This is a genomic window from Sphingomonas zeae (genome assembly GCF_014197135.1).
In the GTDB taxonomy this organism is placed as follows: Bacteria; Pseudomonadota; Alphaproteobacteria; order Sphingomonadales; family Sphingomonadaceae; genus Sphingomonas; species Sphingomonas zeae.
Genome location: NZ_JACIFA010000011.1, coordinates 1 through 57671 on the forward strand (window position 1 = coordinate 1; position 57671 = coordinate 57671).

Below are 57671 nucleotides of genomic sequence, written 5' to 3' on the forward strand. Positions count from 1 at the left end.
TGCTCGTCCGTCAGCCAAAACAGGTCGCTCATTACCAGTCTCCTCACGGAGCCTGAATCAGATCGCGACGCTCACATCAATGGGTCCTGACCCTATCTGAAGGCAACGGGCGCGGTATTCGATCAAGCCATGCAGACGCCGATGCCGGTCGACGGAGTCATCCCCGGATTCTCGGAAGGATTGCAGTTGCCCGGTCGGGGCGGCATCGTCCGGCTCTGCGTCCCCGCCGCCCTCGGCTATGGCGCGCAGGCCTCCGGCCCGATCCCGGCCAACGCGGACCTCGTTTTCCAGGTCGAGCTGCTGGACTTCAAGACTGCCGCTGAGATCGACGCGCTGCGCAAGGCGGGGGATGCGGCCCCCACGCCACCAACCTCGTCAAAGCCCTAAGCCCGACGCCAGACACGCACGATTCGGTTCGTCGGCATCGTGACGCGCAAGAACGGCACCACGCGCCCCCACTGATGGTCATCTGGGGGCGCGGGTGCGGCTCCGTCCTCCGTGACGGAAGAATTGGACAAGATCAACTACAGTTGTAATCATGAGCACCCAATCCGTGAGGGGGTGATTATGACGAATTTTCATCGGACGATGCTGATGATGCTGATGATGCTGTCGGGTTTCGGCCTGGCTCTGTCATCCGCCGCTCAGGCTCAGAATGCCGGCTCGCCAGACAATGCCGCCATGGCCGCGCTATTCAAGGCAGATCAAGCTGTTCGCGCCGGCATCCGACCGGAACAGACGGTCGATCGCGCTTTCGTCACCAAAATGATCGCTGACGATCTGCAACGCCGGGTCGCTGCACGAAAGCTGCTGGAGGCGGAAGCGCTTCACTCGGCTGAAGATTATTATGCGGCGGCTTATATCTTCCAGCATGGCAGCACCGCTGACGATTATCTCCTGGCGCACAGCCTGGCCCTGGCAGCGATCGCGCGGGGTAAGGCCGACGCCACATGGATCGCGGCGGCGACACTCGACCGCTATCTGCAAAAGATCGGGCAGAAGCAGATTTACGGAACGCAGTACATCACGGCCAAGGCGACCGGCCCGACGATGGAACCCTATGACCCGACCATCGTACCGGACAGCTTGAGAGCGGCGCTGGGCGTCCCCGGCCGCAAGGAGCAGGAGGCGCGGCTTCAGAAAATGAGGGCCATGGTGCCAACGCCGAAATGACCTCGCCGAGCGAGCCCCGGGGCAACTTGCGTCCGCCATGGCGGCTTTGTCGTTGCATGGCGGACGCAAACCGATGCAAGGCTTTGGGATCAAGCGGTTAAGGGGGCATCGATGGTGAAGATTAAGGGATGGGCGCTGAGCGCTGCGGCCATCTTGATGGGCGCCCCCGCCCTTGCCGAAGACGAACCGCGCTTCTGCCCCACCCGGCCCAACCTCGGCGGGTCAAGCTGCACGACCGAGCCGGGGCGGGTCCATGTCGAGATCTCCGCGCTGGACTGGCAGCGTGACGATCAGCCGGACCAGCGAGAGGATCGTATCGTCACGGCGGACATCCTGACCCGTGTGGGGGTCGGCAAGAACACCGAGTTGCAGCTCGATTGGGTCGGCTATGGCCGGGATCGGACGCGCGACAAGACCGCAGCCGCGACCGACACCGTGACGGGCACCGGCGACGTGACCGTCGCGATCCGCCAGCATCTGGCCGGGGGAAAAGAACAGCCCTTCTCGGCGGGCGTTCAGGTCTTCGCGACTGCGGCGACGGGCCGCTATCCCGTTGGTGCCGGCACCTGGTCGACGGGGGTCATCATCCCTGTCCAGTATGAGCTGACGAAAAAGCTCGCCATCGCCGTGACGGGGGAAGCCGATGCGGCAGCGAACCGATCCGGCCTGGGCCGGCACCTGGCCTATAGCCAGATCACCGGCCTGCGTTACAAATTTACCGAGCAGGTCACGGCCAATGCCGAACTGTCGCTGGAGCGTGACGACGACCCCGACCAGCATGAAACGCTGGCCTTGGCCGCGCTGTCAGCCGCCTGGCGGCCAGCCAAGGTCGTCCAGCTCGACATTCTGGCGGCGGCGGGCCTCAACTCTGCGGCTCCCGATCTGCGTCTCGTCACGGGTGGCGCCATCCTGTTCTGACCATCCCGTTTGTGACCGGGCGGCGATGCGTCAAGGTCAGCACGACGCCTTGATCTATATCACTCACTTAGTTGGAGGGCGAACCGCCGATCCGCGCGTTGGGAGGAAGATACCCCTCAACGACGGAATAGCATCATGGCGAACCAGAGTACCAAGCGCGATGGCGGCAAGACGGGCGAGCCGACCCGCTATGCCGAGCCTCAGGGCCATGGGGGAGAGACGCATCAGAGCACGGACGATGCGAGCCGCACCCTGACCACCCAGCAGGGTGTTCCCGTTGCAGACGATCAGAACAGCCTGCGCGCGGGCGAGCGCGGGCCAACGCTGCTCGAGGACTTCATCCTGCGCGAAAAGATCTTCCATTTCGACCACGAGCGCATCCCGGAGCGGGTGGTCCATGCGCGCGGTTACGGCGCGCACGGCGTCTTCGAGCTGACCGACAGTCTGGCCGATTATACCCGCGCCGATGTGCTGAGCCAGGTCGGACAGCAGACCGAGGTGTTCGTCCGCTTCTCGACGGTCGCGGGCAACAAGGGGTCGATGGACCTGGCGCGCGACGTGCGCGGCTTTGCCGTCAAATTCTATACGAAGCAGGGCAACTGGGACATTGTCGGCAACAACATTCCGGTGTTTTTCATCCAGGACCCGATCAAGTTTCCCGACCTGGTCCATGCCGTAAAGCAGGAACCCGACCGTGCCTTTCCGCAGGCGCAGTCGGCCCACGACAATTACTGGGATTTCGCGTCCTTAAGCCCCGAGGCCTGGCACATGGTCATGTGGCAGATGTCCGACCGGACGATCCCGCGCTCGTTCCGGACCATGGAAGGCTTTGGCGTTCACAGCTTCCGGCTGGTCAATGCCGAGGGCAAGTCGACCTTCGTCAAGTTCCACTGGAAGCCGCGCCAGGGCCTGCAGTCGGTATTGTGGAACGAGGCCGTCAAGATCAACGGTGCCGATCCCGATTTTCACCGTCGCGACCTGTGGACCGCGATCGAAGGCGGCGACTTTCCGCAATGGGATTTGGGTGTCCAGCTGTTCGACCAGGAAACGGCCGACCGCCTGCCCTTCGACCATCTCGATTCGACCAAGCTGATCCCCGAGGAGGAGGTGCCCGTCCGCATCGTCGGCACGCTGACCCTCAATCGCAATGTGGACAATTTCTTCGCCGCCACCGAACAGGTCGCCTTCTGTACCCAGAACGTCGTCCCCGGCATCGACTTTTCGGATGACCCGTTGCTCCACGGGCGCAACTTCTCCTATCTCGATACGCAGCTGAAGCGGCTGGGCGGACCCAATTTCACCCACATCCCGGTCAATGCGCCGCGCTGTCCGGTGATGAATTTCCAGCAGGACGGCCATATGGCGATGCACAACCCCAAGGGGCGCGCCAATTACGAGCCGAACAGCTGGGGCGCCGATGGCGGCCCGCGCGAAAATCCGACGATCGGCTATCGCAGCTTCCCCGCCGAGGTGCAGGGGACCAAGCAGCGTATCCGCGCCGAAACCTTCGCCGACCATTACAGCCAGGCGCGGCAATTTTTCGTCAGTCAGTTGCCCATCGAACAGAAGCATATCGGCGATGCCTTGGTATTCGAACTGTCGAAGGTCGAACGGGTCGACATCCGCGCGCGCGCCGTGTCGCACCTACGGCTGATCGACGAAGGGCTGGCGGCGACGGTCGCCGATGGCCTCGGCCTCGATCTGCCCGAGCCCGCGCAGGCGGCCAAGCCGACGCTCGACCTGCCGCCCTCGTCCAAGCTCAGCATCCTTTCCAACGGCCCTGCGGACTTCAAGGGGCGCAAGATGGGTATCCTGCTGACGGACGGCAGCCGTGCCGAGCTGTTCGCCGCCCTCACAAAGGCACTCGAAGCGGAGGGTGCGCTCTGGGAAGTCGTGGCGCCCAAGATCGGCGGGGTGACGCTGGATGACGGGACGAAAGTCGCGGCCCAGCAAAAGGTCGATGGCGGTCCCTCGGTGCTCTATGATGCCGTGGCGGTCCTGCCGTCCGAGGCGGGCGCGGCCATGCTCGCCAAGGATGCGACGGCCAAGGATTTCGTTGCCGATGCCTTTGCCCATTGCAAATTCATCGGCCACAGCGCGGCGGCCATGGGCCTGTTCGACGCGGCCGGCGTGACGGAACGGGACGAAGGCTTTGTCAGCCTCGCCAAGACCCAGGATGCCGGGGCATTCGTCAGCCAATGCCGCGCGCTACGCCTCTGGTCGCGGGAACTTGGCGTCGACCTCGATGCGGCGTCGCTTCCCCCTCAGCGCTGACGATCATGGGAACGGGAAGGCTTGGTCACGCCTTCCCGTTCGACCTCGCTACAGGCCGTGACGGCCGCCGGATCGCTTGGACCGGCTTTCGCCCCGACACCTTGTGGTTCCGGCAGGTCGGAATGGGTCAGGCGAGGTGGAGGCATGGTCATGGCGGGCCTTCAATGCGCTCCGTCGCGGATCGGTGATGGGGTCGCCGCGTGCGGCACCAACGTGTCGGAGCTGATCTGGCTCGCATTCTGGTGTCGGCGATCGTGATGATGGGATTTGCGGCGACCGGGCTCGACGCAGGGAGTCGCATCGGCCATCGGCGCGGCCACGTCGAAGCAATCGTTGGACATGTCCCTCCCGCCCTGCGCGCCGAATGCCGGGATCGCGATCAGGCCGGTCGAGATGACAGCCATCCATAAGCAGGTGCGGCGCATTCGGAGCCTTTCGGGTGAGTTCGCTGAGATCGGCTCCATCTCGTCCAAAAGCCGGGCTCTGCCGACTTAAATGAATTTCACCTGCCGTACCGAAGCTTGGCCATGAGGCGGATGTAGGGCTATGCCGATGGCATGGCTGCCATCCTGGTCATTGAAGACGACGACGCCACCGCCGCAGCGATCATGGCCGAGCTGAAGCGGCATGGCCATGATGCCAGCCGCGCCGCCGATGGCGATACCGGTCTGGACCTTGCCACCCGTGAAGCCTTTGATGCGATCACCCTGGACCGGATGCTGCCCGGACTGGACGGCCTAACCCTGGTCGCGCGCCTGCGGGAGCGGCATATCACCATCCCCGTCCTGATGCTGAGCGCACTCAGCGATGTCGATGAGCGGATCGCGGGGCTTCGCGCGGGCGGCGACGACTATCTGACCAAGCCGTTCGACTTCGCCGAAATGGCGATGCGGGTGGAGGTGCTGCTCCGGCGGCGCGAACAAGCCGAGGCGGTGGTGCTGCGTGGCGGCGGGATCGAATGCGACCTGGTCCGCCGCATGGTCAAGGTGGACGGCGAGCCGACGCGGCTGCTGCATATGGAGTTCCGGCTGCTCGAATTCCTGATGCGCAACCAGGGAGAGGTGATGACCCGGCGGATCATCTTCGAGCGGGTCTGGGGCTATTATTTCGATCCGGGCGCCAATCTCATCAGCGTCCATATCGCCCGGCTGCGCAAGAAGATCGACCGGCCGGGTCGACCGTCGCCGATCCAGACGGTGAAGGGAGAGGGCTATCTCTTCGAGGGCTGACGATCCGCTGCGCTGGCGCGACGTCGTGCGGATCAGCACGTTCCGCCTCTCGGCGATGCTCGGGGCCGTGTTCGTCATCGGGCTGATCGCGATGCTGGGCGTGGTCTATGTCGCGACCGCACGCGATCTGACCGCGCGCAGCGACCGAATCCTCCATGCCACCGCACAACGCCTGTTGCAGGTTCCCGCCGACCAATTGCCCGATCGCATCCGGTACGAGCTGCGGCGCGACCGGGCCGGTTTCAACTATCTGTCGCTGGTCGCGGCCGACGGTACCCTGGTCGTCGGCAATGTCCGCCTGCTGCACCCGCTGCCCCCTGGCCATCCGGTCGATGCCGAAAGCCGATCACGGGGGCCTTTCCGCCTGGTCGCGCTGCGCACACGCGAGGGCGAGACGCTGCTGGTCGGGCGCGACATCAGCCTGCTGCGCGACCTGCGCCATACCATCCTGGAAACATTGACGGTCAGCGGCCTGCTGACCCTGCTCTGCGTCGCAGCGGCGGCGATCGGGTTCAGTCGGGCACCGCTCCGCCGGGTCCGTGCGCTGCAACGGGCCAGCCGGGAGATCGCGGCGGGCGATTTCTCGGTGCGGATGCCCATCGCGGGACGACATGACGAACTCGACCAGTTCGCGACGACGGTGAACGCCACGGTCGCGGAGGTCGGCCGCGTCGTCGCCCAGGTCAAGGGTGCGACCGATGCCATCGCCCATGATCTGCGCACCCCCCTGACCCGCGTCCGCGCGACCCTCAACGCCCTCCACCACCGGCCCCATGACGCGACCGAAGTGGCGGCCGGAATCCGGCAGGCGACCACCGATCTTGACCTGGTGCTGGAGCGGTTCGCCGCCTTGTTGCGCATCTCGGAACTGGAAGCAGGCCGGCGGCGGGCCGGGTTCCGCTCGGTCGATCTGGGCAAGCTCGTCGCGCAGGTCGCCGAACTCTACGAGCCGCTGGCGGAGGATCGCGCGATCACCCTGTCGGTCGCGACCCGGTCCTGGTCGGTCGAAGGCGACGACAAGCTGCTGTTCGAGGCGCTCAGCAACCTGCTCGACAATGCCATCAAGTTCGGACGTCCCGGCGGCCGGGTCGAGATTGCCCTGATCGAGGATGAGCGCGGCGACGCCATAGAGGTCCGTGACGACGGACCCGGCATTCCGCCCGAAGAGCGCGATGCGGTGCTTCGTCGTTTCCACCGGGGACAGGGCGTGCAGGAGATCGCCGGCAGCGGCCTGGGCCTGAGCGTTGTCGTAGCGATCCTGCACCTGCACGGTCTTCGCCTGGATCTGTCCGATGCCCGCCCGGGCCTTTGCGTGCGGATCTCGCTTCCCCGGCGCGAGTGAAATTCATTTAAGTCGCTTGTGCCCCCGAATGGCGCGATGAGCACCCGTCGGCGACGCGCTGCGGGTTCCCCACCCCCTGATCCCCGCGCCGTCGCCGATACCGCCCATCCCTGACGGTCACGGGACGCCCATGCTTCAACTCGTCAAGCTCGCCCTCAGCAAGCCCTATACCTTCGTCGTCCTTGCGATCCTGATCGTGCTGGGAGGCGGTATCGCGGCCGTCGAGACGCCGACCGACATCTTCCCCGACATCCGCATCCCGGTGATCGCGGCGGTATGGACCTATCGCGGCCTGCCGCCGCGCGACATGTCGGGACGCGTCATCTATTATTACGAGCGGTCGTTGTCGGCGACGGTGGGCGATATAGACCATATTGAAAGCCAGTCGCTGTCCGGCGTCGGCATCGTGAAGATTTTCTTCCGCCCCGGCGTCGACATCCGCACCGCCACCGCGCAGGTGACGTCCGCCTCGCAGACCGTGTTGAAGCAGATGCCGCCGGGCATCACCCCGCCCCTGATCCTGAACTACAACGCGTCGACCGTGCCGATCCTTCAGCTCGCGCTGTCCGGCCAGGGACTGTCCGAGCAAAAGATCTACGATCTTGGCCAGAACATGATCCGCCCGGCGCTGGCGTCGGTGCAGGGCGCCGCGATCCCCTCGCCTTATGGCGGCAAGGAACGCCAGATCCAGATCGACCTCGATCCCGCCGCGCTTCAGGCGCACCGCTTGTCGGCGACCGATGTCGCCAACGCGCTGGCGCAGCAGAACCAGATCGTGCCCGCCGGAACCGCCAGGATCGGCCAGTACGAGTATAATCTCCGTCTGAACAACAGCCCCGACGCGATCGACGATCTCAACGACCTGCCGATCAAGACGATCGACGGGACCACCGTGCTGATGCGCGACGTGGCGCATGTCCGCGACGGATCGCCGCCGCAGCGCAACGAAGTGCGCGTCGACGGCGCGCGCTCGGTCCTGATGACGGTGCTGAAGAGCGGTTCGGCCTCGACCATCGCTATCGTCGATCAGGTCAAGGCGCTGATGCCCAAGCTGGAGGCGACGCTGCCGCCGGACCTGAACGTCAAGCTCCTGTCCGACCAGTCGGTGTTCGTGAAGGCGGCGGTGTCGGGCGTGATGCGCGAGGGCGTGATCGCCGCCGCGCTGACCAGCCTGATGATCCTGCTGTTCCTCGGCTCCTGGCGCTCGACGGTCATCATCGCCGCGTCGATCCCGCTCGCCATCCTGGCCGCCATCGCCGGGCTGGCGCTGGCCGGGCAGACGCTGAACATCATGACGCTGGGCGGACTGGCGCTGGCGGTCGGCATCCTGGTCGACGACGCGACCGTCACGATCGAGAACATCAACTGGCACCTGGAACAGGGCAAGCCGGTGCGCGAGGCGATCCTGGACGGTGCCAAGCAGATCGTCGGCCCCGCCTTCGTCTCGCTGCTGTGCATCTGCATCGCCTTCGTCCCGATGTTCTTCCTGCCGGGCGTCGCGGGCTTCCTGTTCGCGCCGATGGCGATGGCGGTGGTGTTCGCGATGATCGCCTCGTTCATCCTGTCCCGCACGCTGGTGCCGACCATGGGCAACTACCTGCTGCGCGATCATGCCAGCGCCCACACCGCCGAGGTGATGGTGGCGCATGACGCGCAGGCCGGACGCCCGGAGAGCCGCAATCCGCTGCGCCGATTCCAGCATGGCTTCGAGCGTCGGTTCGAGGCGGTGCGCAGCTATTATTCCGGCCTCCTCGCCTTCGCGCTCGCCCGGCGGCGGCCCTTCGTCATCGGCTTCATGATCGTGGTGCTGATGTCGTTCGCGCTGGTGCCGATGCTGGGTCGCAACTTCTTCCCCGCGGTCGATGCAGGCCAGATCAGCCTCCACGTCCGCGCCCCCGTCGGCACCCGGATCGAGGAGACGGCGGCGCTGTTCGACCATATCGAGGACCGCATCCGCCAGGTCATTCCCGCCGACCAGCTCGACACCATCGTCGACAATATCGGCCTGCCGGTCAGCGGCATCAACCGCGCCTATTCCAACACCGGGGGCGTGGGTCCACAGGACGGCGACATTCTGGTCACGCTGAAGGAAGACCACCGCCCGACCGCCGAGTTGGTCAAGGCGCTGCGCGAGCAGCTGCCCCGTGATTTCCCGGGTTCGTCCTTCGCCTTCCTGCCCGCCGATATCGTCAGCCAGATCCTGAACTTCGGCTCTCCCGCACCGATCGACGTGCAGGTCGCAGGCCCCGACACCAAAGGGAACGAGGCCTATGCCCGGATGCTCGTCGCCCGACTGGCGAAAATCCCGGGGCTGGCCGATGTCCGCCTGCAACAGGCATCCAACTATCCCGAATATGCGGTCGACGTGGACCGTGCGCAGGCCAGCCGCCTGGGCATCACGGAAAACGACGTGACGCGCAGCCTGTCGGTCAATCTGGCGGGCAGCTCGCAGGTCGCGCCGACCTTCTGGCTCAACCCGAAGAACGGCGTATCCTATCCGATCGTGGTGCAGGCCCCGCAATACCGCGCCAGCACCATCGAGCAGATCGACAACCTGCCGATCACGGGCAGCACGCCGGGCAGCTTCCAGACGCTTCAAGCGCTGGGCACGCTGCACCGCGAACCCAGCCCCGCGCTCGTCTCGCACTATGCGGTGCAGCCGGTGTTCGACGTCTATGCGACGCCGCAGGGGCGCGATCTGGGCGCGGTCGCCGCCGACATCAACAAGGTGCTGGCCGAAACCAAAAGCCAGTTGCCCAAGGGCGCGACCGTCGCGATGCGAGGACAGGTGGAGACGATGAACACCGCCTTCACCGGCCTAATCCTCGGCCTCGCGGGTGCGGTCATCCTGATCTACCTGTTGATCGTCGTGAACTTCCAGAGCTGGATCGATCCGCTGGTGATCGTCTCCGCCCTGCCCGCCGCACTCGCCGGGATCGTGTGGATGCTGTTCGCGACGCACACGCCGCTCAGCGTCCCCGCCCTGACCGGCGCCATCATGTGCATGGGCGTGGCGACCGCGAACAGCGTGCTGGTGGTCAGCTTCGCCCGCGAACGGCTGGCGGATTGCGGCGATGCGATCCAGGCGGCGATGGAGGCGGGCGCCGCCCGCTTCCGACCGGTGCTGATGACCGCCCTGTCGATGATGATCGGCATGGCTCCCATGGCGCTGGGGCTGGGCGAAGGCGGTGAACAGAACGCGCCGCTCGGCCGTGCCGTCATCGGCGGCCTGTTGTGCGCCACGCTTGCCACCCTCGTCTTCGTTCCCGTCGTCTTCGCCATCGCGCACCGCCGCCAGAAGGCGGCCGCGCCCTCCCCCCTTACGCCCATCGGAGAAGCCATCCATGCATGACGCCGCCCCGGCCCCCGCTGTGTCGGCCGACACGCCCGCGCCCAAGGGCCTGAAGATCGCAGGCCTCACCGCCGCCGTCCTGGGGATCGGCATCGTGGGTGTGGGAACCCTGACCCGCAGCCATGATGTCGCCGCGGCGGCAAGCTGGTCTACGGCCAACGCGATTCCGACCGTCCACCTGGTCGCCGTCAAAAATGGTGCGGCGACCGATGCTCTGGACCTGCCCGCCACGCTGGAGGCTTGGGAAGCCGCACGGCTCTTTCCCCGTATCAGCGGCTATGTGCGCAGCTGGTCGCAGGACATCGGGGCGCGCGTGGCGGCGGGTCAGCCCCTGGGCGTGGTCGACACGCCCGAGCTGGACGAGCAGATCGGTCAGGCCCGCGCGGCGCTCGCCAGTGCCCTCGCGCACGAAAAGCTCGCGCGCAGCACGGCGGCGCGCTGGGCCGATCTGTTGACCAGTTCCTCGGTTTCCAAACAGGAAGTCGATGAGAAAAACGGTGATCTTGCCGTCAAGACGGCCGGTGTCGCCGAGGCGCGCGCCGCGCTGTCGCGGCTGGAGGCGATGAAGCGCTATGCCGTGGTCCGCGCGCCCTTTGCCGGCGTCGTGACCGCGCGCAATGCCGAGGTCGGCGATCTGGTCGGCCCCGGTGCCGCTGCCCAGGCGCCGATGTTCGGCGTCGCCGACACCCACCGCATCCGGGTCTATGTCAACGTCCCCCAGTCGCTGTCCGCGACGATCAAGCCGGGCATGACCGCGACGCTGAATGTCCCCGCCTATCCGGGGCGCCGGTTCACCGCTACGGTCGCGGGGCTGTCGAGCGCGGTCGACCCGCAATCCGGCGCGTTTCGTGTCCAGCTGCTCGCCGACAATCCCGACGGCATATTGAAGCCCGGCGGATATGCCCAGGTACGCTTCGACCTGCCCGGACACCCGGGAGTGGCGCAGGTGCCGTCGAGTGCGATCCTGTTCGGCCCGGACGGCGCGCAAGTCGCGACGGTGGGGCCACAGGGTCGCATCATGATGCACAGGGTCCAGATCGGGCAGGACGATGGCCCGACCGTCCAGATCCTCTCCGGCGTGAAGCCCGGCGAGCGGATCGTCGACAATCCGCCGGATTCGCTGGCAAAGGGTGAACTCGTTCGCGTGGGGGCCGACAACCATGGCTAAGCCCCTTTCCCCCTGGCTGGCAGCGGCGATGTTGACGCTGCTGGGCGGATGTTCGATGGCCCCCGCCTACCATCCGCCGGTCATGCCGGCTCCGGTCGCCTTCAAGGAGTTGCCGACAGCCGGGGACCCCGTGTGGAAACCCGTCGACGCGGCGGCCGCCGTCCCACCCGCTGCCTGGTGGGAAGGCTTTGGCGATCCGCTGCTCGACCAGCTGGAATTGCTGATCGACCGCGACAATCCGACGCTGGCGGCGGCGCTGGCGCGTTACGACATGGCCCGCGCGACCCTGGCCGGCGCACGTTCGGGGCTGTTCCCCCGCGTCGAGCTGACGCCCAGCCTGACCCGTAACCGGCAGTCGGACGAGCGCCCGCTACGCGGCGGATCACAGCCCGATTTCTATACGGCCGCAACGTTGGGCGGCGACCTATCCTATGAGGCCGATCTGTGGGGACGGGTGCGCAACTCGGTTGCCTCCGGCCGCGCGCTCGCGGAAGCCAGCCGGGACGATGCGGCGATGGTGAAGCTCGCCCTGCAAGGGCAACTGGCAACCGACTTCGTGCATTTGCGGGGGCAGGACCAGCAGCTTGCGCTGCTGGCGCAGACGATCGACGCCTTTGCCAAGGCCGACGCGCTGACTCGCAACCGGTTCCGCGGCGGCATCGCGACCGGCATGGATGTCGGGCGTGCGGGTGCTCTGCTGGGCGAAGCACGCGCGCAATATGCGGAATTGCAGGCGGCGCGCGCCGTAACCGAACATGCGATCGCCAGCCTGGTCGGGCAACCCGCCTCGACCTTTTCCATTCCGCGTCGCGACAGCCCGCTCGATCTGCCGGTGATTCCGGTCGGCCTGCCCTCGACGCTGCTCGCAAGGCGTCCCGACGTCGCGGCGGCGGAGCGGCGCATGGCGGCGGCCAATGCGCGGATCGGCGTCGCCAAGGCGGCGTTTTTCCCCCAAGTCACTTTGGGGGGCGCGGGAGGATTTCAAAGCACGGCGCTGGCGGGACTGGTCGCCGCCCCCAATCTCTTTTGGGCGATCGGACCAGGTGCGATCCTGAACCTGTTCGATGGCGGAAAACGCCGCGCCGATGTCTCCGCCGCGCGGGCCGACTGGGATGCGGCCGCAGCCGACTATCGCAGCCGCGCCTTGGGAGCGTTCCAGGATGTCGAAGATGCTCTCGCCACGCTTCATCACCTCGATGATGCCCAGGCCGCCCAAGCCCAGGCGGTGGCATCCGCCACCAGCACCAGTCAGATCGCGCTGGACCGCTATATCAAGGGCGCCGCCACCTATCTCGACGTTGCCACGGCCCAGGAAAATCTGCTTCGAGACCAGCAGATAGCTTTGTCACTTCAGACCGGACGCCTGATTGCCAGTGCCGCCCTGGCCCGGGCACTGGGCGGCGGGTCGCCCCTCGCCTTCCGCGCCGCATCCACCCAGGCACACTAGGCTTGTCCTATCCACCAGCTTTGCCGAGCATTGGACGGCCATCATGGTCCGTCAGGCGAAGGCGTATGCGCATCCGGGTTCCGCGGCGACGAAGCGCTCCGAAGGAATATCGGCATCGCGGAGAGCTGATGCCAGTTCCACCGCGGGCGCCTCTCGCGCTTCGTCCGTCAGCTGGAACGTCCCCCAGTGGATACCAAGAGCCCTTCGCGCACCTACGTCCGTGAAAATCCGTACCGCCTCGGCTGGATCGACATGTTGGGCGGCCATGAACCAGCGCGGGGCATAGGCGCCGATCGGAATGAGCGCGACCTCCGGGGAGCCCAGGCGCGTGCGAACCTCATCGAAGATACGGCCATCGCCATAGCCGGTGTCGCCGGCGAACCAGACCGATCCGGCCGGCGTCCGCAGATAATGACCGCCCCACAGCATCATCCGCGTGTCGCCCGGCCAGCGGTTCGACCAATGATAGGCCGGCGTCAGCGTCGTGGTGACGCCCCGTCCCAGGTCCAGGTGATCCCACCAGTCGGCCGTCATGCACCGAGCGCCGGGTATCGCCCGCCGCACGATCGCATCATTGCCGAGCGGCATGGCCATCACCGGCTCGTACTTCGCGTGCAGCCGGCCAAGGGTATCGATGTCGAGATGGTCGTAATGCCCGTGACTGAGCACGACGATATCGATCGGCGGCAGGTCATCGAAGGCGATCCCCGGCGCGCTCACCCGCTTGGGGCCGATGCGGCGAAAGGGGCTGGCCCGGTCCGACCAGACGGGATCGGTCAGGATATTGGTCCCGGCGGCCTGGATCAGCAATGTCGCGTGGCCGACCATCGTCACGCACAGGCCGTCCACCCGCGGCTCGGGCTTGGCGGGCACCACCGGCACCGACCTCGGCCATGTCGCGGCGCCCCCCGCCAGCTTCCAGCGCAGCACGGCGCGAAGCCCGCGATCGGTAGCGGCCTGTCCCGGATTGAAGAAACGTACGCCGTCGAAATGGTCAGTCGGCGGTCCGTCATAATAGCGATTGCGGGCCATTGGCGGGCGACACTCATCTACGGGAAGGGCTCGGCGTCCGCCAGGCTCATGGCGGCGTCACCAGGCACGATCCTGGCCGAACTTCCAGGAACCGGCAAGGCATGGAACTGCCGTCGATCGTGCATCGGACGCCCGGAAAGCGGGCCGCGGGGGGCACGACCGAAAACATTCCTCCGGCCGTGCCCAACTCCCGCCGTTACGCCTCGGCCAGAGGCTTGGTCAGCCTTGGTGTCTGCTGATGCTGCACGACGCGCCAGACCTCATGTTCGAGCCGCCGGATGACCGACGTACAATAAGCTTCATAGGTCTCGTCGCCGCGGCTGGCCGCGACGTGATAGCCGATGACGATCAGGCCCTCCTGCGGGCGCGAGACGTTCCGTTCGCTCAGCTCTGCGCTGTCCCAGACGGGCGTGTCGGCCACTGCCGATACCGCCACATCGCCCCTCAGCACGAAGGGCGGCCGAGGCAGGACCATCACCACCTCGGCATCGACCTTTTCGCGGTAATTGTCCGGGCCTTGGGTCCAGAGGCTTTCCTCAAAGCTCCAGAGGCGTTCATCATCCATATTTGGCACTCCCGATTGTGAACTGGTCGGCCTGCGCGCCTATGGCGGCGTTCAGGCAAAGTCGCCGAGCGCCGCGGCTTCGTCTTCGGCGCGTTCCGGCACGGATTTTTCATCCGCCGGGCGATGGTCGGGACGGGAGGACGGCGTGTCGGTGCCAGCCTCTCCGCCGGGCGTGGCCGCCTGCGCATCGGGAGACTGGCTGGGGTGATCGGACATGACGGCTCCTTTCCCGTGGCCGACGCAATCCGGCCGGTCACGCCATAGAACGCGTCCGAACGTCATCGGAGCCGTTCGAAAACAAGGAAAATCCCGGACGGCCGATGGAGCCCCTGCTGGCCCGTCGCAAGCGACGCCGCCGCCGGGATGTCATATCCTCGGTTACCTTTGCGTGTTCCGGAAGTTTAGTGCCCCTATGGAACAACAAGCCCTTGTCTTTGCGCTGATCGGTATTCTGGGGATAGGCGCGCAGTGGATAGCCTGGCGGACCGGATGGCCGGCGATCGCGCTGATGCTGGCGGCAGGGGTCGTCGCCGGTCCGATCACCGGCCTGATCGTGCCCGAACACACGTTCGGCGACCTGCTGGAGCCGATGATCTCGGTCGCCGTCGCACTGATCCTGTTCGAGGGCGGGCTGAGCCTCAATTTCCGCGAGCTGCGCAAGACGGAAGGCGCCGTGACCCGGTTGATGATGGTCGGTATCCCGCTGGGCTGGGTGCTGGGCGCGCTGGCCTGTTACTATGTCGCCGGGCTGGTCTGGCCGGTGGCGATCCTGTTTGCGGGCATCCTGGTCGTGACGGGTCCGACGGTCGTCATCCCCCTGCTGCGCCAGAGTAACATCGCCGCCCGGCCCCGCGCGATCCTGAAATGGGAAGCGATCGTCAACGATCCGTTCGGCGCGCTCTGTGCCGTCATCACCTATGAATATCTCCGCCGGGTCGACGAAGGGGGCACCTTGTTATCGGTCGTCACCGCGCTGCTGGGCGCGGCGGTGGTGTCGGGACTGATCGGCTATGCCATGGCGCGCGCGATCGCCTGGGCCTTTCCGCGCGGGCATGTGCCCGAATATCTGAAGGCGCCGGTGCTGCTGGTCGCGGTCATCGGCACCTTCGTTCTATCCAACCTGATCCAGCAGGAAACCGGGCTGCTCGCGGTGACGGTCATGGGTGTGGCGATCGCCAATATGCGGCTGGATTCGCTGCGCGACATTCATCCCTTCAAGGAGAATGTGACGGTCCTCCTGATCTCCGGCGTGTTCGTCCTGCTCTCCGCCTCGCTGGATTTCGAGGTGTTGCGGCTGTTCGAATGGCGCTTCGCGGCCTTTCTGCTGGCCCTATTGTTCCTGGTCCGCCCCGCCACCGTGCTCATCGCGCTGGCCTTCAGCAAATTGCCGTGGAACGAACGCCTGCTGATCGCGTGGATCGCACCGCGCGGTGTCGTCGCGGTGGCGGTGTCCGGCCTGTTCGCGCTGCGGCTTGACCAGCTGGGCTATGGCAATGGCAACATCCTCGTAACCCTCTCCTTTGCGGTGGTCGTCGCGACGATCATCGCCCATGGCTTCAGTATCCGCTTCGTCGCCCGGTGGCTCAAGGTTACGGGGGCGGCGCAAAAGGGGTTGCTGATCGTCGGCAGCACGCCGTGGAGCATGTCGCTGGCCCGCCAGATCCAGTCCCTGGGCCTTCCCGTCATGATCGCCGACACCAGTTGGCAACGACTGGCAAGCCCGCGCCAAGCCGGAATCGAGACCTATCATGGCGAGATCCTGGCCGAGACGACCGAAGAGCGGCTGGATCTCAGCCAGTTTCAAGTGATGGTTTCGACGACCGAAAACGAAGCCTATAACGCGCTGGTCTGCAACGAGTTCGCGCATGATATCGGCCGGGACTCGGTCTATCAGCTGGGCGGCAGCGGCGATGACGAGGATCATCGCAGCCTGCCCGAGGCCTTGCGCGGGCGCGCCATGTTCACCGCCGGGCATGGCGTGGAGGACATCCTTCAGCGCGAGGCGGCGGGCTGGACCTTCCGCAAGACGCGCATCAGCGAGCAGTTCAACTTCGACAGCGCCCGCTCGACGCTGCCCGACGAAGCGGACATGCTCTTCGTACTGCGCAAGGACGGTCGCATCCGCTTCTTCACGCACGCCGCGCGACCGACGCCGCAAAATGGTGATATCGTCGTGTCCTACGGACCGTCGCGCCACGCGGATTCGGAAAGCAGGAATTCATTCCACAACGGGGAGGCCATGGCATGACGATCTCGAAGCGGAAATATCGGGGCGTCGCCCCCTTTGCGGCGACGGCGATCGGCCTGAGCCTGGCCGCGTGCCAGCCCGGCGGCAAGGGCGTGACGAACGAAACGGCGGAAACCTTGGCCGAGGTCAATGCGGCGATGATCGACAATAACATGGTGGCAGAGGCTCCTGTCGAAACGAAGTCGATCATCCGCCCTGATATTGAACCCACCCCCACGCCCACCCCCCGCCCCGAGCCGATCGAGCGTACCATCCCCTTCCCGGCCAAGGGCGCGCAGCCGGACCAGGTAGGCCTCGCGGTGCTCGACACGCTCGTGACCGATCCCACCTTCCAGCTGGGCGGCCCCATCACCCTTTGGGGACACAGCGACTCCAGCGGTTCCGACGCAGCCAATCTGGTTTCGTCCCGCCACCGTGCCGAGGCTGTTCGCGACTATCTTGTGAAAAAGGGCACGTCCCCCGATCGCATCACCGTCATCGCGATGGGCGAAGCCCGCCCCATCGCGCCGAACCGTAAGCTCGACGGTTCGGACGATCCCGAGGGGCGCGACAAGAACAGGCGGGTGGACATCAAGGTGGACCTGCCCCGTCCGGATCCGGACGCGGCGCCGGCTGCGGAGGCCGACGCGCCCCGGCCACCCGAGCGATAGGATGAGCGGCAGGGTGACCTGCTGACGACATCCCGTTCGAACCGGATCCCAGCCTGCGCAACCGCGCTGTCCATCGCGCTCGTCATGTCAAGAGCGCCCTCGTTAACCATTTGATTATTGATGTCTTTTTTTCGTGCCGTCGGGCTAAGCCACGATAACGACCGATACGGATGAAATCGTTTGGCGGAGTGGGCCGAGCCATAGCCAAGGGTCGCATTTCGCGTACAGTTGCGCGGGTAAGGCAAGTCGGTCATCCCAATTGCGCCTTATCCCCTCGATGCCAGGGCTGGACCATTGAAGAACGGTAACGACAACGACGATCGTGAGATGCTCCGGCTTGCGGCACTGGATCGCTACGACGTGATGGACACACCGCGCGAACCGACGTTCGACGAGCTGGCCGCGCTGACGGCCCGGTTATGCGATACGCCGATCGCCGTGGTGAATCTGGTCGGCGAGGGACGTCAGTTCTTCAAGGCGGAAGTCGGCCTTGGCGTGCGCGAAACCCCGCTGCACAGTTCCTTCTGCGCCCATGCGCTGCTGGAAGAAGAGTTGCTGATCGTCCCCGACCTGAGCAAGGACGCGCGGTTCGCGTGCAATCCGCTTGTCACGGGCGAGCCGCATATCCGCGCCTATGCGGGAGCGTTGCTGAAGACCGAAGATGGGCTGGCGATCGGTACGCTCTGCGTCCTGGACTATCGGCCGCGCCCCTTCAGCGAGGTGCAGCAGGAAACCCTCCGGGTCCTTGCCCGACAGGTGATGGCGCAACTCGATCTGCGGCGCACCGTCGAGCAGCTGGACCGGAAGAACGAAGCGCTCCGCGTGGGTGAGGAACGGCTGCAACTGATCCTCGACAGCGCACGGGACTATGCCATCATCGCCACGGATAACGATCGACGAATCACCAGTTGGTCGGCCGGTGCCCAGACCATTTTCGACTGGACCACCGGCGAAGCGCTGGGCCGATCGATCGACGACATCTTTCTGACCCAGGATCGCGCCGAGGGTATCCCGGCTCAGGAATTCGCTCGCGCCGCATCGGAAGGTTACGCCCCGGACGTCCGCTGGCACCGCAAGCCCGATGGCTCGCTCGTGTTCCTCAATGGATCGACCCATCCGATCCGGAACGCGGATGACCGGATCATCGGGTTCCTGAAGATCGGCCGGAACGAGACCGAGGACTGGGAACGCGCCGCCGAACTTGCCCGCGCCAGGGCGGAGCTCATCGACAGCGAGGACCGGTTCCGCAACATGGCCGACCATGCGCCCGTCATGATGTGGGTCACGGATGCGGACGGCCATTGCACCTATCTCAACCGCCGTTGGTACGAATATACCGGGCAGGCATATGAGGAGGCCCTGGGGCATGGCTGGCTCGACGCCACCCATCCTGACGACAGGGCCGAGGTGGCGCGCATTTTCGAGCAGGCGAATACGACGCATACGTCTTGCCGCATCGACTATCGCCTGCGCCGCGCGGACGGCTCCTATGGCTGGGCGATCGATGCGGCTTCGCCACGGTTCGGGCCGGACGGCCAGTTTCTGGGCTATATCGGTTCGGTCATCGACATCGCCGACCGTCGCGCGGCGGAGGATGCGCTGCGCCACGCCAATGCGCTCTTGGCCGCCGTGATGGAGGCGGTGCCCGGCGTCGTCTATGCCAAGGATAGCGCGGGCCGGATGCTGGCCGCCAATCGCGGAACGGTGGAACTGGTCGGCAAGCCGATCGAGGCGATCATCGGACGGACCGACCTGGAATTTCTGGACGACGCGGCCCAGGCGGAGGTCGTCATGGCCAATGACCGGCGCGTGATGTCCGAAGGCCGGACGGAAGTTCTGGAGGAGAAGGTCAGCTTTCCCGACGGAACGGATGCGATCTGGCTGTCGACCAAGGCGCCGTTCCGCGATGCCGCCGGCCATGTCGTCGGGCTGGTCGGCTCCTCGATCGACATCACCGAGCGCAAGCGGGCCGAGGAAGCGCTTCAGCGCATGAACGAGACGCTGGAGGACGAGGTCGCGGAACGCACCGCCGAGCGCGATCGCATGTGGGACACCTCGCCGGACCTGATGCTGGTCATCGACTTCGAGGGCGTCGTCCGGCGGGTCAATCCGGCCTGGACCACCCTGCTGGGCTATAGTCAGGCGGAACTCGTCGGCCATCACGTCAACGAGTTCGTCGTCGCCGAGGATCATGCCCAAACGACGGACGCCTATGAACTTGCCGCCAGGGGCGGCAGGCCGGAAGTCCAGAACAGGTATCGGCACAAGGACGGCACGATTCGCTGGATTTCCTGGAATGCCGCGCCGGCGGGCGACATGACCTATGCCACGGGCCGCGACGTGACGGCCGAGAAGGATCAGGCTGCCGCACTGGCCCAGGCCGAGGAGCAGCTTCGCCAGGCTCAGAAGATGGAGGCGGTCGGTCAGCTGACCGGAGGTCTGGCACACGACTTTAACAATCTGCTGACGGCGGTGACGGGGGGCCTCGAACTGCTCGCGGCGCGAATCGCCAAGGGCAAATATGACCAGCTCGATCGCTATATCACCATGGCGCAGAGTGGCGCCCATCGTGCGGCCGCGCTGACCCAGCGGCTGCTCGCCTTCTCGCGGCGACAGACGCTCGCGCCCAAGCCGACCGATGTCGATCGCCTGATCGCGGAGATGAAGGATATCATCGTCCGGACCATCGGCCCCTCCATCGACGTGAATGTCGTCTCCGCGCCGGGCCTGTGGCCGATCCTGGTCGACGCGCCGCAGCTGGAAAGCGCGCTGTTGAACCTGTGCATCAATGCGCGTGACGCCATGCCCGATGGCGGCAAGCTGACGATCGAAACCACCAACAGGCCGCTGGATGAGCGAGCGGCGGCGGCGCAGGATCTGCCCGCGGGTGATTACGTATCGCTGTGCGTCACGGATACGGGAACCGGCATGACGCCCGACGTGATGGCACGGGTCTTCGAGCCCTTCTTCACGACCAAGCCGATTGGGGAAGGCACCGGGCTCGGTCTGTCGATGATCTACGGCTTTGTCCGTCAGTCGGGTGGTCAGGTCCGCATCCATTCCGAAGTCGGCGCAGGCACGACGATGCGCCTCTATCTGCCGAGATTGATGGGCAAGCATGACCTGCCCGTCCCTCACGAAGTCTCTGTCGCACGGCACCGCGCGCATGAAGGGCAGACGATCCTGCTGGTCGAGGACGAGGACGCGATCCGGGATCTGGTCAGCGAAGTGCTGCGCGATGCCGGATATCGCGTCTTGACGGCCAGCGATGGCCCGATGGGGGTATCCGTGCTGCAATCGAACGAGCGCATCGATCTGCTCGTCACCGATGTCGGCCTGCCGGGCGGTCTGAACGGTCGCCAGGTCGCCGATGCGGGCCGCGCCGTCCGCCCGTCCCTCCGGATATTGTTCGTGACCGGCTATGCTGCCAACGCCGCCGTCGGGGCGGGGCATCTGGACGAAGGCATGGAGGTCCTGACCAAGCCTTTCAACGTGCTGGAACTCGAACGACGCGTGGGAGAGATGCTGTCCGCCTAGGCGGGGGCGATCAGTTGCCCCAGGCAAACCGGAGCGAAATGGTGAGGGTCGACGCCGACATCATATTGTCGCGGCATCGGCTTCAGCCTTCCATGACTATGGCCATGAAGGTTGAGCGCGCCCTTGTGCTGGCCATTCCAGCTGCGGAAGGGATAGTGGCACAGGACGAGACGGCGGCCGTCCACCTCGATCTCCGCATAGTCGCCGACACTCGCCCAGCCTTGCGCTGCGACCGTCTCGTCCGGATCGTTGTTGCCGCGCAGCAGGTGCTTGATCCCGTTAAGCCGCGCGAGCAGCGTGGGCACGTCGGCCGGCCGCCGAGCGACGTCGCCGAGGTGCCAGACGATATCGTCGGGGGCGACCGTCCCGTTCCACCGTTCGATCAACACGCTGTCCATTTCGGCCACGCTGTCAAACGGACGCTTCTGGATGTTGATGGTGCGATGATCGCCGAAATGCGTATCGGCGGTGAAGAATATGGTCATGTCCAGTACAGGACGCGCGCCAGGGGCAATGCCGACGCGATCCGTTCCGCAAAGAAGCCGCGCAGATCGCGCATGGTCGCGGCGTCATAGACCTGCTTTTCCGACCCGAATTTCGTCCGCTTCGTGGTCCGGCCGCTCAAACCCATGTCGAGCGATGACCCCGGATACCAGCTGTCCAGCACCGCCTTTGAGCCCGCGGTGAAGCGATGCGTAATCAACTCAATGGTCAGGTCCAGGTCGGGCACCTCGGCAAGCGCGGCCGCCGCATCGGCCAGCAACCTGCCATAAGCCTCGCGCCAGCCCGTCGCCGCGATGATCGGCGCGATCGTCAGGCCGACCGGATATCCCGCCAGCGCCATCCGCCGCAGTCCCGCCAGCCGCGCGGCGACCGGCGCGGTGCCGCCTTCGAAACGCGCGAACATCGCAGGATTGATCGAGGCGCGCATCCGGGTCCGCCCATGATGCGCGATGTCGAGCAAGGGCGCGACATTGGCGAATTTGCTGGTGAAGCGAAGCTGGGCCGGTGCTTCCCATTGTCCGAACCATGCGATTACCGCTGACAGAGAGCCGGTGATCGGCTCCAGCACCAGCGGATCCGTGTAACAGGAGGCCTCGAAGGTCGTTCCTTCATGCATCCGGTGCCGGTCTTTCGACGTCACGCCGCCAGCACCGAGATAGGGTGGCAGGCCCGCAAGTATCTCGTCGAGATTGGCATAGACCCGCGTGATCGGCGGCCCCTTCAGCGACCCGGCCAGATAGCAATAGCTGCAATGCGCCGGACACCCCTCTGCCAGATCGACACGCCAGTCGGCGCTGGGAGCGATAGGCTGCAGCCGTCGCTTCGATGGCGACGCTACGACCAGCGCCAGCGTCGATTTGGCGATGGCATAGGCACGGCGGGGATCATCGGGCAGATCGAGCGCCAGGCGGTCGCCGCTCAGCGGGACAACCTCGACGCCCCGGGCCTCCGCGCGCGCCACGATCGATCGACCATGTTCGAACCCCATGGAGGAGCGCGTGACGAGCAGCCGGCGCGGTAACCAGTCGGCACGCCCTCCCACGTCCGTTTCCATGTCCCGTCCCATGTCGATGCCGTGCGCGAGAGCCATGGGCTTGGAACGGATGGCACCGGGTTATGGTCCATCAGCCGATAAAACCGGACTGCGACGATCCCGACGGCGTCCTTGCTAAAGCCCGACCCGCTCGATCATCGTGGCGATTTCGACCGGCAGGGCGGAGGCGTCCTTGGGCAATAGGCGGTTCAGCGCCGTCTGCACCCGTTTGCGGGCGACCTGATACGCCTTGTGACGGATCGAACGCGTCGCATTGGTTCGCCAGGACGCACTCTCCCCGAGCAGCGCCTCCCACTTGGCCTCCTCCGCCTCCAGGATCGACAAAGCCAGTCGCAAACCATCCCGCCGTCCGCGGGCATATTCGTCGGAAGTCTCTGCTTTCGCCATGGCCTTGCTAGGTGGGCTTGATCCTGAGCCTTGGCAAGTCAGCCTGAACGCCGCGCGGAAAGGACATGCCAGCGAGATCGGCGACGAACGGTCCGCACGCTCCAGCAGGCCCCGGTCAGGTCGAGAAAGCGTTGCTGGATGCCGGCGGCATGTTGCGCAAAGTCATAATAGTCGATGCCGTGGTGCGCCAGGATCAACCGACCTCCCGAACGCAGCGTTCGGGCGACATCGGCAGCGACCTGCCGCATCGCGCCCGGCGGCAGGTAATAGAGAAGTTCGGCGATCACGATCGCGTCATAATGCGCCCGGCGGAACCGGCCCGGAAGCGCCAGTTCGCTCGCTTGCCCACGCGGCCAGGGGGCGATGGCCTGCGCCGTCAGCCGGGTGCCCTCCGCCGTTCCATCGGTCGCGTCGAGACGCCGGGCGCGAGGCGCGATGGCGCGGCTGTTTGATCCATTGCCGCTTCCCAGTTCCAGCACCCTGCCCAGGGGTCCAGGGCCGAGCGCGTGGAGGATGGCGGCGCGCTTCGCCGCTTCATCACGGTCGGAATAGGTCCGCCAGGGGTCATCATCGGCGGCGAATTTCTCCGAAAACCCACTGAGGTCGATCGCCTTCATCACCGTTCCTCGACGAAATATTCGACCGGGTGGGCAAAGACCGCCAGTTCATGGGCCGCGATGGAAAAGCCCTGTGGATCGTCGGTGATCGCCCCCAACTGGGTCCGATGAGACCGGATCAACGAGCCCTTGGCCGCTGCCCCGCCCATCATCACGACGGCCCGGCCACGCGCCGCCATCCGCCGCTGCGGCGGCCAGACCTGATAGGTCAGGCGCCGTCCACCGAACCGATGGTCGCGAAGCACCATCGCGACCGCCCGGTGATCGGGATGCGCATCAGTCAAGGCAGGACCGACCAGCATATCCATCTCACCGAGCCGCTGGAGCGCCTGATTCAGCACGGGGCGGCATCGGGCGCCCCGCGCCGACAGGCCACCATCGGGCAGGCGCAGGAACGTCACCTCCTTGCGGCATACGCCCAGACGGCGAAGAGCATGGAGGCTTTCCCGCGCCCGCGCCGCGATCAGGCGATCGGACGGCCATTTCGCGCTCCCCGGGTGCGAGGCCGCGCCATCGCTGACCACGACGATGCGGACTTCGCTGCCCCGGCGCCGCAACGCCTGAATCAGCCCCGCCGCACCGATGATCTCGTCATCGGGATGCGGCGCGACGATGACGGCCCGGCGGACGCCCTCCAGCCTCAGCCTCATAGCGACGGCGCCAGCAGGCCCCGTTGCACGGCCTGCCCGACGCGCAGGCGCTGGGCATCGGGGGCGGGCTGGCGCAGATAGACCGCCAGATCGCCCAGCATGGCCGACAGAGGATGCGCCCGAAACTGTCCGGCGAGCCCCACCGCCTCGCGCGCGATCACCATCGCCCGCTCCGCCGCATCGGTTACGACCAGACGCGCAGAGGCGACCCGCGCCAGCCGTGCCTCGCCATCGTCGGCCTGATCCTCGTACCAAAGCTCGGCGGTACGTCGCACCGTCGCCGCCGCCAGGTCCGCCAGCCCGAACAGGGCCGCCAGTCGCGCAGCTTGAAAGGGATCTTCGGCCCGGCCCGCCCGCACGAGATGATCGCAGGTCTGGTCGCAGATGCCCGCAATACCCCCGGCATGGACCGCCACGAAGCGAAGTGCCCCGCCGCTGAAAAATGGCTCACGCGCGTAACAGCCGGGGGCGGCGATCCGATCCTCCTCATCGATCGGGGCATCATGCCAACGCACCTGATGCGTCTCTGATCGCTGCATACCCGTGACCTGCCACCAGTCGCGATCGATCCTCGGCACGGCCCGCGCCAGATCGAGCAGGATCAGTTGCGCACCACCGGGCGTATCCGCCGTCACCAAGGCATGGCTCAACATCCCTGCCCCCGATGCGTAGCTTTTCCCCCCTCTCAGGCGATCGCCGTCGAGCCGCAGGGGTTCGCCCGGCAGCGCGGCGTTCCAAACTCCCAGCGTTGCCCCCTGCCGGAGTATCCGCCGGAGCCGATCGACCTGGGGCGGCGAACCATAACGCTGGACAATCTGGACCGCATCGACATGCCCCTCCATCAGGCGCGCGAGCGGAAGATCGCGACGGCCGATCTCGTAAAGGCGGGTGAGCAGCGCAAGCAAGTCCTGGGACGTCTGCGGATCGCCCGGGGAATGGTCCGTCCAGCCCGAGGCCGCGATCGCGCCTTGGAGATCAGCGGCCATGCCCGTCATGCCGCGATCTCGCACCTTTGGCTTTCCAACTCGGTCAGAATGTCTTCCGCCTCCGACAGCGATACCATGCGGGCGTGCACGGGAGATGCCGGCACGACCCGCATCGCAAACGCTTCGGCATTGGGGCAGTCGCGCGCAACCCCCAATATGTGATCCGCGGTAAGGCCAAGCCGCTCGCCCAGCCCGACGCGCACATCGACCCGGTCGATCATGCCGAAGCCATGCCGGGCCTCCGCCTGGGCTCGCCACTGCCAGGCCGCGCCACGCGGATCGGCCATGCGCGGCAACTCGCCATGATCCATGGCGCGTAACAGTCCCGCCAGTCCCCCTGCAACCCGACCCTCGCGACGAGACGAGGTTTCCACCACCATCGCCGCATCGCGACGGACCCGCAGCCCGCCGCGCCCCGCATCATCGAGCAGCCGGGCATCTTCCCCGGACGGAAGCGGCATGAAGCCGCCGACGGCGCGATAAGCGGACGCCCATACCGCCATATTCGCGCCGCCGCCGAAATGATGGGTCTCCCGCGCTTCCCACGGCACCGGGTCGAGCACGCGGCGGTATCGGTGAAGCCGATCATAATAATGCTCGATACGGCATTGCTGTGGCGCGTCGCTGGCATGGACGCGCGTAATGCGGCCCGCGACGACCTCCGCCTCCCGAAGGGCCTTGCTCCCCGCCATTAGCCAATCGCGACGCGGCTGGCTGTCGGCATCGGTCGTGAACAGCAATCCTTCGCCCCCGGCCAGACGTTCCAGGCCCATCGCCAGCGCCGCTCGCCGCGCGGCGCCTGCATTGGGCGCCGCGTCGCGCCCGCCCCGCGCCACAGTCAGACGAAAGGGCAAGGCCGGGGCCAGAGCATCGAGCAGGTCGGCACTGCCATCGCGGCAGTCATCCAGAAAAAGGCACACGTCCAAGCCGTCCCGATCGGCGAACAGGGCCGCTATCGCCGCGAGCAGGCCCGGCAGCATCGCCTCCTCGTTTCGCGCAGGGACGCAAATGACCATGGGCACGTCAGCGAACAGGTCCGTTCTCCCAATACCGGCCGCCTTGATCCGACGGCCGGGGCCGTCCGAACCGGACGACTGATCCCGATCATTAGCCTAGGTCTACGCCAACTCGGCAAGGGATGACTTGATGGATATCAAGCATTTATCCCGAAGGCCAATGCTGAACCATTGGGCCGCTATGCGCAGCGCGGGGCTTCCCTCGCTGCGGGCTGCTGGCCTCAGGACGGATCGTCGTCAGAGGTCGGCCAATTCCGCGAGGACCGGACGCATTCGGATGCCATCTTGTTCCGGGCCGTTTGCGATCAACCGATCCTGTCTAGCTCTGCCCCGCCAGCAACCCGCGCGCGCAGCTTTGCACATGATCGGCGATCAGCTTGAACGCCGCGCTCATCGGAGACTGGCGGCGCCAGGCAATGGCGATCGATCGATGGGCACGCCAGCCCTGGACGGGCAGGATCTTCAGGCCCGCGGCCCCGCCCACCTCCGATCGCAGATACAGGCTGGGCAGTAGCGTGAGGCCCAGTCCACTGGCGACCATCTGGTGCAAGCTGTCCAGACTGGTACCGTAATAATCCGGCGCGATCGTCATGCCATAATGGTCGGCGACCTCGGCGGCCTGGCGTGCGAGGTGGTGGCGCGGGTCGAGCGTCAGTAGCGGGCTGCCGATCAGGTCCTTCCGCGTCGCCTCGGTGGCGGCATCGATCGGATGGTCGAGCGCGGCAACCAGATGCAACGGTTCGCGGAACAGCGGCTCGATCGTCAGGTCGTCGCCGGCCATGGGCAGCGGCCCGAGCACGACATCGATGTCGCCGCGCGATAGTTCCCTCACCTGTTCGTCCGGGATGCCCTCGCGCACATGCAGGCGCAGACGCGGGGCCATGCGGTGGAGCTCGGCGATGATCGGCGACAACAGATACGGCCCGAGCGTCGGCGTCGTCGCCAGCTTGAGCGTGCCGGTCAGGCTGTCGGACGAGCCCGCCGCCAGTGCGACGATGTCGCTCGCATCGCTCAACATGCGGCGCGCGGTCGCGACGATACTACGCCCCACCGGCGTCAATATCGCGCCCGCCACGCCACGCTCCAGCAGCTTGGTGCCCAGACGCTCTTCCAGCGCGCGAATCTGCTGGCTGAGCGTCGGCTGCGAAACATTGGCCGCCCGGGCCGCGAGCACGAACGACCCGGTGTCCGCAATCGTGACCAGATATTCGAGCTGACGCAGCGTGGGCATAACGCCCTATAGCCGCTGGCTATGGCGCGGACATCACAATTCCAATTGGCCTTGGTTATGGCACGCCGTTAACTCCATTTTACACGGATTAGGCCGAAACAGACCTATGACGAGGGGGCGTTTGGGCGTCGGCGGTCTTTCCCTGCCAGTTCCGGCTCGACCAGGGTATAGCAAAGGGGCGTATTGTGGCGGCGCAGCGACTAGGATTTCGGGATGCGGTGGGCTGGCTGTCGCAGATCATAGGCCCTGATGCGGCCTATATCCGCCTCGGCATCGTCTATACCATCGCGATCAGCCTGTTGGCCCTGGCGACGCCGATTTCGGTGCAGCTGCTCATCAACAGCGTTGCCAACACCGCCATGCCCGCCCCGCTCTGGGCGCTGTCCGGCGTTCTGCTGCTGCTGCTGCTGCTGGTCGCGGGCCTCAGCGCGCTTCGGGTCTGGATCATGGCGGCGTTCGAGCGTCGCCTGTTCTCGCGCGTAGTGGCCGAGGTCACGGTGCGCGCGGTGCACGCGCAGGACCCCTTTTTCGCCGACGGCAATCGCGGCGACTTGTTCAATCGCTATTTCGACCTGGTGGTCGTCCAGAAGTCGGTGCCCAGCCTGGTCATCGGCGCCTTCACGATCGTTCTTCAGGCGGTGATCGGGCTGACCATCACCAGTTTCTACCATCCCGTCTTCCTCGCCTTCAACGTCGTGTTGGTGGCGGCGTTGCTGCTGGTCTGGATGTTGTGGCGACGTGGCGCGATCAGCGGTGCCGTGGCGCTCAGCCATGCCAAGCACAATGCCGCCCGCTGGCTGGAAAGCGTCGGCGGGTCGAACGGCTTTTACAAGTCGATCCGCCATCTCGACTTCGCCATGGCCCGATCGGAGGCGATGACCGCCACCTATGTTGATACGCATCGCCGCTATTTCCGTTATCAGTTCGCGCAGACGGTCGCGTTCCTGCTGATCTACGCCTTTGCCAGCGCCGGGCTGTTGCTGCTGGGCGGCATGTTGATCCTGCGCGGACAATTGTCGCTCGGGCAATTGGTCGCGGCGGAGTTGATCCTGTCGGGCGTGTTCTATGGCATCTCGCAGTTCGGCTGGTATCTCGACACCTTCTACGATCTGGTCGCCAGTTCCGAGGAGTTGTCGCTGCTCTTCGCCATCCCGCAGGAGCCGACGGTGCGCGGTGACAATGGCCCACGCGACGGTTCGGTCAAACTGACCGACGTGGCATTCGGCGATGCGCGCTACACCCTGGCCCTCGCCGCCGGGGAACAGCTCGTCACCGTGGCTGAGCCGGGGGCAGAGCGGCGCCTGGCCATGCTGCTGAAACGGCATACCCTGCCCGATCGCGGCCTGATCCGCATCGGCAATGCCGATCTGGGCTCATTCGACATGTATCACCTCCGCTCGGACGTGACCGTGCTCGACCGCTCTACGATCGTGGAGGTCACGATCCGCGAATATCTCCGTCTCGCCTCGGGCGAACTGGCCGAAAACGCGATGGAGGCGCTGGCACTGGTCGGACTGGAACGCCGCCTGGCCAGCCTGCCGCAAGGGCTCGACACCCCGCTGGGGTCGACCGGCTATCCGCTCAGCGTCGGCGAGACCATGGCGCTCAAGCTCGCCAATGCCCTGCTCGTACGGCCCAAGCTGTTGCTGCTCGGCCAGCTATACGACCTGTTGCCGCCCCACCGACTGCGGGCGGCGCTGCGTCTGCTGAAAGACCATGGCACGACCGTGCTGTTGTGCACTGGCCGCCCCGAGGACATGGAACTGGACGGTTATCTCTATCTGGGCCTGACCGAACAGCGTCGTTTCGACCGGCTTGCCGACCTCGAGACCGCCTACAGCCGGGAGGACGCGCATGTCGCCTGACCATCTCGCGCATTTCCGCACCCTTGCCTCGCTACGCCCGCCCCGGGTCACGCTCGCCATCGCCTGGATCCTGACGATCGGCATAGCGGCGGTCGCGTTCATCCTGTTCTGTGTGCCGTGGTTACAGACCGCGCAGGGGCGTGGACAGGTCGTCTCGCTCGATCCGCAGGACCGCGCCCAGGATGTGACGGCGTTAGTGCCCGGCCAGGTCGAGCGCTGGTACGTGCATGACGGCCAGCATGTGAACCGCGGCGACCCGATCGCGCGCATCGTCGACCTCGATCCCAACCTGTTGTCGCGCCTCGCCGCCGAGCGCGCGCAGGTACAAGCCGAGATCGCGTCAGTCCGCCAGTCGCAGGCCGTCGCCCAGCTCGACGTCAACCGCACCCGTCAGCTGTTTTCCGAAGGGCTGGCCTCGCGGCGCGATTACGAACAGGCACAGATCAAGGTCGCGGACTCCGGCGCCAAGCTGGCGGAATCGCGTGCCAAGCTGAACCGGATCGAGGTGCAGCTGAACCGCCAGTCGGCGCAGCTCGTTCGGGCGCCGCGCGCTGGCCGTATCCAGAATCTCAATGCGGCGGCGGGGGGAGCCTATGTGTCGGCGGGGACCGCGCTGGCGGTCGTCGCGCCCGAGCAGGTCGAGCGTGCGGTGGAGCTGATGATCGACGGCCGCGACGTGCCTTTGCTGCGCCCGGGTCGTCCGGTACGGCTGGAGTTCGAGGGCTGGCCCGCGATCCAGTTCAGCGGCTGGCCATCGGTCGCCTATGGCTTTTTCGACGGTCGCGTCCGCACGATCGACCCCAATGCCAATACGCAAGGGCTGTTCCGCATTCTGGTCGAGCCGGCGCCTGGCAAGCCCGCCTGGCCCGACCGCCGCTTCGTCCGCCTGGGCGGCAAGGTACAGGGCTGGGTGCAGGGCGAAACGGTGACAGTCGGCTATGAACTTTGGCGCCAGCTCAACGACTTCCCGCTGGAGTTCGGCCAGACCGCCAGCGACAAGCAAGGCGAGAAGGACGGCAAGGACGACGACAAGAAGGTCGCGGCCAAGGCGGGCAAGCCGAAATGATACGGTCGCTGCTCCTCATATCCGCGCTGGTCATCGCCCCCGCTCTGGCCGCGCCCGCCACGGCCCAGCGTATCCAGGCGAACCCGACGCCGCCCCCCGCGACCGTGCCCGGCTCGGCGCCGCTGACCCTGGGCGAAGTGTTGCGCGCCTCCGCCCGCGCCGCTCCGCAGATCGTCGAGGCGCTGGCCAAGATACGCTCCGCCGAGGGACGCGCCCTCACCGCCAGCGGCGCCTTCGATACGGTGTTCGAGGCCGACGGGCGGTCGCGCGCGCTGGGCTATTACGACGGCACCGTCGCCTCCGCGAGCGCGACCCGCCCGCTGACCGACAATGGCGGTTACGTCTATGGCGGCTACCGCGTCAGCCGCGGCAACTTTCCGATCTACGAGGACCAGAACTACACCAACCGCCTGGGTGAGGTGAAGGTCGGCGCGCTGTATTCGCTGCTGCGCGACCGATTGGTGGACGAACGCCGCACGCGGCGCACGCTGGCCTCGGGCGATATCGACATTGCACAGTTCGAGCGGGAAGCGGTGGCGATTGGGGTGCAGCGGCGCGCGATCGACGCCTATCAGAACTGGGTCGCCGCCGGCTTGCGCCTGCGCGCCTATCGCGATCTGCTGGACCTGTCGCAAAACCGGCGTGGCGGCCTCGCCCGGCAGGTCGAACTCGGCGCGCGGCCGGACATATTGCTCGCGGAGAACGACCAGAATCTCGTCCGGCGCCGTGCTTTGGTCGTGCGGGCCGAGGGGGATTTCCAGGCGGCGGCCAATGCCCTGTCGCTCTATTATCGCGATGCCGCAGGGGAGCCGGTGCTGGTCGGTCCGGAGCGCCTTCCCCGCGACGCCGAGGCCTTGTCCGGCGTGACCGTCGCGGCGCGCCAGGATTTCCAGCAGCGTCGTCCCGATTTGCAGGTGCTGCTGGCGCGGATCGACCAGGGTTCTGCGCGTCTGGCGCTGGCGCAGAACGAACTCCGTCCGCGGCTCGACCTGCGGGGTGAGATGGGCAAGGATGTCGGCCCGATCGGTCTGGGCGGCGCCAGTCGCACGCCGCTGGAAGCGGCGGTGGGCTTCCGCTTTTCCATGCCGCTTCAGAACCGTGCAGCAAAGGGGCGGATCGTCGAGGCCCAGGCGGAAATGGACGCGCTGGCGGCGCGAAGCCGCTTCCTGCGCGACCAGATCGCCATCGAGGTGGAAGGCATCACCATCGGTGTCGATGCCGCCGAAAAGCTGGCCGCGATCGCAGAGCAGGAGCGCGAGCTGGCCGAACGGCTCGCCGCCGCCGAGCGCAGGCGGTTCGAACTGGGGTCGAGCGACTTCTTTCTGGTCAACCAGCGCGAGGAAACGGCGAACGACGCGCGCGTGCGGCTGATCGACGCCCAGGCACGGATTGCGGCGGCTCGCGCCGAACTGGCGGCCGCCACCGCCGATCGCGCGGCCCTGGGCTTGGAGCTTTAAAGTCCGATCCACCTGTGTGGAAGCGGCACCGGCCCACGGCCCCGGCCGACGCTATGCCCGATCCATCACCCGGTCGGCGTCGGCGATGGTCGCGAGTGCGACCGGGTGGCCATAGCGATAGCCTTGCCCAAACCGACATCCCAGCTGCCGCAGACGTTCGGCCTGCCATTGGGTCTCGATGCCCTCGGCGATCACCAGCTTGCCGAGCCCCGCGCCCAGCCCGATGATCGCGCCGACGATGGGCAACGTCCCGCCATCGGTTTCGTCCAGCCCGGCGACGAAGGACTGATCGATCTTGATCCGGTCCACCGGCAGATCGCGCAGATGGACGAGCGAAGCATAGCCGGTGCCGAAGTCATCGAGCGCGATGCAAACGCCCGCCTCGTGCAGCGTGCGCAGGCTGGCCAGGATGCTGTCCGCCGCCCGGTCGAGCATCACGCCCTCGGTCACTTCGACGCACAACCGCGCGGGGGCAATGCCGTGATGGGCCAGCCGATCGAGCACGAGCCGTGCCGAGCGAGGCCCGGCCAGTTGCGCCGAGGTGAAGTTGACGCACACCACGCCCAGCGCCTCGCCCCCCTCGTTGAGCGCGGCCAGCGCCAATTCGAGGACATGTTCCTGGATGCGCAGGCCGATCCGCTCCGCGACCAGCACATCGGCGAAGCGATCCGGGGTCATCAGCCCATGAACCGGGTGGTTCCAGCGGAGCAGCACCTCATGTCCGCATACCATCTCGGTCTCCAGCGACACGATGGGCTGCAAGTACAGCATGAAATCGCCGCGTTCCAACGCCTGCTCGGCCTCGCCGGCAAAGGCCATCTGGAGGTCGCGCAGGCCGCTTTGCAGCGGATCGTAGCGCACATAGCGTCCGCGCCCCACTCGCTTTGCGGTATAGAGCGCCAGATCGGCATTATGGTAGAGCAGGTCCAGCGCCTGCGCATCGTCGGGGTAGCGCGCCGACCCGATGCTGAGCGACAGGGTTCGAGTACGGTCGCGCGGATGCCATAGCTCGCCCTGAACGCTGGCGATCTGTTCCGCCAGCATGGTCTCGACATGCACGGACCCGGGGCAGAGGATCGCAAACTCGTCACCGCCGATCCGCGACACCCGCACATCGGCCATCGCGCGGACGATCCCGTCCAGCGCCGATCCGACATGGCATAGCAGCATGTCGCCGCTGGCATGGCCCAGCCGGTCGTTCACGTCCTTCAGATGATCGACGTCGATCAGGAACAGGCTGAACGGCATGGCCGCGCTCATCAGGGCGTTCGCCTGCTGCTGAAAGGCGGCGCGGTTGCCCAGGCCGGTCAGGAAGTCGGTCTGCGCCGCCAGCCGCAGCGTCTTGGTCTCGGCCAGATCGATCTCACGACGTTGGCGCGCCTGATCGAGTTCGAGCCTGATCCGCCGAAACCGATCGGCGATCGCCAGCGACAGGACCAGCGCCTCGAAGGCGAGCGCCACGAAGGTCCCCATGTCCACCACGTCGCTCTGCGCCATGAAGCCCAGATTGCGGGCCAACCGCAGGACGAACAGGGCGATGACCGGGCTCCAGCCGATCATGTAGAACCAGATGACGCGGCTGCCCCGCCGTGCCGCGACCGCGCAGGACCAGGCGACCAGCACCGAGGTCGCGGCGATGTCGTAATTGAGGAGCCGATCGGTCGGCACCGGGGGCAGCCAGATATCGGCGGCGGCCGCCACGCCCAGCACCGCACCCCCGATCGCCAGCCCATGTCCCGCCTTGGCCAGGCCGGGTGGCAATACTCCGTCCTCGATCACCGAGAAGAAGAACATGTTGCCCGCCGCGACCATCAGGCCGACGAGCACGAATTCGATCCGCACCGCGATCGGCCCGACCAGTCCCGGTACGACCAGCGCCGCCGTGTTGGTCCATATCAGGCCGTACACCAGCGCGACCGAGACCCAGAGGAGATACCAGCGTTGAAAGGCGGGACGCCGCCCGGCATGGATGACGAGGTTATAGAGAAGCGCCGACAGCAGCGTTCCCGCGAACAGGCCGGCGAGCACCAGCCAACCGACATCCGCACCGTTCATCCCGCTGCCCGGTCGGGCGACGACCTTCCGCATCAGCGACAGGTCGTCGATGTGGCGGAACCCGATATATAGCCCGCGTATATCGTGCCCCGGCGGCGCGACCACGAATTTCAGCAACCCGCCGGGTGTCCAGTGTTCCTTCAGTTCGGCATAGGAGAGCGAATGCCGTGTCGTGCGGTTGCGACCGACGATCAGCACGCCGATCCGGTCGAAACGCGTCTGGTCGATCAGCAGGTCCCAGCTGGCGGGCAAAGCTCCCAGCTGCGACGCATCGAGGCGGAGCCACAGCCAGTCCGGTCCGCGCGTCGGCGCCTCCGCCCCGCAGCGATAGGGCGCATCGACGATCCGGGCGTCGCTGGTGTCATCGGGCAGCGTGGCGCTGCAGGCCGATCGATGCAGATCGACGGGCGCGGCCGACGCCGTTCCCGACATCAGCCCGGCAAGGACCAGCATCCATGCGAGGCCCCACCCCCTGATGTCCCCTAGCAGCTTCGCGGCATTCATGCCGGCCCGTCCTCGATCTGGTTTGATGTGACAGAATAAGACGGCCGATCCCGCAGAGCCCCCGCTCCCCGCCGCTTCCCGACCGCGCCACTGCCCGGTTTTTCGCATCTGCGTCAATCTCCATATGTCAGACCTTTGAAAGTGCTACGTCTTTTCCTGACCACCGGGATTTGCGGGCGCCGCTTGCCGTGGGAAACCGACTGCGCAGGCCCTTTCGCGGGTGGCAGCGCAGCTCGTCTCTGGCGGTCTGCGCGTGCTTTGGGCATGGGGGGCGCATGACGTTGTTCCATCGGATTGCCCGGTCGCTTCCCGCCTCGCTTTCATTGCTATTTGCGGCCTGTTCGCCGCTGACCGCCTTCGACCGTCTGGTGCCGAAGGATGGCGGTGGCAGGCGGGTCGCCAGGACGCTGGCCTATGGGCCGGATGCGCGGCAGACGCTCGACATCTATGTGCCTCGCGCCGCCGGGTCCGGCGCGCGGCCCGTCGTCATCTTCTTCTATGGCGGCAGCTGGAACAGCGGCACGCGGACCGGCTACGCCTTTGTGGGGCGGGCACTGGCGGCGCAGGGTTTCACGGTGGTGATCCCGGATTACCGGCTCGTCCCCGCCATTCGCTATCCCGCCTTTGTCGAGGATGGCGCCGCAGCGGTGCGCTGGACCCGCGCACATATCGCCCGGTACGGCGGTGATCCCAGCCGGCTGGTGCTGATGGGCCATTCGGCGGGAGCCTATATCGCCGCGATGCTGGCGGTCGACGACCGCTGGCTGGGACGGGATCGACAGGCGGTGCGGGGGCTGGTCGGCTTGGCCGGGCCTTATGACTTTGCGCCCTTCGACGTGGATGTCAGCCGCGCGGCATTCGGGACATGGCCGCGCCCGATGGAAACCCAGCCCGTCCATTGGGCGGGCGCAGGCGACCCACCCGCGCTGCTGCTGGTCGGCGGCGAGGACAAGACGGTCCTTCCGCGCAACAGCGAGGCGCTGGCGGCCCGCCTACGAGAGGGCGGCGTACCCGTGACGCTACGCTCCTACCCCAAGCTGAGCCATGTCGGGCTGATCCTGTCGGTCGCCCGCCCCTTTCGCGGCCGCGCGCCGGTGGTGGCCGATGTCGCCAGCTTCGTGCGGCAGGTGACGCGCTAACGAGCGTCCGGGATCAGCCAGGTCTCCGCGACCTGCTTGCCGCGACCGCTGCCGCCCATGCGGACGGGCGGGTCCAGGCCAGGTCGAGCGTGCCATGCGCCGTCGCCTCGCGCGGGATGGCGATCGTAACCTGCATCGGGTTGGCGGTACGGACAAAATGGTCCTGCAACACGATCGTCCCGTTCGCGACCAGCCGCATGGGCAGGGTATAATCCTCGCCCGCATAGGTAATGGTCAGGCTATAGCCCCGGCGCGGGTCGAGCCCGTCATAATGCAGGCGTAGCGGGCTGTCATAGAGCGTCTCGGCATAGTCCAGTTCGCCCGGCCACCAGCCGTCTGCCGCCGTCCGATCGGCGATCCCGTCTATCGCGGTGGTGAAGAACTGTGGATCGGCGAGAAAGCCGGTCCCACGCACCAGATGCGGCTCGGCATCCGGGCGGCCCAGATCGTCATAGAGCGCGCCCTCGGCCCGGCGACGGCGGTCGGGGATCGGCCAGCCCTTGGCCATCTGCGCCTCCATCCAGGCGCGGCCGGTCAGGTCGACATCGGCGCGGTCGAGATTGGCCCCCCGCTCGATATTCGACGCGCCATAGCGCTTCACGCTGAGTTGCAGCCGCGCCCTTAGCCATAGCCGTTCCGCCAGGGCGTTGAGCCGATCAAGCAATGCGGTGACCTCCGGCCCGTCGCCTCGCGCCAGGATCGCTCGTGCCCGTTCGCGATCAGGCGCGGCCAGAGCCGCCGCTCGCCGGGCACGGGCCGCGATGGCGCGGCGGCGAACCAGCGCGTCATAGACGGCGCGATACCGCAATGCGTCGATCCGCCAGTCGGCAAAGGTGGCGGGGCGGATGCGATCGGCGAGGCGCAGCGTGGCGTCGATCCTCGTATTGGCCGCAGGGTCTCCGACCCAATTCGCCTCCAGTGCCGCCGGGAGTGCGGCGGCACGGGGATCGCCGATAAAGACACGGGCATAATCGCGCGCGAAGGCTTGGGGACCGGTATGCGGGTCCCAGCCCATCCGGAACCAGAGGAACTGGTTGAAGTCGTCATTCACCCCCTCGGAATAGGTGATGAAGCCGGCGGTCAGCGGCGCGAAGTGCGTAAAGATGTGCTGATAGGCGGCCGGGCGCGGATTGATCGGCTCGCGCCCCTCGGTCAGCGCGAATTCGGGCCACCAGCGCGGCACGGGGAATTGCGCGTGCATGGTATGCGCAATGTCGGGATAGAGGATCAGCGGATAGCGTGCCGGTATCCGCGCCCGCTCGATCGATAGAGGATCGCGGGTCTGCGGGCCGACGAATATGCCGGTCAGCCAATCGGGCTGCTTCTCCAGCTCACGGTAAAACGCCTCAAACCCCGCCGCATCGAACCCTTGCGACGAGATATAGACGGGCGCTTTCGGACTGCGCGCACGAAGCAAAGCCGCCTGCTGCGCCACCAGCGGGAACAGCTGGCCGGGCGCGGTGTGGCCGGGATCGCCGCCCGGCACATAGAGTGCGTCGACATGGGGAAGGTCGGCGAGCACCTTCCAGAAAGCTGCGACCTCCGCTGCTACCGCGCCCGGCTTTTCATAGTTGCCCAGCTCGGGATAATAGAGCGCCACGTCCAGCCCCAGCCGATGGGTGATCGCCGAGATGCCCGCCAGCGTTTCGCGCGGGGGCGCGGGGAACAGCGGCCCGGTCGCATCGTCGTCCGATACAGGCGCGATAATCTGCACGCCGCTGGCACCCCAGAGCGCGAAATCCTCGATCCGCCGCTGAAACATGGGCAGCGTCCACGCATCATAACTGTTGTTCTTCGGCCGATAGCCGATCTGGGTCAGGCGCGTCGCATAAGCCGGCCTCTCGTCGACCGGACCACTGATGACGAGCCGTGCGGTCCCATTCACGACGTCGAGATGGCGAAGGACCCAGCCGGCGCCATAGACCAGCCCTCTCGTCGCTTCGGCCGTGACGACCGTGACCGGCCCTACCCGCTGGACCTCAAAGCCTTCGCGGCCGAGCCCGGCTGGCCGACGCCACCGACGGCGCAACTCGACAGGCAACGCCTCAGCCACCACGTCCGGCGGGGCGACCAGCACCCGGACATCGCCGCATCGTGCGACCCGCTCCGCGATACGGCGATTCAGCAGGTCGGCCGCCACCTCGCCCCCTGCTCCGGGCGTCACGCAGGATGCCGCCAATGCTGCTACCGTGACGATCATATGTTTATCCGAGCGGCTGGAGCGGTGGGATTGGCTTCACCCCGCCCCTATGCCCGCTGTGCGACGCTGTCGATACCGCCAAAATCCCGCCTTCAGCCCCCGTCCGGTCGCAGGCCCCATTGGTCGTAACGATAGTCCCGCCCGCCGAAGCGGAAGCGCTGGTCGTCCAGCCGCTCGACGGGCGTACCGGGCGCGACATGCCGGGCCATCCAGCCCGGCAGCGCGATGCGGGTGATCTCTCGGCCGAACGGCCCGGCCAGCGGCGGGTCCAGATCGAGCAGTAGGTCGCGCGCGCCTAACCGGGTGGTGACTTCGCCCATGTCGTCGGGAAAGACCAGCTGGTTGAAGGGAAGCGACAGGTCCAGCGCGGCGCCGCTCGCGCGCTGGCCGTCCGCGACGACGCCGCCTGCCAGCATGTTGCCATGATTGATCCATACCGCCCCGCCCTCACGCTGGATCGGATCCAGCGCTTCGGGATGCAGAGCACGTTCGACCAGCAGGCGGTTGTCGCGCGGGATGGCGATATCGGCCCGCGCCTCCAGCAAGCGCAACGTCGCCTCCAGATGCAGCAGATTTGGATAGACATGGCCCAGCCCGTGACGATCACGGCGGCGGCCGTCGAGCCATGGCGTCAGGTCACGCTCTGCCGGTCGGAGGAGCAACACCCGCGCCTGGTCGAACGCGCCCCGGTCATCGCGTCGGTGGCGATGCAGCCGTCCGATCCGCTGAAGCAGCACGTCCATCGGCGCCAGGTCGGTAATCAGGAAATCGGCGTCGATGTCGAGAGACTGTTCCAGCGTCTGGGTGCCGACCAGCACCCGACCGCCAGCGGTTCGCGTCTTGCCGAACGCCTTTTCGACCGCTTCATCCAACCGCTTCCGGTCGGTCGCGGCGAAGCGGCCATGGTGCAGGGTCGCCGCATCCTCCACCCGAAAGGCGAGGTCCGGCGCCAGCTCCGCCACCGCCTGCGCCACCGCGACCGCTCCGGCCACGCTGTTGCGCACGACCAGCACCGCCGCCCCGGCGCGCGCCGCCGCGACAGCCCGTGCGGCGATCGCATCGGGGTCGGCAATCAGGCCCGCCGTCTTGATGGCGACGGCCTTCTGGGCGCCACCCGACGCCCTCGCCGGGCGCGGGGGCGAGCCGATCCCGGAAAGCGCGGGATAGGGCACCGCCTCCGCCTCGGCGAGCGACGCGACCGGCGCTTTCAGCAATTTTGCGCGTGCCTCTGCCCCCAGCGTCGCCGACAATAACAGCGCGTGGCCGCCGACCGCGACATGCTGTTCCAGCAACCGTTCGAGCAGCCCGGTCATATAGGCGTCCGAGGCATGAACCTCGTCAACCACCAGCAGGCTGCGCGCCAGGGCAGAGGCGCGAAAAAAGGCGTGCTTGACCGGAAGAGCCGCGAGCAAGGCCTGATCGATCGTCCCGACCGCGACCCGCGCCGCGAGGAAGCGGTTGGCCCGCTCCGCCGCCCAGCGCGCGTCCTCCGCCCCGCCCGGCTCGCCGCGATCCCAGCGGACCGCATAACCCGGCAGCGCCTGTCCCTCCGCGTCGCCCGCGCGCAGATAGCCGGGCACCGCGAGCACGGCGGGCGGCGCGTCATCGCCCCAGAGTTTCTTTACGGCCTTGTTGACCCGCGCATGAAGCTGCACCGCCGCCGAGCGGGTCGGCAGCGCGAAGAACAGGCCGTCGACCTCGCCACGCCGCCGCATCTCGACCCAGCGCCACAGCGCCGCCTCGGTCTTGCCCGACCCCGTCTCCGCCTCGATCAGCGCGACCAATCCACGGTCGGGGGCGGCGGCGTCTGTTTGAAAGGCATAGGGTGCGTTGCCGAACAGCGCCTCGAACGGGGCGGGCGGGGTGTCGAGGGGCGTGAAACCGCGCATCACCGCCCCCTCCCGCGCCTGCGCCTCGCGCCAGGCATCGCGGGCCGCGCCATGCGGTCCCTCCACGGGGAAGCGCTGTGTATCCGACCCCAGCCAGTCGGCCAGCGTCACCAGTCCCGCGAACAAGGCGACAAAGCGCGGGGCGTCGGGCAGCTTCGGCCCCGCCGCCCAGGCGAGCGGCCAGCGGGTGCGCAGGGCCTCGACCAGGCGGACGACCACCAGGGTGGGGTCGTCGCCACCCTGCGGCAGCCAATGGGCGACGTGGCGGGTCCAGCTGTCGGTATGCTTCCCCGCTTCCGCATGGAATTCGGCCAGCGGCCTGCCGTGATGCGCCATGACGGCGGCAAGATGCTGGTCCGCGCCCCAGCCCAGGATCACCTCGAACAGCGTCTTGGCGGCTGAGCCCTGCCGCAGGGCGGAGTGGCGCAACAGCGCGGCTACCGGGCCGGTATGGCCGACCAGTTGCTTCACCGCCGGATCGATCCGCGCCTGAAAGCCGCGATTGGCCTTGCCCACATCGTGGAGCGCGGCCAGCACGATCAGCCGGGCGATGTCCTGCGGCGTCAGCGACCGCCCCGCTGCGGCTTCCAGACTATGCAGCCAGACGGGCAGAACTGCCTCCAAAGCGGCTCCGACATCCAGACAATGATCGAGCAGCGGCAAGATCGCCGCCAACGTCCCATCTTCATGTCGGGTCAGTTTCGCCCAAGTCTCGGCGCCGCTCATCACCCTCTCCCCGAGGCGACACACGCCCGCGCGAAAGACTAGCGCCCGCGAAATCCCGCGCAATCCTGCACCAATCGATATCGCATCCATTTCGGGGGCTGCTTCCGTTGGCGATATTTGCCCCGCCCCGCATCCTCACAAGCGGGAGGATCGAACAACTTACATGCCCGAAACGGCTGGTTTCGCCACGTCATCGCCCCGCGCCTCCGGGCCGGCGGTCGGCCAGTTCGTGTCGCTGCGCGGGCGGCTTTGGATGGTAGAGGCGCAGCCGGACGGCCCGCTGTCAGGGCATCGCCTCGCCTGTATCGACGACGATGCCAGCGGCGAGGATGCGCAGGTCTTGTGGAGCGCGGAGGTCGATGCGCGGCTGCATGACGAGGAAGCCTGGGCCTCGCTCGGCACGCAGGGCGGCGATGCCGCGACCTTCTCGGCCTATCTGCGCACCGTGCGCTGGCGCACCGCGACCGCCGCCGAGCGCGACCTCTTCCAGGCGCCGTTCCGCGCAGGGATCAGGCTCGACCCCTACCAGCTGCTCCCCTTGCGCAAGGCGCTGAGGCTGCCGCGCGTCAACCTGCTGATCGCCGACGATGTCGGGCTGGGCAAGACGGTCGAGGCTGGACTGGTGCTGCGTGAGCTGCTGCTGCGCCGCCGGGTCGACTATACCGTGGTCATCGCGCCTGCCGCCATGACCGGCCAGTGGCGCGAAGAGTTGCAGAGCAAGTTCGGCCTCGCCTTCGAGATCGTCGACGCCCGCCACCTGGAGGAATTGCGGCGGCGGCGTGGGTACGGCGCGAACCCCTGGGCGGCGGGATCGCGCTTCATCCTGTCGCACCGGCTGCTGGGCGAGGAAGCCTATGTCGCCGGGCTGCGCCACGTGCTGGAGGATTTCCGCGCGCGGTCGCTGCTGATCCTGGACGAGGCGCATCATGCCGCCCCGGCGGGTGGCGGCCGCTATGCGATCGAGAGCCAGTTCACCCGGTCCCTGCGCGACCTGTCGGATCGGTTCGAGCATCGCCTGTTCCTGTCGGCGACGCCGCATAACGGCCATCCCAACAGCTTTGCGACGCTGCTAGAGCTGCTCGATCCGCAGCGTTTCACGCGCGGTGTCACCGTCCGCCCCGCCGATCTGGAGCCGGTGATGGTCCGCCGCCTGAAAAGCGACCTGCGCGCGCTGGGCGAGGCCTTTCCCGAACGGATCGTCGCGCCGGTGGTGCTGGACAACTTGCCCGAGGATGCCCCCGAACTGGTGCTGGCGGCGATGCTGGCGGACTATCGCCGGTTGCGCGAGCGGCGGATCGGCGGGCTGGCGGGGGCGCAGGCGGCACGGGCGCGACTGGCGATGGTCGGGCTGCAACAGCGGCTGCTGTCCTCCATCCCGGCCTTTGCCCGCACCTTGCGGGTCCACATCGCCGGGCTGGACCGCGCCATCGCCGGAACCATGCGCGAGGCGCCTCCTGTCGAAGTCGAAGCCCCGGAGCGCGCGGAGGATGAGGATGCCGCGCTGGCCCTGCTCGACCGTGCGGTCGAGGCGGAGGCCGAACGACAGGCCGCGACCGGCGCGGCGGGCGGCTCACCCGACCAGCTGGCGGAGGAACGCCGTGCCGCCGCCGCGATGCTGGGAGTGGCGGACGCCGCCCGTACCCAACCCGATGCGCGGGTCGGCTGGATATTGGACTGGGCTCGCACGAACCTGCTCGATGCAGGAGGCAATTGGCGCGAGCGGCGGCTGATCCTGTTCACCGAATATGAGGACACCCGCCGCTGGCTCCAGCGCCAACTGGCGGTGCTGCTCGACCCCGAGGATGCGCAGGAAGCGCGGCGGATCGACAGCTTCACCGGCATCACCTCGACCGAACGGCGCGAGGCGATCAAGCGCGCGTTCAACGATCCCGCCGATCCCTTGCGCATCCTGATCTGCACCGATGCCGCGCGCGAGGGGATCAATCTCCAAGCGCGATGCCACGACCTGATCCATGTCGACCTGCCCTGGAACCCGTCGCGGCTGGAGCAGCGCAACGGGCGGATCGACCGCAAGCTGCAACCCAGCCCGACCGTCACCTGCCGCTATTTCGTCTATGCCCAGCGGCCCGAGGACGTCGTGCTCGACGCTTTGGTCCGCAAGACCGAGCTGATCCGCCGCCAGCTCGGTTCGGCGGGTCAGGTGCTGGGCGCGCGGATCGCCGATCGGCTGGGCGGCGGCATCGACCGGGCGGCCGCCCGTGATCTCGCCGCGCGGATCGATGACGAGGAAGCCGATGAGCGCGTCCGTGCGGCGGTGCGCGATCTGGACGATGGCGCCGAGGCACGACTGGCCCGCCTGAAGCGCGAACAGGCCGATCTGGCCAAGGCGCTGGAGACGGCGCGAGCGCGCGTGGGCGTCGATCCAGACGAGTTGCAGTCGGTAGTCGGCCTGGCGCTGAACCGCGCGGGCGGCGCCTGGGGTCCTCCGGCGGCGATCGGCGAGACGCCGGTCTTTGCGCTCGACCAGGCAACGCTGGCAAACGATCCCAGCTGGCAGCCTCTGCTCGACGAATTGCGCGCCCGCCCGATCCGGTCCGGCGAGCGGCCTGGTGAATGGCGCGCCAGCCCCGATGCCGATCTCCGCCGGATCAGCTTTGCCCCCGCCATCCTGCCCGACGGCCGCGATGCGGGCGATGTGGTGCAATTGCATCTCGAACACCGGCTGGTGCGCCGCCTGCTCGGGCGCTTCCTGTCGGCCGGTTTCCGCCAGGGGCTGGAACGCGCCTGTGTCATCCGCACCGCCGCGACACCCGCCCCGCGCGTCATCCTGCTGGGGCGGCTGGCGCTCTATGGCGAACAGGCGGCAAGGCTGCATGAGGAAGTGTTGAGCGTCGCCGCCGACTGGCGCGACAGCGGCGGCCTTCGCGCACTGGCCGAAGGTCGCGATGCCGAGGCACGGGTGCTGGAGGAACTGATCGAGGCGCTCCGCCACGCCACCGACGCCGAACCCGCCATCGCCGCCCAAGCGACCGCCCACGCCATGCGCGACGTGACCGAGCTTCGCCCCGTGCTGGAGGCACGGGCGGCGGCGCGGGCCGAGAAAGTCGCGGGCGAGCTGACACGCCGCGCCGAATCCGAGGCACGCGGGCTGGAAACCCTGCTGCGCCAGCGTATCGCCCGCCTCCTGCGCGAACGCGGCGACGATGACGGCCAGCTCTCCCTCCTGCTCGATCCCATGGAAGCGCGCCAGCGCGCCGCCGATCGCCGATCCTGGGACCGCGCCACCACCCGGCTGGACGATGAAATGATCCGCGAGCCCGAACGGCTGCGCGCCGGATCGCGCATCCATGCCACCCGGCTGGAGCCGATCGGCCTCGTCTATCTCTGGCCCCTGGCATGAGTGGTCCCATTCCCGGCGGTCGGCATGACTGGATCGGCTATCTCCAGCCGGTCGGGCTGGTCGTCGCGCCCGCCGCGCTCGCGCGGATCGGGCTGTGGCCCAGCCCGCAGGGTCCGGCGGACGGCGACGCGGTCGCCCATGCGGTCGAGGGGTTCGCCGACGATCCCTGGGCTTTCTTCTACACCATTTTGGGCTGGCCCGCCGACCGCATCCTGCGCGGTGAGGCCCTGCCCGAATCCCTACGCATCGCCTTTCCCGAGCAGGACACGCTGCTGGAGCCGCATGGCGCGATCCCCGCGCCCGACGGCACGATCCAGCTGCTGGTACGCATCGAGGCACCCGCGCTGATCCTCGACAAGCGCGGCACGCTGCCCGGCTGGGAAGCCACCGCGCAGCAACGGTTCGAGCGGCTGCTCCGCGAAACCGGAGTCGGCGCTGGCGTCATCATCGGCGCCAGCCAAACGGGCCGCAAGGATGGCCCCGCCACCGAACCCGTGCTGCGGCTGGTCGTGGTGCCGCGCGGCGAGGCTTCGGGCCATATCAGTTGGCCGCTCGCGCGCCTGGGCGACGTATCGGGTCGCCCGATGCTGGCCGGGTTGAAGCTGCTGCTCGACGCCCATGCCCTGTTCAGCGGGCCACCGTCGCACCGACTCCCTGCGATCCTCGCCGAAAGCCGCGCGGCGCAGGCGGAGGTGTCCAGCCGCCTGGCCGGACAGGTGCTGGCGGGGTTGCACGAATTGCTGCGCGGGCTGGACGCCGCCGATGGCCCGCGTATCCGCGCGCTGGCGGCGAGCGACCCGGATCAGCTCTACAAGGGGTTGCTGACCGTGCTGCTGCGGCTGGTCTTCATCCTCTATGCCGAGGATCGCGGACTGATGCCCTCCGCCCCCGGTGGCATGGCGGCGGCTTTATACGAGCAGGGCTATGCGCTGGGCGGACTGCACCTGCGGCTGCGCGACGATGCCGCGCTCTATCCCGACACGATGGACGAGCGGCGCGGTGCCTGGGGCCGGTTGCTCGCGCTGTTCCGGCTGGTCGATCGCGGCCATCCGTCGGGCTTCATGCAGGCGCGCGGCGGCCAGTTGTTCAGCGAGGCGGCCTTTCCCTTCCTGCTCGGCCGTGACACCCATGACGCGCCCGAACAGGTACTGCCGGTCGGCGACGGCTATATCCTGCGCGTGCTCGACAGCCTGTTGATGCTGAAGGGCGAGCGGGTCGCCTACCGCGCGCTCAGCGTCGAACAGATCGGATCGGTGTACGAGGCGGTGATGGGCTTCACCGTCCAGCGCGCCGCCAGCCTGATGCTCGCGGTCCGCGCGGGCAAGGGCAACAAGGTGCCGGTCTGGGTCGATTTGGAGGCGCTGGCCGCGACCAAGCCGTCGGAGCGCGAACGCACGTTGAAGCTCTGGACCGGCCGCGCGGCCTGGCCCGCCGCCGTGTCGCGGAGCCTGCGAGAGGCGGGCGACGCCACCGCACTGGCCGCCGCGCTCGCGCCCGTGACGGACGCCCGCGCCGCTCCGCGCGGGCCGGTCGCGGCGGGCACCCCGATCCTGCAACCGACCGACGAGCGGCGACGCACCGGCAGCCATTACACCCCGGCCAGCCTGACCCGCCCGATCGTGGCCCATGCGCTCGCCCCCGCCTTTGCGCGGATCGGCCCGGATGCGGGGCCTGCCCAGGTGCTCGACCTGAAAGTCTGCGACCCCGCCGCCGGATCGGGCGCGTTCCTGGTCGAGGCGTGTCGCCAGCTCGGCGAACGGCTGGTCGCCGCCTGGACGCGCTGGCCCGACCAGCGCCCGACCATTCCCGCCGATGAGGATGACCTGCTCCACGCCAAGCGGCTGGTGGCGCAGCATTGCCTGCGCGGCGTCGACCGCAACCCGCTGGCCATCGACCTGGCCAAGCTGTCGCTCTGGCTGGAGACGCTGGCGAGCGCGCATGAGTTCACCTTTCTCGATGCGGTGCTGCGCTGCGGCGACAGTCTGGTCGGCTTGCCCAACCCGAACATCATCGCCGTCACCTGGGACAAGGTGTCGGGGCAGCAGGGCTTCGTCGAGGCGATCGTGCGCGAAGGCATCGATGCCGCCGCGCAGCTGCGCCGCCTGATGCGCGTCGAGGCGGAGATCGCGCCCTATGCCGTGCAGGAACAGCGCCACCGCGCCGCGACGCTGGCACTGGAGCGTGCGCAGCTGGTCGCGGACGGCATCCTCTGGTCCTATTTCACCGGCACGACGGCGCGAGAGCGGGCCGCGCGGCTGATCGAGGTCCAGCAATGCGTGCTGTCCCCCACCCCCGCCAGCTGGGCAAGGCTGCAAGCCTGTCGCGACGAACTGCGCACGGCGCCGATCGACGTAACCGGCTTTCACTGGGAGCTGGAGTTCGAGGATGTCTTCAACCGCCCCGATCCCGGTTTCGACGCGATCATCGGCAACCCGCCTTTCGCGGGCAAGAACACCATCGCGGCGGGCCATGCGGCGGCTTATCCTGACTGGCTGAAGACGCTCCACCCCGGCGCGCACGGCAATGCCGACCTGGCCGCGCATTTCTTCCGCCGCGCCTTCGGGTTGCTCCGGCGCGGCGGGGCGTTCGGGCTGATCGCGACGAACACGATCCGGCAGGGCGACACGCGCGAAACCGGGCTGGCACGGATACTGGCGGAGGGCGGCACCATTTTCCGCGCGGTCAGCCGCTATCGCTGGGAAGGCGAAGCGGCGGTCGTCGTCGCGCAGGTGTTCGTGGCGAAGGGTGTGTCGGTCGAGACGCCGGTGCTGGACGACCGGCCGGTGCGGCGTATCTCGGCCTATCTGATGGAGGGCGACTTGGACGGTTCGCCTGCGGCTTTGCGGGAGAATGCGGGGAAGGCGTTCCAAGGCGCAATCTTGCTCGGCGCAGGTTTCACCTTTGACGATCAACTCGCTGCATCGGGCAAGACGAGCACGATAGCTGACTTAAACGCGATACTATCTGCGTACCCCGATCATAGGCCAGTCGTCCGGCCCTATATCGGAGGCCAGGAAGTCAATAACTCTCCGACTCATACACCCCGACGTTTCGCGATGAACCTCAGCCACCTTGCTGAGCAAGAAGCCAGAGACAAATATCCCCATTTTCTCGCCATTATCGAAGCCAAAGTTCGTGCCGATCGAGAAGCACTTCCGCCAACCAATGCATGGAACAGAGACGTCGCAAAGCGATGGTGGCAGTTTGCGGCTGATCGCCGGGCGATCGCAGCCGCCAGCGCGAAAATTTCGAATTTCATCGTACACAGCTGCGGCGCAACTCCGCACATAGCGTTCACAATCGCTCCCTCATCGCATTGCTTCGCCAATACTTTGGCCGTCTTTGCATTCGACAGCTACACCGCCTTCGCCACGCTGCAATCGCGCGTGCATGAAGTCTGGGCGCGCTTCTTTGCCTCGTCCATGAAGGACGACCTCCGTTACACCCCGTCGGATTGCTTCGAGACCTTCCCGCTGCCCCCCGGTTACGCCGACGCGCCCGATCTCGAAGCCGTGGGCCTGGCCTATTACGACCACCGCGCCGCGCTGATGATCGCGCGCGATCAGGGGATGACGCCGACCTATAACCGCTTCCACCGCGCCACGGACACACAGGACGACATCGTGACCTTGCGCGCGTTGCACCACGCCGTGGATCGGGCGGTGCTCGCCGCTTATGGCTGGGACGACCTCGCCGCCGAGGCCGCGCCGGTCTTCCTCGATGCCGAGAGCGAGGACGATCACCGCTATCAGGGCCGCCTCTTCTGGCCCGCGCCGTTCCGCGACGCGGTGCTGGCGCGCCTGCTCAAGCTCAACGAGGAACGGGTCAGGATGGAGCGGATGCTGTGAACGCGGCGGGCGTGCGCGCGGAGATGGTGCGGCGGTCGCGCCGCAACCTGATCGGCCCAAGTGAGGCGGACGACCATGATCTGCTCGCCGAGCGGCTTCCGCCCGGGGAAAATCCTTCGCGCTGGTATCTGGCAGGCTTCATCGCGCCCTCCGGCGAGCTGACGCAGGAACCCGCCGCCGACAGTGAATGGGACGAGGTCGACGGCATCCTCTCCGATGTCGAGGCGTTCGGCGCGGGCGGTGCGGCGGGCGATCACGACGAACCCGAGGCTCCGGCCGCGCGGCGGCGCTTCCTGCCCAGTTCGATCGGGCTGTCGACCATGGTCGATCCCCGGGTCCGGGCGCTGGAGGTCGCGATCGACTGGGGCGATTATGTGCCCGAGCCGCCGCTGCCGCTCGACATACTGGAGAGCGGTGGCGAGCCCGGCCATACCCCGATCAGCTGGCGGCGCGTGGCGCGCGAGCACCGCATCACCCTGCCCATCCCACGCGAGGATGCGGGCGTCGCGCATCATCCCCTGCCCGGCACCGCCGCCACCGCGCGGCCCGGCGGTGCGCTGGAACTGGCGATCCGCGCGCGGCCCTTTGCGCTGCATCTGGCCGATGGGTCGCGGCGCATGGTGCAGGTCGTCACCGTCTTCCTGGTCAACAAGCGGCTGGAGCCCGCCTCGCGCTACCGCGATCTCGCTTATGCCTTCCAGGTGCGGCTGTCGCTGCGCTGCGAAACCGGGTTCGTCGCGCAGCATGACCTGTCGCGGATCGCACGCGACGACTGGGACGACCAGTTGGCCGACCTGCATTATCGCGACAGCGCCGCCTATGCCGCCGGGCTCGGCTGCGCGGCGGCGCATGTCGCGGATGCGAACGGCTGCGTGCGCGGCGTCCACACCACGCACTTGCCCCGCGCCGCCGTCGAGCGGACCGTGGCGGCCGCCGTGCCGGGCGTCGTCTTCGGCATGGACGCGCTAGCGACACTGTCGAGCGAGGACGGACAGGCGTTGCAGGCCGCGCTCACCCCGCTGGTCACGGGCTATCACGAATGGGCGGACGACCAGCGTGCGGCGGCCACCGCACCCGATCTGGCCAGCGCCAGCCAGCGCGCTCGGACCGCCGCCACGCTGATCGCCGCGCAGGACGAAGCGCGCGAGCGCATCGCCGCCGGGATCGCGCTGCTGGCCGAGGATGCGCAGGTCCGCCTCGCCTTCGAGATCGCCAACCGCGCGGTCGCCGACGCCACCCGTGCGCGCCGCCCGACCGACACGACGCCCGCGTGGCGACCATTCCAGCTCGCCTTCATCCTGCTCAACCTGTCGGGCATGGCCGACAAGCGCCATCCCGACCGCGACATCGCCGACCTGCTGTTCTTCCCGACCGGCGGCGGCAAGACCGAGGCCTATCTGGGCCTCGCCGCCTTTACCATTGCGCTTAGGCGGCTGGGGGCGAGCGGGCTGCTGGGCGCGGGCGTGTCGGTCATCATGCGCTATACGCTGCGGCTGCTGACGCTGGACCAGCTGGGCCGCGCCGCCGGACTGGTCTGCGCGCTGGAACTGTTGCGCGACGGCCCCGACTATCGCGATGAGGCCGGACGGCGGAGATTGGGCGAGTGGCCGATCGAGATCGGGCTATGGGTCGGCTCGGACGCCAGCCCCAACAAGCTGGGTGGCAAGGGCGACCGGACGGAGGGCACCGCCGTCAAGCGCGTGCGCGCCTATACCAGCGGCCGCGACACCCGCGCCCCCGCGCCGATCAAGGCCTGCCAGTGGTGCGGCACAGCCTTCACCCCACAAAGCTTCCGCTGCGTTCCCAACGCCGATGCGCCAACCAATCTGGAGCTGCGCTGCGCCTCACTGACCTGTCCCTTTACCGGCGACCGCGCGCTGCCGGTGGTGACGGTGGACGAGGCCATTTACCGCCGCCTGCCCGCCTTTCTGATCGCGACGATCGACAAGTTCGCCGCCCTGCCCTGGAACGGTCAGGCAGGCGCGTTCTTCGGCCATGTCGACCGCGCCGACGACACCGGCTTTTATGGCGGGGCCGAGCCGGGTCAGGGCCGTGCGCTGGATGGAGGCCACCGGCTCGATCCGCCCGATCTGGTGGTGCAGGACGAGCTTCACCTGATCTCCGGCCCGCTCGGCACTGTCGCCGGGCTGTACGAGGCGGCGATCGACCGGCTGGCGACCCGTGAGATAGCCGGACAACGGGTGCGGCCCAAGATCGTCGCCTCTACCGCCACCGTCCGCCGCGCCAGCGATCAGATCCGTGCGCTGTTCGACCGCGACCGCACCCGCATCTTTCCACCGCCCGGACTCGACCGGCGCGACAGCTTCTTCGCGCTGACCCGGGCCGAGAGCGAGGCCGATCCGGCGCGCTGGTATGTCGGGCTGGCGGCGGCGGGGCGTGGGCCGAAGCTGGTCTTCCTCCAGGCGCTGGTGACGCTGCTGGGGGCCGCGCAGGCCATGGCCGAGGATGGCGACGAGGCCGACGCCTATCGCACCGCGCTCTGCTATTTCAACGCGCTGCGCGAACTGGGCGGCGCGCGGCGGATCGTCGAGGACGAGGTGGCCGCCCGGCTCGCCCGCTACGGTGCGCAGCGACGGCGTCTGGAGCCGTCCGACCGCCCCTTTGCCGACCGCGTGCTCGGCGAGCCAGTCGAACTGACCTCGCGCGTGTCGACCGATCGGGTGGCGGCGGCGAAACGGCGGCTGGAGGCGACCTTCGACAGTGCGGAAGACCAGCCCGTCGATGTCGCGCTGGCGACCAACATGATCTCGGTGGGACTGGACATCGACCGGCTGGGCCTGATGCTGGTGCAGGGACAGCCCAAGACGGCCGCCGAATATATCCAGGCGACCAGCCGTGTCGGCCGCAACCCCGCCCGGCCCGGCCTGGTCGTCGTGGTGCTCAACGTCCATCGCCCGCGCGACCGGATGCATTTCGAGCAGTTCGGCCATTTCCACGACACCTTCTACCGCGCGGTGGAGGCGACCAGCGTCACCCCCTGGTCGCCGCGCGCGCTGGACCGCACGCTGGCCGCGATCGTGGTGGCGATCGCCCGGCATCTCGACCCCGCACTCACTCCCGCCAGCGCGGTCGATGCGCTGGCCACCTTGCCCGCGACGCGCGAGGCCGTGGTCCGGCACCTGGTCGAGCGCGCGCCATCGGAGGTGCGCGACACGCTGGCCGCGCAGATCGAAACGCTGCTCAACGACTGGGCCGCCATCGCCGCCGAACAGACCGCCGCCGGGGGCCGCTTCACCTATGGCGACCGGCCGCACCGGCTGCTGCATCCGCCGCTCGACCCGGCGCTGGAACATCTTCCCCCCGAGCAGCGCCGCTTCCAGGCCGGATGGAGCATGCGCGACGTCGAACCCGGCGTCCGGATCAAGCCTCGCGGCCCCGATGGCGAACGGGTCGGCGGCGCGGGAGACATGGCATGACGACCAAGCCGATTACGCTGCGACAGTCGCAGCTCATCACCGCCTTCGGCCCCGGCGCGATGGTCGACCTGCCCACCCGATCGGTGGTCATCGGCGGGCTGGACCTGTGGCACATGCGCGAGCGCGGCAGCTGGCAGCCGATCCATGAACCCCGCGCGACCGCCGTGCTGGAAACGCTGCTGCGCGCAGGCGGGCGGCTGGCCGACGATGCCCGCCTGACCCTGCGCACGCCGCCCGCCGATCGCGACAGCACGGGCGCGGCGACCGAGCCGCCCGGCATCGAGGCGCGCATCTTCCCCGCCTGGTTCGTCGCGCGCGATGCCGAGGAGGTCGGCGATGTCCGCCGCCGTCGCCTGGTCCGCTGGCACGATCTCGACCCGCGCGGGCGCAACATGCTGGTCGACGATGACGGCCGCCGCGTGCCGGTGACGCCGATCCGCTTCGTCGCGGGGTGCCGCAAGGGGCATTTGCAGGACATTCACTGGGCACAGGTCGTCCATATCGGCATGGAAGGGCGCTGCATCCAGCCGCTCTGGCTGGAGGAGCGCGGCACCTCGGGCGATCCCGCCTCGACCCGCGTGGTCTGCGGCTGCGGCGCGGCGCTGTCGCTGCGCGATGCGCAGGCGACAGGCCTGCTCGGCGGATGCCGGGGGCGTCGCCCCTGGCTGCGCACCGACGAACCGGGCGCGTGCAGCGAAAATCTGCGCTTCCTCACCCGCACCGCGACCAATGCCTATTTCCCGCAGGTGCTGACCGTCATCTCGCTGCCCGCCGCCGAGGACGAGCTGTCGCGGCTGGTCGAGGCGCATATGGACGCGATCGACTGGGTGACGTGCGAGACGGAGATGGCGATGGCGCGGCGCTCCAACCCCGCGCTGCGTGCCGCGCTCGCCGGGTGGAGCGACGCCGATGTCGTCACCCGCATCGGCCAGTTGCGCCTGAGCGGCAACCAGTCGCTGGCCAAGGCCCCCAAGGTCGCCGAGTTCGACCTGCTCGCCTCCGGCCAGCCGCACATCGGCATCGACGCGCCCGACGCCCGGCTCCACGCCCGCACCCTGACCCGCGCCGAATGGGATGGCGAGCGCCCCCGCCTCGCCCCGATCGCCTCGGCCGTGGCGGTCGACCGGCTGCGCGAAGTCGCCTGCCTCTATGGCTTCACCCGGTTCGAGGCCGCGCCGACCGCCACCGATGGCGATCTGGAGGAGCTCTACCTGGCGGTCGAGGGTGCCGCGCTCGCCACCGAGCTGGAATGGCTGCCCGCGGTCGAGCATCGCGGCGAAGGCATCTTCTTGCGCTTCGACCCAGAGGTCATTCGCGACTGGCTGTCCCGCCCGGCGGTGCAGCGGCGCGGCGAGGCGCTATACCGGGGATGGGATCGGTGGCGCGCCGGGCAATTTTACGGCGCACGGCTGCAATTTCCGCGTCTGGCCTATTATGCCATGCACGGTTTTTCCCATGCGCTGATGAACGAGATCGCGCTCGACTGCGGCTATCCCGCGACCGCGCTCAAGGAACGGCTCTATGCGATCGTCGATGACGAGGGCGAGCGGTTTGGCCTGCTGATCTACACCGCCTCGACCGGCACGCAGGGAACGCTGGGCGGGCTGGTCGCCGTGCTCCCTCGGCTGGGCGCGATCGCCGAGCGGGCGCTGGACCGGCTGGCGCTGTGCTCGGGCGACCCCATCTGCGCCGAGCATGACCCGGACGCCCACACCGACGAGCGCGCGCTGAGCGGTGCCGCCTGTCACAGCTGCCTGCTGGTCGCCGAGACAAGTTGCGAGGCGCGCAACCTCTATCTGGATCGGGCGCTCACCGCGCAGACGCTGTCGGCGGGCGGAACGGGGTTGTTTGAGTGAGTATGGGATCAGCAACATCCAGATCGGACACAATCTCCATTTTCGACATGAAAATAATCACATCCCGACTGCCAATGCCGGATTGACGACGATCAGGGAACCCACTCTATTAGCCAAATAGGGGGAGCTGCATGATCGAATGGCGTGATAGCGAAGACCGGGATCATGGTGGCAGCCTGTTCGCGGCATTTGCGGCGCTGGCGCGCGGGGAGGCATGGAGCTTTCCCGCTCTTCGCCCGCATCAGCGCGAACCCTGGCACAGCTTTACCGTACAGGTCGCCGCGCTGGCGCTGATCCGTGCTGGGCTGGACACGCTGCCCGATAGCGAAGCGGCGTGGCGCGACCTGCTGATCGGCCTGACGCCGGAATGGCCGGATGGCGAGGCGTGGGAGCTGGTCGTTGACGACTGGTCGAAACCAGCGCTGCTGCAACCGCCCACCGTCGCGGCGACCGACCGAGCGGCCTATAAGAACCGGCTGGCGACGCCCGACGCGCTCGACATGCTTGTCACCGCGAAGAATCATGATGTGAAGCAAGAGCGCATGATCGGCGCGAGTGAGCAAGACTGGCTGTTCGCGCTGGTGACGCTCCAGACGACCGAGGGCTTTCTGGGCGCGGGCAATTACGGCGTCTCGCGGATGAATGGCGGTTTCGCCAGCCGCATGAGCCTGGGCGTGCGGCCCGGAGGTGGTGCGGCGGCGGGGTTCCGGCGCGATGTACTGCGGCTGGTCGACCATGGCCGTGCTCGATCTGAACGGCGCGGCGGTGTGCCCTTGCTCTGGACCGTGCCATGGGACGGTACGGTGTCGCTCAACTATGGCGATCTCGACGAACTCTATGTCGAAATCTGCCGCCGGGTACGGCTTGAGCGGGCGGACGACGGCGTCATCGCGGCGCGGGCGGCGGGATCGAAATGCGCGCGGGTCGCCGCTGCCGAGTTGAAGGGCATGACCGAAGACCCCTGGGCGCCGATCAAGGCCGATCGCTCGTCCAGCCATACGCCGACGGGCGCAGGCTTCGGCTATCGCCAGATGGCCACCCTGCTCGATGCGAAGAAGATCGTCCGCCCGCTGCTGTCCGAGCCGCATAACGGCGATGCAAGCGAGGGCCTGTCGATCGTGGCGGCCGCACTGGTGCGAGGACAGGGCAAGACCGAAGGGCTTCACCGCCGCAGCGTGCCCGTCAGCCGCTGGGAAACGATCAGCGCCTATGAGGAAGCGCCGCTCGATCGGATCGGCGCGGTCGCCGAAAAGCGCGCGGGGGAAGCGAATGAGGCGAGCCGCCGTCTCGGCCGCGCGCTGATCTCGCTGGTGCAGGGCGGTCCCGAAAAGGCGCGGCTGGACGATGATGCCGCCAAGAAGAAGACCGAGCGCTGGCTGGAACAGTTCAATCGCATGGTGGACGGCGAATTCTTCGACGCGCCATTCTGGGCGGAAGCGGCGGGGGATGAGGCCAATCACCGGTCGGACTGGCGAAATCGCCTATACGGCATTGCATGCGATGTGTTCGACACCGCAATTAAAGCCGTCCCCCGCACCGAGGTACGACGCATTCGCGCCATTGCCAGGGCGCGCTCTTTTCTCGACGGTCAAATGAGGAAGTGGATCAACGAGGTGCAGCATGGTGAATGAAGATGAAGCTGCTGATGACGCGCCAGCCGACACCTCTCAAAAGCGATCAGACTGGATGGTCGAAATCAGCAAGCAATTCGGTTCACGGGATCGCGATCTTAGGGGTGCGCCCCCGACAATGTCATCTGGCGACCGCGCCGCTTTGAGGCGCATGGATCTGAAGCGGGAACATGTAGTCGATGTGGCGGTGATCAAGCTCCTCACCGAGGTCAAAATTCCTCGGCATGTTCAGATGCTCGATTGGCAACGCTGGCGGATGATCGCGCATATCGCAGCCATATTGTCTGGCACGGGCAAGTTGACGGCTCACGCACCCTTCCGGCGATTTGGTGCAGTTCTCAACGAGGCGGGTTATTCAGAAAACCGCCTGTTACGCCTGCTGTCCACCCACGGCGACGCCCTTTACGATCAGGTGTACCGAGCGACACGCATCATCGCGCAAAAGGGCAAACAGCCTGTCGATCTATGGACGATGTACCACCTATTGGACCCTGACCAGAAGCAGGCTGAAAGAGCCCGCATTCGCATAGCTCAAGATTATTATACTGCCGAAGTGGCCGATAAGGGGGACGTCGAGTGACGACTGACATCACGCACGGCGCGACGCCGAAGTTCATCCAAATCCATTTCCTAGCCGCTTGGCCAGGCGCCCTGCTTAACCGCGACGATGCCGGACTTTCCAAGCGCCTGCCATTCGGCGACGCCATTCGCACGCGCATCTCGTCTCAGTGCTTGAAAAGGCATTGGCGGGTAGCGGATGATCGTCACGCAATCGAAAAGCTCGCTGAGCAAAACGGGATCGAAGGCGTTCGATCCAAGATGGCGATCGAACGTCAGGTCACGGGGCCTTTGCGAGCACGGTTCGACAAGGACATGGTCGATGCGGTCGAGAACGCCTTTATTGCAAAGTTCTACGGTAAAAATGCCGGTGATAAGCAACAGCGCCAGGCGCTGCTTTTTGGCCGTCCAGAGATCAACTGGATGCGGGAGGAAGCCGATCGTCTCCTGTCTGAAAGCGCGAGCACAGCAGGCGTAAAAGCCGCCGCGGAAGTCTGGGTCAAGGAACAAAAGAATAACCTCAACCAACTTCGCGATCAGAACCTGCTAGCCGCCTCGCTGGAAGCCGCTTTGTTCGGGCGGATGGTGACGAGCGACACCAAGGCAAACCGTGATGCCGCAATCCATGTCGCTCATGCCTTCACCGTCCATGAGCAGCAGATCGAAACTGACTATTTCACCGTCGTCGACGATCTGCGCGACCGCGAACAGGGTGACGATGCGGGCGCGGCGGGCGTGTTCGATACCGAACTGACCTCGGGGCTCTATTATGGCTATGTCGTGGTCGACGTGCCGCTGCTGGTGTCGAACCTGACCGGCTGCGACCGCGCAGATTGGACCGGCGACTATGACCGCACGCTGGCGGCCCAGGTCGTCGAGCATTTGGTCCACCTGATCGCCGAGGTGTCGCCGGGCGCCAAGAAGGGCTCGACCGCCCCCTATAGCCGCGCCGAGCTGGTGCTGGTCGAGGCGGGCGACCGCCAGCCGCGCACGCTGGCCAATGCGTTCCGTGATGCGGTGGCGCTGGTCGATCGGGGCTCCAACGAACCGCTGGGCGCGCGCGCGGCCAAGGCGATGAAGGATCATCTGGCCGAGATGGACGCGGTCTATGAAACCGGCGAAGCGCGACGCCATGCCGCCCTGCCCCAGCTGAAGCTGGACGGCATCGCCGACGGCAGCCTGCGCCAGCTGGCGGACTGGGCGGGGGCGCTGGTCCGCGATGCGCGGATGCCCGCCGCATGAGGCATTTGCTGCTGGACCTCGATGCGCCGCTGATGAGTTTCGGCGGCGATCTGGTCGATGCGTATGGCGTGGTGCGCGACTTTCCCGCCAAGTCGATGGTGGCGGGGCTGTTCGGCAATGCGCTGGGCTGGGAACGCTATGACGCCGCGCATCATGCCGCGTTGCAGGCGCGGCTGACCATCGGCGCCGCCCGCATCGCCGAGGGCCAGCGCCAGCGCGAGTTCCAGACCGCCAAGCTGGAGGCCAATGATCGCGGCTGGACCACCCATGGCCGGGTCGAGGGCCGCGCGGGCGGTGCCGATACCTATAAGTCGCCGCATATCCGCTATCGCGACATGGATGCCGATGCGCGGGTGCTGGTCGCCTGTCGGCTGGCGGAGGGGGACGGCCCCGATCTCGACGCGCTTGCCGCCGCGCTGACCCGGCCGGAGCGGCCGCTGTTCATCGGCCGCAAGCCTTTCGTACCGTCGCGCCCGCTGCTGCTGGGACTGATCGAGGCCGACACCATCCCCGATGCGCTGGTCGCGGGCCTCGCTTTGCTCCGCACGCCGCCGCCCCGCCAGGACAGCCTGCGCGCGCAATGGCCTTATGGCGAGCCGGCCGGTTCCGCCATCGCCTCCAACACGCGCGAGGACGAATGGACCGATGAGCGCCACTGGCCCGCCGGGGTCCATGCAGGCCTTCGCCGCGTGATGCTGGGGCGGATCGCCTGGCCGGAGGAGAGCGCGTGAGCCTGCACCTGGTTCGCATCGGCATCGACCCGCAGGCGCTCGCCATCTTCGCGGCCAAGCGACGGTTGAGCGACGACGACGCGGGCTATGCGCTTCACGCCGCGCTGGCGGCGCGGTTCGGACAGGCCGCCCCCCGCCCCTTCCGCTACCTGCCCGACCATGCGCGCGGTCCCCATCTGCTCGGTTATCACATGGATGGAGCCGCGCTGGCCGACGCCATCGCGCTGCCGCCCGCGGATGCGCTGCTGGCCGATCTGTTCACGGCACCCCAGGTTCAGGCGATGCCCGAAACATGGCGCGAGGGCGCTCGCTATGCCTTCGACATGCGTGTCCGCCCCGTGGTCCGCTTCGGCAAGACGATCCGCGCCGCCCGAGCCGAGCGCGCCGATGCGTGGCAGAGTCGGGCGGGCGAGATCGATGCCTATGTCCATGCCTGCGAACGCGTGGCGGCGGAGGGTGGCGATACTGCCTTGGTCGATCGCGAGGCGGTCTATACCCAGTGGCTCGCCAAGCGGCTGGAGGGCGCCGCGACACTGGAACAGGCGACGTTGCGGGCCTTTCACCGCTCCCGCACCCGGCGCAGCACGCACGACACCAGGGGCGCGCGGACCCGCTCGGTCGAGGGGCCTGATGCGGTGATGACCGGCACACTGACCATCACCGATCCCCAAGGCTTCGCCAGGCTGCTGGCCAGCGGCGTCGGGCGTCATGCCGCCTTCGGCTATG

General features: G+C 67.4%; 39 protein-coding genes and 1 pseudogene (1 of these 40 running past the window's edge). 25 read left to right on the forward strand and 15 right to left on the reverse strand.

Annotation, left to right across the window (positions count from 1 at the left end; translation table 11 throughout):
- Positions 1–108 precede the first annotated feature (108 nt).
- From GGR45_RS14855 to GGR45_RS14870, 4 genes and pseudogenes are all read left to right on the forward strand, one after another.
- A pseudogene (locus tag GGR45_RS14855) lies at positions 109–387 on the forward strand (FKBP-type peptidyl-prolyl cis-trans isomerase); the annotation flags it as partial.
- Between the two features lie 123 nt (positions 388–510).
- Positions 511–1173 (forward strand): hypothetical protein, encoded by a 663-nt coding sequence (locus tag GGR45_RS14860; protein WP_246358246.1) that lies wholly within the window; start codon positions 511–513, stop codon positions 1171–1173.
- A 111-nt stretch (positions 1174–1284) separates the two neighbouring features.
- Entirely contained in the window at positions 1285–2091 is an 807-nt protein-coding gene (locus GGR45_RS14865) for a transporter (RefSeq protein ID WP_175312686.1), read from the forward strand.
- 135 nt (positions 2092–2226) lie between these two features.
- Positions 2227–4365 (forward strand): catalase, encoded by a 2139-nt coding sequence (locus GGR45_RS14870; RefSeq protein WP_175312685.1) that lies wholly within the window; start codon positions 2227–2229, stop codon positions 4363–4365.
- A 161-nt stretch (positions 4366–4526) separates the two neighbouring features.
- Here the strand turns inward: GGR45_RS14870 and GGR45_RS14875 are convergent, their stop codons facing one another.
- On the reverse strand, positions 4527–4790 hold the full coding sequence (locus GGR45_RS14875; protein WP_175312684.1) for a hypothetical protein: 264 nt from the start codon (positions 4788–4790) through the stop codon (positions 4527–4529).
- A 132-nt stretch (positions 4791–4922) separates the two neighbouring features.
- On the opposite strand from GGR45_RS14875, the gene GGR45_RS14880 reads away from it, so the two are divergent.
- The 5 genes from GGR45_RS14880 to GGR45_RS14900 all read left to right on the forward strand — a co-directional run bounded on the left by GGR45_RS14880 (position 4923) and on the right by GGR45_RS14900 (position 12903).
- Complete coding sequence (locus GGR45_RS14880; protein ID WP_175312683.1) at positions 4923–5594, forward strand: response regulator transcription factor; 672 nt, start codon at positions 4923–4925, stop codon at positions 5592–5594.
- Between the two features lie 25 nt (positions 5595–5619).
- The gene (locus GGR45_RS14885) at positions 5620–6936 is read left to right on the forward strand and encodes a sensor histidine kinase (RefSeq protein ID WP_343051201.1); all 1317 of its coding nucleotides are present in this window, start codon (positions 5620–5622) and stop codon (positions 6934–6936) included.
- Between the two features lie 130 nt (positions 6937–7066).
- A complete protein-coding gene (locus GGR45_RS14890; RefSeq protein WP_175312682.1) occupies positions 7067–10288 on the forward strand; it encodes an efflux RND transporter permease subunit in 3222 nt (1073 codons plus the stop codon).
- Positions 10281–11456 (forward strand): efflux RND transporter periplasmic adaptor subunit, encoded by a 1176-nt coding sequence (locus GGR45_RS14895; protein ID WP_175312681.1) that lies wholly within the window; start codon positions 10281–10283, stop codon positions 11454–11456. Before GGR45_RS14890 ends, GGR45_RS14895 begins: the two co-directional genes overlap by 8 nt.
- Entirely contained in the window at positions 11449–12903 is a 1455-nt protein-coding gene (locus GGR45_RS14900) for an efflux transporter outer membrane subunit (protein WP_175312680.1), read from the forward strand. The genes GGR45_RS14895 and GGR45_RS14900 overlap by 8 nt, the downstream gene beginning before the upstream one ends.
- 51 nt (positions 12904–12954) lie before the next feature.
- Here GGR45_RS14900 and GGR45_RS14905 read toward each other — a convergent pair whose 3' ends face one another.
- The 3 genes from GGR45_RS14905 to GGR45_RS14915 all read right to left on the reverse strand — a co-directional run bounded on the left by GGR45_RS14905 (position 12955) and on the right by GGR45_RS14915 (position 14716).
- The gene (locus tag GGR45_RS14905; RefSeq protein WP_175312679.1) at positions 12955–13935 is read right to left on the reverse strand and encodes an MBL fold metallo-hydrolase; all 981 of its coding nucleotides are present in this window, start codon (positions 13933–13935) and stop codon (positions 12955–12957) included.
- Between the two features lie 196 nt (positions 13936–14131).
- Positions 14132–14500, reverse strand: a complete 369-nt coding sequence (locus GGR45_RS14910; RefSeq protein ID WP_175312678.1) for a DUF4440 domain-containing protein — start codon at positions 14498–14500, stop codon at positions 14132–14134.
- A 51-nt stretch (positions 14501–14551) separates the two neighbouring features.
- Positions 14552–14716 carry a hypothetical protein gene (locus tag GGR45_RS14915; RefSeq protein ID WP_175312677.1) on the reverse strand — a complete coding sequence of 55 codons (165 nt, stop codon included), beginning with the start codon at positions 14714–14716 and terminating at the stop codon, positions 14552–14554.
- A gap of 196 nt (positions 14717–14912) precedes the next feature.
- Between GGR45_RS14915 and GGR45_RS14920 the strand changes: the two genes are divergently transcribed.
- From GGR45_RS14920 to GGR45_RS14930, 3 genes are all read left to right on the forward strand, one after another.
- Entirely contained in the window at positions 14913–16748 is a 1836-nt protein-coding gene (locus GGR45_RS14920; protein WP_175312676.1) for a cation:proton antiporter, read from the forward strand.
- A complete protein-coding gene (locus tag GGR45_RS14925) occupies positions 16745–17398 on the forward strand; it encodes an OmpA family protein (RefSeq protein ID WP_175312675.1) in 654 nt (217 codons plus the stop codon). The genes GGR45_RS14920 and GGR45_RS14925 overlap by 4 nt, the downstream gene beginning before the upstream one ends.
- Positions 17399–17692: 294 nt before the next feature.
- Positions 17693–20935: a PAS domain S-box protein gene (locus tag GGR45_RS14930; protein ID WP_175312674.1), complete on the forward strand. Its 3243-nt coding sequence runs from the start codon at positions 17693–17695 to the stop codon at positions 20933–20935.
- Here the strand turns inward: GGR45_RS14930 and GGR45_RS14935 are convergent.
- The 8 genes from GGR45_RS14935 to GGR45_RS14970 form a co-directional block, all read right to left on the reverse strand.
- Complete coding sequence (locus GGR45_RS14935; protein WP_175312673.1) at positions 20932–21420, reverse strand: metallophosphoesterase family protein; 489 nt, start codon at positions 21418–21420, stop codon at positions 20932–20934. The genes GGR45_RS14930 and GGR45_RS14935 overlap by 4 nt on opposite strands.
- Positions 21417–22493, reverse strand: a complete 1077-nt coding sequence (locus GGR45_RS14940) for an SPL family radical SAM protein (protein ID WP_175312672.1) — start codon at positions 22491–22493, stop codon at positions 21417–21419. Before GGR45_RS14940 ends, GGR45_RS14935 begins: the two co-directional genes overlap by 4 nt.
- Positions 22494–22607: 114 nt before the next feature.
- On the reverse strand, positions 22608–22880 hold the full coding sequence (locus tag GGR45_RS14945) for a hypothetical protein (protein ID WP_175312671.1): 273 nt from the start codon (positions 22878–22880) through the stop codon (positions 22608–22610).
- Positions 22881–22918: 38 nt separating this feature from the next.
- Entirely contained in the window at positions 22919–23497 is a 579-nt protein-coding gene (locus tag GGR45_RS14950) for a class I SAM-dependent methyltransferase (RefSeq protein ID WP_175312670.1), read from the reverse strand.
- Entirely contained in the window at positions 23497–24147 is a 651-nt protein-coding gene (locus tag GGR45_RS14955) for a PIG-L deacetylase family protein (RefSeq protein ID WP_175312669.1), read from the reverse strand. Before GGR45_RS14955 ends, GGR45_RS14950 begins: the two co-directional genes overlap by 1 nt.
- Positions 24144–25133 (reverse strand): acyl-CoA dehydrogenase family protein, encoded by a 990-nt coding sequence (locus GGR45_RS14960; RefSeq protein ID WP_246358247.1) that lies wholly within the window; start codon positions 25131–25133, stop codon positions 24144–24146. The genes GGR45_RS14955 and GGR45_RS14960 overlap by 4 nt, the downstream gene beginning before the upstream one ends.
- A 5-nt stretch (positions 25134–25138) precedes the next feature.
- Positions 25139–26149 carry a glycosyltransferase family 2 protein gene (locus tag GGR45_RS14965; protein WP_183988993.1) on the reverse strand — a complete coding sequence of 337 codons (1011 nt, stop codon included), beginning with the start codon at positions 26147–26149 and terminating at the stop codon, positions 25139–25141.
- Between the two features lie 319 nt (positions 26150–26468).
- On the reverse strand, positions 26469–27380 hold the full coding sequence (locus GGR45_RS14970) for a hydrogen peroxide-inducible genes activator (protein ID WP_175312666.1): 912 nt from the start codon (positions 27378–27380) through the stop codon (positions 26469–26471).
- Positions 27381–27565: 185 nt separating this feature from the next.
- Here GGR45_RS14970 and GGR45_RS14975 point away from each other — a divergent pair, with 185 nt between their 5' ends.
- Genes GGR45_RS14975 through GGR45_RS14985 form a run of 3 tightly spaced genes read left to right on the forward strand, consistent with a single transcriptional unit; the run spans position 27566 to position 31768 of the window.
- Positions 27566–29245, forward strand: a complete 1680-nt coding sequence (locus GGR45_RS14975) for an ATP-binding cassette domain-containing protein (RefSeq protein WP_175312665.1) — start codon at positions 27566–27568, stop codon at positions 29243–29245.
- On the forward strand, positions 29235–30311 hold the full coding sequence (locus GGR45_RS14980) for an efflux RND transporter periplasmic adaptor subunit (protein ID WP_175312664.1): 1077 nt from the start codon (positions 29235–29237) through the stop codon (positions 30309–30311). Before GGR45_RS14975 ends, GGR45_RS14980 begins: the two co-directional genes overlap by 11 nt.
- Complete coding sequence (locus GGR45_RS14985; RefSeq protein ID WP_175312663.1) at positions 30308–31768, forward strand: TolC family protein; 1461 nt, start codon at positions 30308–30310, stop codon at positions 31766–31768. Before GGR45_RS14980 ends, GGR45_RS14985 begins: the two co-directional genes overlap by 4 nt.
- 51 nt (positions 31769–31819) lie before the next feature.
- On the opposite strand, the gene GGR45_RS14990 is transcribed toward GGR45_RS14985, so the two are convergent.
- Positions 31820–34327 carry a putative bifunctional diguanylate cyclase/phosphodiesterase gene (locus GGR45_RS14990; protein ID WP_246358248.1) on the reverse strand — a complete coding sequence of 836 codons (2508 nt, stop codon included), beginning with the start codon at positions 34325–34327 and terminating at the stop codon, positions 31820–31822.
- Positions 34328–34602: 275 nt separating this feature from the next.
- Here GGR45_RS14990 and GGR45_RS14995 point away from each other — a divergent pair, with 275 nt between their 5' ends.
- Complete coding sequence (locus GGR45_RS14995) at positions 34603–35466, forward strand: alpha/beta hydrolase (RefSeq protein WP_175312662.1); 864 nt, start codon at positions 34603–34605, stop codon at positions 35464–35466.
- A 13-nt stretch (positions 35467–35479) separates the two neighbouring features.
- Here GGR45_RS14995 and GGR45_RS15000 read toward each other — a convergent pair whose 3' ends face one another.
- Positions 35480–37666, reverse strand: coding sequence for a hypothetical protein (locus tag GGR45_RS15000; RefSeq protein WP_246358249.1), 2187 nt, complete (start codon positions 37664–37666; stop codon positions 35480–35482).
- Between the two features lie 92 nt (positions 37667–37758).
- Positions 37759–40281, reverse strand: a complete 2523-nt coding sequence (cas3, locus tag GGR45_RS15005; RefSeq protein ID WP_175312661.1) for a CRISPR-associated helicase Cas3' — start codon at positions 40279–40281, stop codon at positions 37759–37761.
- Positions 40282–40444: 163 nt separating this feature from the next.
- On the opposite strand from cas3, the gene drmD reads away from it, so the two are divergent.
- From drmD to GGR45_RS15050, 9 genes are all read left to right on the forward strand, one after another.
- A complete protein-coding gene (drmD, locus tag GGR45_RS15010; protein WP_175312660.1) occupies positions 40445–43642 on the forward strand; it encodes a DISARM system SNF2-like helicase DrmD in 3198 nt (1065 codons plus the stop codon).
- Positions 43639–47490, forward strand: coding sequence for an Eco57I restriction-modification methylase domain-containing protein (locus GGR45_RS15015; RefSeq protein WP_175312659.1), 3852 nt, complete (start codon positions 43639–43641; stop codon positions 47488–47490). Before drmD ends, GGR45_RS15015 begins: the two co-directional genes overlap by 4 nt.
- Positions 47487–50927, forward strand: coding sequence for a DISARM system helicase DrmA (drmA, locus tag GGR45_RS15020; RefSeq protein ID WP_343051202.1), 3441 nt, complete (start codon positions 47487–47489; stop codon positions 50925–50927). Before GGR45_RS15015 ends, drmA begins: the two co-directional genes overlap by 4 nt.
- On the forward strand, positions 50924–52783 hold the full coding sequence (gene drmB / locus GGR45_RS15025; protein WP_175312658.1) for a DUF1998 domain-containing protein: 1860 nt from the start codon (positions 50924–50926) through the stop codon (positions 52781–52783). Before drmA ends, drmB begins: the two co-directional genes overlap by 4 nt.
- A gap of 131 nt (positions 52784–52914) precedes the next feature.
- Entirely contained in the window at positions 52915–54414 is a 1500-nt protein-coding gene (locus tag GGR45_RS15030; protein ID WP_175312657.1) for a type I-E CRISPR-associated protein Cse1/CasA, read from the forward strand.
- Positions 54404–54994, forward strand: coding sequence for a type I-E CRISPR-associated protein Cse2/CasB (casB, locus tag GGR45_RS15035; protein WP_217498070.1), 591 nt, complete (start codon positions 54404–54406; stop codon positions 54992–54994). Before GGR45_RS15030 ends, casB begins: the two co-directional genes overlap by 11 nt.
- Positions 54991–56214, forward strand: a complete 1224-nt coding sequence (gene cas7e / locus GGR45_RS15040) for a type I-E CRISPR-associated protein Cas7/Cse4/CasC (protein WP_285138961.1) — start codon at positions 54991–54993, stop codon at positions 56212–56214. Before casB ends, cas7e begins: the two co-directional genes overlap by 4 nt.
- Entirely contained in the window at positions 56211–56945 is a 735-nt protein-coding gene (cas5e, locus tag GGR45_RS15045) for a type I-E CRISPR-associated protein Cas5/CasD (RefSeq protein WP_175312656.1), read from the forward strand. Before cas7e ends, cas5e begins: the two co-directional genes overlap by 4 nt.
- On the forward strand, positions 56942–57671 hold the 5' portion of the coding sequence (locus GGR45_RS15050; protein WP_175312655.1) for a type I-E CRISPR-associated protein Cas6/Cse3/CasE. It continues 38 nt past the right edge of the window; the window shows 730 of its 768 coding nt (coding positions 1–730); the start codon lies at positions 56942–56944; the stop codon falls past the right edge of the window. Before cas5e ends, GGR45_RS15050 begins: the two co-directional genes overlap by 4 nt.

Bases quoted from the DNA above. Each gene is read 5' to 3' on its own strand.
- GGR45_RS14865 (WP_175312686.1), top strand. From the start codon at position 1,285: ATGGTGAAGATTAAGGGATGGGCGCTGAGCGCTGCGGCCATCTTGATG.
- GGR45_RS14870 (WP_175312685.1), top strand. From the start codon at position 2,227: ATGGCGAACCAGAGTACCAAGCGCGATGGCGGCAAGACGGGCGAGCCG.
- GGR45_RS14875 (WP_175312684.1), bottom strand. From the start codon at position 4,790: ATGCGCCGCACCTGCTTATGGATGGCTGTCATCTCGACCGGCCTGATC.
- GGR45_RS14880 (WP_175312683.1), top strand. From the start codon at position 4,923: ATGGCTGCCATCCTGGTCATTGAAGACGACGACGCCACCGCCGCAGCG.
- GGR45_RS14890 (WP_175312682.1), top strand. From the start codon at position 7,067: ATGCTTCAACTCGTCAAGCTCGCCCTCAGCAAGCCCTATACCTTCGTC.
- GGR45_RS14895 (WP_175312681.1), top strand. From the start codon at position 10,281: ATGCATGACGCCGCCCCGGCCCCCGCTGTGTCGGCCGACACGCCCGCG.
- GGR45_RS14900 (WP_175312680.1), top strand. From the start codon at position 11,449: ATGGCTAAGCCCCTTTCCCCCTGGCTGGCAGCGGCGATGTTGACGCTG.
- GGR45_RS14905 (WP_175312679.1), bottom strand. From the start codon at position 13,935: ATGGCCCGCAATCGCTATTATGACGGACCGCCGACTGACCATTTCGAC.
- GGR45_RS14910 (WP_175312678.1), bottom strand. From the start codon at position 14,500: ATGGATGATGAACGCCTCTGGAGCTTTGAGGAAAGCCTCTGGACCCAA.
- GGR45_RS14915 (WP_175312677.1), bottom strand. From the start codon at position 14,716: ATGTCCGATCACCCCAGCCAGTCTCCCGATGCGCAGGCGGCCACGCCC.
- GGR45_RS14920 (WP_175312676.1), top strand. From the start codon at position 14,913: ATGGAACAACAAGCCCTTGTCTTTGCGCTGATCGGTATTCTGGGGATA.
- GGR45_RS14925 (WP_175312675.1), top strand. From the start codon at position 16,745: ATGACGATCTCGAAGCGGAAATATCGGGGCGTCGCCCCCTTTGCGGCG.
- GGR45_RS14935 (WP_175312673.1), bottom strand. From the start codon at position 21,420: ATGACCATATTCTTCACCGCCGATACGCATTTCGGCGATCATCGCACC.
- GGR45_RS14940 (WP_175312672.1), bottom strand. From the start codon at position 22,493: ATGGAAACGGACGTGGGAGGGCGTGCCGACTGGTTACCGCGCCGGCTG.
- GGR45_RS14945 (WP_175312671.1), bottom strand. From the start codon at position 22,880: ATGGCGAAAGCAGAGACTTCCGACGAATATGCCCGCGGACGGCGGGAT.
- GGR45_RS14950 (WP_175312670.1), bottom strand. From the start codon at position 23,497: ATGAAGGCGATCGACCTCAGTGGGTTTTCGGAGAAATTCGCCGCCGAT.
- GGR45_RS14955 (WP_175312669.1), bottom strand. From the start codon at position 24,147: ATGAGGCTGAGGCTGGAGGGCGTCCGCCGGGCCGTCATCGTCGCGCCG.
- GGR45_RS14960 (WP_246358247.1), bottom strand. From the start codon at position 25,133: ATGGCCGCTGATCTCCAAGGCGCGATCGCGGCCTCGGGCTGGACGGAC.
- GGR45_RS14965 (WP_183988993.1), bottom strand. From the start codon at position 26,149: ATGGTCATTTGCGTCCCTGCGCGAAACGAGGAGGCGATGCTGCCGGGC.
- GGR45_RS14970 (WP_175312666.1), bottom strand. From the start codon at position 27,380: ATGCCCACGCTGCGTCAGCTCGAATATCTGGTCACGATTGCGGACACC.
- GGR45_RS14980 (WP_175312664.1), top strand. From the start codon at position 29,235: ATGTCGCCTGACCATCTCGCGCATTTCCGCACCCTTGCCTCGCTACGC.
- GGR45_RS14985 (WP_175312663.1), top strand. From the start codon at position 30,308: ATGATACGGTCGCTGCTCCTCATATCCGCGCTGGTCATCGCCCCCGCT.
- GGR45_RS14990 (WP_246358248.1), bottom strand. From the start codon at position 34,327: ATGAATGCCGCGAAGCTGCTAGGGGACATCAGGGGGTGGGGCCTCGCA.
- GGR45_RS14995 (WP_175312662.1), top strand. From the start codon at position 34,603: ATGACGTTGTTCCATCGGATTGCCCGGTCGCTTCCCGCCTCGCTTTCA.
- GGR45_RS15000 (WP_246358249.1), bottom strand. From the start codon at position 37,666: ATGATCGTCACGGTAGCAGCATTGGCGGCATCCTGCGTGACGCCCGGA.
- cas3 (WP_175312661.1), bottom strand. From the start codon at position 40,281: ATGAGCGGCGCCGAGACTTGGGCGAAACTGACCCGACATGAAGATGGG.
- drmD (WP_175312660.1), top strand. From the start codon at position 40,445: ATGCCCGAAACGGCTGGTTTCGCCACGTCATCGCCCCGCGCCTCCGGG.
- GGR45_RS15015 (WP_175312659.1), top strand. From the start codon at position 43,639: ATGAGTGGTCCCATTCCCGGCGGTCGGCATGACTGGATCGGCTATCTC.
- drmB (WP_175312658.1), top strand. From the start codon at position 50,924: ATGACGACCAAGCCGATTACGCTGCGACAGTCGCAGCTCATCACCGCC.
- GGR45_RS15030 (WP_175312657.1), top strand. From the start codon at position 52,915: ATGATCGAATGGCGTGATAGCGAAGACCGGGATCATGGTGGCAGCCTG.
- casB (WP_217498070.1), top strand. From the start codon at position 54,404: ATGGTGAATGAAGATGAAGCTGCTGATGACGCGCCAGCCGACACCTCT.
- cas5e (WP_175312656.1), top strand. From the start codon at position 56,211: ATGAGGCATTTGCTGCTGGACCTCGATGCGCCGCTGATGAGTTTCGGC.